General features: G+C 66.8%; 38 protein-coding genes and 1 pseudogene. 18 read left to right on the top strand and 21 right to left on the bottom strand.

Translation table 11 applies throughout. The features are described from left to right. Positions 1 to 48: 48 nt before the first annotated feature. Positions 49 to 2,649, bottom strand: a complete 2,601-nt coding sequence (locus tag RSO01_RS02515; protein ID WP_147145861.1) for a PAS domain S-box protein — start codon at positions 2,647 to 2,649, stop codon at positions 49 to 51. A gap of 189 nt (positions 2,650 to 2,838) precedes the next feature. On the opposite strand from RSO01_RS02515, the gene RSO01_RS02510 reads away from it, so the two are divergent. From RSO01_RS02510 to RSO01_RS02500, 3 genes are read left to right on the top strand one after another with little or no spacing between them, the layout of a single operon-like run. Next, a complete protein-coding gene (locus RSO01_RS02510) occupies positions 2,839 to 3,084 on the top strand; it encodes a CpXC domain-containing protein (protein WP_147145858.1) in 246 nt (81 codons plus the stop codon). Between the two features lie 19 nt (positions 3,085 to 3,103). Further along, entirely contained in the window at positions 3,104 to 4,060 is a 957-nt protein-coding gene (locus RSO01_RS02505) for a polysaccharide deacetylase family protein (protein WP_147145855.1), read from the top strand. Positions 4,061 to 4,082: 22 nt separating this feature from the next. Further along, positions 4,083 to 4,664, top strand: coding sequence for an alpha-ketoglutarate-dependent dioxygenase AlkB (locus RSO01_RS02500; protein ID WP_147145852.1), 582 nt, complete (start codon positions 4,083 to 4,085; stop codon positions 4,662 to 4,664). Here RSO01_RS02500 and cysN read toward each other — a convergent pair. Genes cysN through RSO01_RS02465 form a run of 7 tightly spaced genes read right to left on the bottom strand, consistent with a single transcriptional unit; the run spans position 4,615 to position 12,008 of the window. Further along, positions 4,615 to 6,528 (bottom strand): sulfate adenylyltransferase subunit CysN, encoded by a 1,914-nt coding sequence (cysN, locus tag RSO01_RS02495; protein WP_147145849.1) that lies wholly within the window; start codon positions 6,526 to 6,528, stop codon positions 4,615 to 4,617. The genes RSO01_RS02500 and cysN overlap by 50 nt on opposite strands. After that, positions 6,528 to 7,487, bottom strand: coding sequence for a sulfate adenylyltransferase subunit CysD (gene cysD, locus RSO01_RS02490; protein ID WP_147145846.1), 960 nt, complete (start codon positions 7,485 to 7,487; stop codon positions 6,528 to 6,530). Before cysD ends, cysN begins: the two co-directional genes overlap by 1 nt. Continuing rightward, positions 7,484 to 8,200 (bottom strand): phosphoadenylyl-sulfate reductase, encoded by a 717-nt coding sequence (locus RSO01_RS02485; protein ID WP_147145843.1) that lies wholly within the window; start codon positions 8,198 to 8,200, stop codon positions 7,484 to 7,486. Before RSO01_RS02485 ends, cysD begins: the two co-directional genes overlap by 4 nt. Positions 8,201 to 8,209: 9 nt before the next feature. Next, on the bottom strand, positions 8,210 to 9,226 hold the full coding sequence (locus RSO01_RS02480) for a sulfate/molybdate ABC transporter ATP-binding protein (RefSeq protein WP_373867863.1): 1,017 nt from the start codon (positions 9,224 to 9,226) through the stop codon (positions 8,210 to 8,212). A 34-nt stretch (positions 9,227 to 9,260) separates the two neighbouring features. After that, the gene (gene cysW, locus RSO01_RS02475; RefSeq protein ID WP_147145841.1) at positions 9,261 to 10,103 is read right to left on the bottom strand and encodes a sulfate ABC transporter permease subunit CysW; all 843 of its coding nucleotides are present in this window, start codon (positions 10,101 to 10,103) and stop codon (positions 9,261 to 9,263) included. Continuing rightward, positions 10,096 to 10,956: a sulfate ABC transporter permease subunit CysT gene (gene cysT, locus RSO01_RS02470; protein ID WP_147145838.1), complete on the bottom strand. Its 861-nt coding sequence runs from the start codon at positions 10,954 to 10,956 to the stop codon at positions 10,096 to 10,098. The genes cysW and cysT overlap by 8 nt, the downstream gene beginning before the upstream one ends. Then, positions 10,953 to 12,008: a sulfate ABC transporter substrate-binding protein gene (locus RSO01_RS02465; protein WP_147145835.1), complete on the bottom strand. Its 1,056-nt coding sequence runs from the start codon at positions 12,006 to 12,008 to the stop codon at positions 10,953 to 10,955. Before RSO01_RS02465 ends, cysT begins: the two co-directional genes overlap by 4 nt. Before the next feature lie 210 nt (positions 12,009 to 12,218). On the opposite strand from RSO01_RS02465, the gene RSO01_RS02460 reads away from it, so the two are divergent. Continuing rightward, positions 12,219 to 12,662 carry a hypothetical protein gene (locus RSO01_RS02460; RefSeq protein ID WP_170302801.1) on the top strand — a complete coding sequence of 148 codons (444 nt, stop codon included), beginning with the start codon at positions 12,219 to 12,221 and terminating at the stop codon, positions 12,660 to 12,662. A 185-nt stretch (positions 12,663 to 12,847) separates the two neighbouring features. Here RSO01_RS02460 and glpX read toward each other — a convergent pair whose 3' ends face one another. The 4 genes from glpX to RSO01_RS49405 are packed head-to-tail and all read right to left on the bottom strand — an operon-like array spanning position 12,848 to position 18,837. Beyond that, entirely contained in the window at positions 12,848 to 13,840 is a 993-nt protein-coding gene (gene glpX, locus RSO01_RS02455) for a class II fructose-bisphosphatase (protein WP_174825909.1), read from the bottom strand. Positions 13,841 to 13,873: 33 nt separating this feature from the next. Then, the gene (locus RSO01_RS02450; RefSeq protein WP_147145828.1) at positions 13,874 to 15,166 is read right to left on the bottom strand and encodes a homoserine dehydrogenase; all 1,293 of its coding nucleotides are present in this window, start codon (positions 15,164 to 15,166) and stop codon (positions 13,874 to 13,876) included. 27 nt (positions 15,167 to 15,193) lie between these two features. Further along, a complete protein-coding gene (locus RSO01_RS02445; RefSeq protein WP_147145826.1) occupies positions 15,194 to 16,450 on the bottom strand; it encodes an LL-diaminopimelate aminotransferase in 1,257 nt (418 codons plus the stop codon). A 17-nt stretch (positions 16,451 to 16,467) separates the two neighbouring features. Next, positions 16,468 to 18,837 carry an OmpA family protein gene (locus RSO01_RS49405; RefSeq protein ID WP_147145823.1) on the bottom strand — a complete coding sequence of 790 codons (2,370 nt, stop codon included), beginning with the start codon at positions 18,835 to 18,837 and terminating at the stop codon, positions 16,468 to 16,470. Between the two features lie 268 nt (positions 18,838 to 19,105). On the opposite strand from RSO01_RS49405, the gene RSO01_RS02435 reads away from it, so the two are divergent. Further along, positions 19,106 to 20,860 (top strand): PHA/PHB synthase family protein, encoded by a 1,755-nt coding sequence (locus RSO01_RS02435; RefSeq protein WP_246157981.1) that lies wholly within the window; start codon positions 19,106 to 19,108, stop codon positions 20,858 to 20,860. Positions 20,861 to 20,954: 94 nt separating this feature from the next. Here RSO01_RS02435 and hisC read toward each other — a convergent pair whose 3' ends face one another. Then, entirely contained in the window at positions 20,955 to 22,019 is a 1,065-nt protein-coding gene (hisC, locus tag RSO01_RS02430; RefSeq protein WP_147145820.1) for a histidinol-phosphate transaminase, read from the bottom strand. Positions 22,020 to 22,139: 120 nt separating this feature from the next. On the opposite strand from hisC, the gene RSO01_RS02425 reads away from it, so the two are divergent. Then, the gene (locus tag RSO01_RS02425) at positions 22,140 to 22,460 is read left to right on the top strand and encodes a hypothetical protein (RefSeq protein WP_147145818.1); all 321 of its coding nucleotides are present in this window, start codon (positions 22,140 to 22,142) and stop codon (positions 22,458 to 22,460) included. Between the two features lie 12 nt (positions 22,461 to 22,472). On the opposite strand, the gene RSO01_RS02420 is transcribed toward RSO01_RS02425, so the two are convergent. Beyond that, the gene (locus RSO01_RS02420; protein ID WP_147145816.1) at positions 22,473 to 23,981 is read right to left on the bottom strand and encodes an FAD-dependent oxidoreductase; all 1,509 of its coding nucleotides are present in this window, start codon (positions 23,979 to 23,981) and stop codon (positions 22,473 to 22,475) included. A gap of 80 nt (positions 23,982 to 24,061) precedes the next feature. On the opposite strand from RSO01_RS02420, the gene RSO01_RS02415 reads away from it, so the two are divergent. The 4 genes from RSO01_RS02415 to RSO01_RS02400 all read left to right on the top strand — a co-directional run bounded on the left by RSO01_RS02415 (position 24,062) and on the right by RSO01_RS02400 (position 27,898). Further along, complete coding sequence (locus tag RSO01_RS02415; protein WP_147145815.1) at positions 24,062 to 24,544, top strand: MarR family winged helix-turn-helix transcriptional regulator; 483 nt, start codon at positions 24,062 to 24,064, stop codon at positions 24,542 to 24,544. A gap of 142 nt (positions 24,545 to 24,686) precedes the next feature. Then, a complete protein-coding gene (locus RSO01_RS02410) occupies positions 24,687 to 25,646 on the top strand; it encodes a carbohydrate ABC transporter permease (protein ID WP_147145813.1) in 960 nt (319 codons plus the stop codon). Further along, positions 25,639 to 26,538, top strand: a complete 900-nt coding sequence (locus tag RSO01_RS02405) for a carbohydrate ABC transporter permease (protein ID WP_147145811.1) — start codon at positions 25,639 to 25,641, stop codon at positions 26,536 to 26,538. The genes RSO01_RS02410 and RSO01_RS02405 overlap by 8 nt, the downstream gene beginning before the upstream one ends. Positions 26,539 to 26,560: 22 nt before the next feature. Further along, entirely contained in the window at positions 26,561 to 27,898 is a 1,338-nt protein-coding gene (locus RSO01_RS02400) for an ABC transporter substrate-binding protein (protein ID WP_147145809.1), read from the top strand. A 205-nt stretch (positions 27,899 to 28,103) separates the two neighbouring features. Here RSO01_RS02400 and RSO01_RS02395 read toward each other — a convergent pair whose 3' ends face one another. The 3 genes from RSO01_RS02395 to RSO01_RS02385 form a co-directional block, all read right to left on the bottom strand. Then, positions 28,104 to 29,267: an acyl-CoA dehydrogenase family protein gene (locus RSO01_RS02395; protein ID WP_147145807.1), complete on the bottom strand. Its 1,164-nt coding sequence runs from the start codon at positions 29,265 to 29,267 to the stop codon at positions 28,104 to 28,106. Positions 29,268 to 29,400: 133 nt separating this feature from the next. Then, positions 29,401 to 30,390 (bottom strand): hydroxyquinol 1,2-dioxygenase, encoded by a 990-nt coding sequence (locus RSO01_RS02390; RefSeq protein ID WP_147145805.1) that lies wholly within the window; start codon positions 30,388 to 30,390, stop codon positions 29,401 to 29,403. 26 nt (positions 30,391 to 30,416) lie between these two features. After that, positions 30,417 to 30,905: a cupin domain-containing protein gene (locus tag RSO01_RS02385; RefSeq protein ID WP_147145803.1), complete on the bottom strand. Its 489-nt coding sequence runs from the start codon at positions 30,903 to 30,905 to the stop codon at positions 30,417 to 30,419. Positions 30,906 to 31,034: 129 nt separating this feature from the next. On the opposite strand from RSO01_RS02385, the gene RSO01_RS02380 reads away from it, so the two are divergent. The 7 genes and pseudogenes from RSO01_RS02380 to RSO01_RS02350 all read left to right on the top strand — a co-directional run. Beyond that, a complete protein-coding gene (locus RSO01_RS02380; RefSeq protein WP_147145801.1) occupies positions 31,035 to 32,963 on the top strand; it encodes an ABC transporter substrate-binding protein in 1,929 nt (642 codons plus the stop codon). Positions 32,964 to 33,122: 159 nt separating this feature from the next. Next, positions 33,123 to 34,109: an ABC transporter permease gene (locus RSO01_RS02375; RefSeq protein WP_147145799.1), complete on the top strand. Its 987-nt coding sequence runs from the start codon at positions 33,123 to 33,125 to the stop codon at positions 34,107 to 34,109. After that, on the top strand, positions 34,110 to 35,228 hold the full coding sequence (locus tag RSO01_RS02370) for an ABC transporter permease (protein WP_246157979.1): 1,119 nt from the start codon (positions 34,110 to 34,112) through the stop codon (positions 35,226 to 35,228). A 7-nt stretch (positions 35,229 to 35,235) separates the two neighbouring features. Next, positions 35,236 to 36,270: an ABC transporter ATP-binding protein gene (locus tag RSO01_RS02365; protein ID WP_246157976.1), complete on the top strand. Its 1,035-nt coding sequence runs from the start codon at positions 35,236 to 35,238 to the stop codon at positions 36,268 to 36,270. Then, positions 36,267 to 37,319 carry an ABC transporter ATP-binding protein gene (locus RSO01_RS02360; RefSeq protein WP_147145795.1) on the top strand — a complete coding sequence of 351 codons (1,053 nt, stop codon included), beginning with the start codon at positions 36,267 to 36,269 and terminating at the stop codon, positions 37,317 to 37,319. Before RSO01_RS02365 ends, RSO01_RS02360 begins: the two co-directional genes overlap by 4 nt. A gap of 226 nt (positions 37,320 to 37,545) precedes the next feature. Next, positions 37,546 to 38,856 (top strand): vanadium-dependent haloperoxidase, encoded by a 1,311-nt coding sequence (locus tag RSO01_RS02355; protein WP_147145793.1) that lies wholly within the window; start codon positions 37,546 to 37,548, stop codon positions 38,854 to 38,856. Between the two features lie 141 nt (positions 38,857 to 38,997). Further along, positions 38,998 to 39,432 (top strand): annotated as a pseudogene (locus tag RSO01_RS02350) (ribosomal RNA small subunit methyltransferase A); the annotation flags it as partial. A gap of 186 nt (positions 39,433 to 39,618) precedes the next feature. Here RSO01_RS02350 and RSO01_RS02345 read toward each other — a convergent pair. The 4 genes from RSO01_RS02345 to RSO01_RS02330 form a co-directional block, all read right to left on the bottom strand. Further along, positions 39,619 to 40,083 (bottom strand): pyridoxamine 5'-phosphate oxidase family protein, encoded by a 465-nt coding sequence (locus RSO01_RS02345; protein ID WP_147145791.1) that lies wholly within the window; start codon positions 40,081 to 40,083, stop codon positions 39,619 to 39,621. Between the two features lie 9 nt (positions 40,084 to 40,092). After that, positions 40,093 to 40,992, bottom strand: coding sequence for a hypothetical protein (locus RSO01_RS02340; RefSeq protein WP_147145789.1), 900 nt, complete (start codon positions 40,990 to 40,992; stop codon positions 40,093 to 40,095). A gap of 72 nt (positions 40,993 to 41,064) precedes the next feature. Continuing rightward, the gene (locus RSO01_RS02335; protein WP_147145787.1) at positions 41,065 to 42,036 is read right to left on the bottom strand and encodes an NAD(P)H-dependent flavin oxidoreductase; all 972 of its coding nucleotides are present in this window, start codon (positions 42,034 to 42,036) and stop codon (positions 41,065 to 41,067) included. Positions 42,037 to 42,046: 10 nt separating this feature from the next. Beyond that, a complete protein-coding gene (locus RSO01_RS02330) occupies positions 42,047 to 42,439 on the bottom strand; it encodes a VOC family protein (RefSeq protein WP_246157974.1) in 393 nt (130 codons plus the stop codon). A gap of 80 nt (positions 42,440 to 42,519) precedes the next feature. On the opposite strand from RSO01_RS02330, the gene RSO01_RS02325 reads away from it, so the two are divergent. Continuing rightward, the gene (locus RSO01_RS02325) at positions 42,520 to 43,035 is read left to right on the top strand and encodes a hypothetical protein (RefSeq protein WP_147145785.1); all 516 of its coding nucleotides are present in this window, start codon (positions 42,520 to 42,522) and stop codon (positions 43,033 to 43,035) included. Positions 43,036 to 43,037 lie beyond the last annotated feature (2 nt).

The following is a 43,037-nucleotide window of genomic DNA, read 5'->3' as shown; positions in this document are numbered from 1 at the left end:
AGCGAAACTAGCGGCGTGAAAGGCCCCTCGCTATGCTCGGAGTGACAGCTACGGCGTATCGAGCGCCATGCGCACCATCTTCGCCAGCTCGTGCTTTCGAAACGGCTTGTTCAGCAGCAGCACACCGGGGTCGAGGCGTCCATGCGTCGACAGGATGTTCTCGCTGTAGCCCGACATGAACACCAGCCTGGTGGCGGGCCAGCGGCGGCTCACCTCGTCGGCCAGGGCCTTGCCGTTCAGCGGTCCCGGAACGATCACATCGGTCAGCAGCAGGTCGAACGGCTGTTGCGCGGCCTCGAACGCGGCCAGCCCAGCGACGGCGTCGGCGGTCCCGGTGACCTCGTAGCCCAGGCTCTCCAGCTGCTCCAGCACGCCGGTGCGCACGCGCGAATCATCCTCGACCACCAGGATGCGCTCGGTCCCGCGCTCCATGTTGGCGGCCGGCGACACCGTCGTGGATGCCGCCTCGCTGCTGCGGGGCAGGTAGAGGCGCACGGTCGTGCCGCGACCGACCTCGCTCTCGATGCGGACATGGCCCTTGGACTGCTGCAGGAAGCCGTAGACCATGCTGAGGCCGAGACCGGTCCCCTTGCCCATCTCCTTTGTGGTGAAGAACGGCTCGAACACCTTTTCGAGCACGTTGGGAGCCATGCCCTTGCCGGTGTCGCTCACCGAGACCACGACGAAATCGCCTGCGCTGATGCCGTCTCTTTCAGCACCGGCCGGCATTGACAGGTTGCCGGTGGAAACGCGCAGCCGGCCGCCGTCAGGCATGGCGTCGCGCGCGTTGATGGCGAGGTTGACCAGCGACGCCTCGAGCTGGGCGCGATCGATATCGGCGTTCCAAAGGCCACCGCCCAGCACGGTCTCCACTTCGATCATCTCGCCCAGTGTCCGGCGCAGCAGGCCGACGGTCCCATGGACCAACTCGTTGATGTCGGTGGCGACCGGCTGCAGGGCTTGCCGCCGCGAGAAGGCGAGCAGCTGGCGGGTAAGATCGCGGGCGCGCTGGGTGGCGTTGCCGATGCGCCGGATGCGGTTGCGCGTGGCGCGGTCGAGATCGGCCTCCTCGTCGAGAGCATCCAGATTGGCCATAATGACCATCAGGATGTTGTTGAAGTCGTGCGCCACGCCGCCAGTGAGTTGGCCGATCGCATCCATCTTCACCGCCTGGCGCAGGCTGGCCGCAGTGGCGTCGTACTCCGTCATGTCGCGGCCGATGAAATAGTGGCGACGGTCCGAGCTCGACCACGTCGACACCCAGGCCAGCGGGACGATGCGGCCGTCCTTGTGATGGAAGCGGGCGCGGAAGCGCCGCACGGCCTCTCCGCGGCGGGCAAGCCGCATCTCCTCGCGGTTGGGCTCGAGATCCTCGGCGACCAGGAAGTCCTGGGCGCCGCGACCGACGATCTCGTCGGGCCGGTAGCCCAGCACGCGCTCACAGCTCGGGCTGACCTGGAGGAAGCGGCCGTAGCTGTCGGAGACCAGCATCAGGTCCTCTGACGTCTCGAAGATGCGCTGGCTCTCGCGTTCCAGGCGCTTGCGGTCGGTGACGTCGTTCAGCAGCGCCAGCCGGGCAGCCCGGCCGTCGAACTCGATGTCGTGAAGATAGACTTCGACCTCGACGACCTTGCCGTCCTTGTGGCGATGACGCCATTCGCCGGCAAAGAGCTGCGAGGCGGTCGCGCCATGAAGGTACTGGCGCAGACGGTCGACCTCGTCTTGTGGTCGCAGGTCATAAAGGTTGAGGCCGAGGAACTCCTCGCGCGAGTAGCCATAGGTGGCGACGGCGGCGTCGTTGACTTCGAGGATGTCGCGGTTGTCGATGTCATAGACCCACATCGGCAGCGGCGAATGCCTGAAGAGATAGCGGAACCGCGCCTCGCTCTCCTCGAGGCGGGCTTCGCGATCACGCACCTCGGTCACGTCCGAGTAGGTCATGACCCCGCCGCCGCCGGCCAAGGGGTTGTAGCTCACCGACACCGTGCGCCCGTCGGCCCGCTTGCGCTCGATCACAATGCGCTTGCCCGCGCGGGCGAGCTCGAGGCGAAGCGCGACCGCGGCCTCGGGATCGGCCATGCCGTATTCGCCCCGTTGCGCCAGGCCGCGCACCGCCTCCTCGTAGGACATGCCGCGCACGTCGCCGTCGATCTGCAGCCACTCGGCGAGCCGGCGGTTGTAGGAGACGATCCTGTGCTCGGCGTCGAACAGCACCACGCCCTGCTCGATGTTCTCCAGGATCGATTCGAGATTGGCCGCCGTGCGGGAGGCCTCCGGTTCGTGCCGGCGCAGCTCGGTCAGGTCGTTGCCGACGCCGATATAGCCCTCGAAGGTGCCGTCCCCGGCGAACTTCGGCGTGCCGCTGATCATCACTGGCCGCGAGGCGCCGGAGGCGTCGACGACGGTGGTCTCGAAGTTGCGGAACGGTCGGCGGTTCGCCAGATCGTCGAGATGGGCCTGCCACGCTGCTGCGTTGTCGTAATCGGTGCGCGGCACCTCGTTGCGGCGCTTGCCGATCAGCGCGGATACCGGAAGGCCAAGCAGCTCCTGCAGGCGGTCCGACACGAAGGTGAACCGCAGGTCCGGACCCATCTCCCACCACCAGTCGGACGCAATGCCGGCCAGGAGTGAAAACCTGTCTGCCGTCATGAATCACCCCACGGCCGCGCGCCCTTGCGGCCCCGGCTGCGTTGCACTTCCCTCCCGAGGGTCGATTCCGTAGGGACGCGGTCGCTTTTCGTCACGCGCAATAGGGTCCAAAGTGGACCAACTTTCCCGTCATTAACGGGACTTCGCCGTCATTGCGGGGGGCCCGCCGGCACCCCACCTAGGCTGCAAATGGCCCTGGCCACCTCCCATACGACCTTCGGCGACCTCGCGCGGGACGAGCTTGCCATCGAGGTCACCTGCCCCAACTGTGGGCACCGCCGGACGATTGACGGGAATGCCCCCGGGCTGCGCAACCGGCGCATTGCCGGCGCCCGCTTCCGCTGCGATCAGTGCGGGTCGGTGGGGCTGCCCAGCATCGGCAAGCAGCGCCGCTGGACTGGCCGCTTGGCCGAGCATGCGCGCAAGCTGCGATGACGTGCTATTGGCCTGGATCATGCGCGCCACAACCCTGCTCCTTTCCCTGCTCGCGCTGCTCGCCTGGGCTTCCCCTTCCTCCAGCCAGACCACCCAGGATTGGATCACCGGGGCTCCACGCGAGGCGATGCCGATCAAGGCCTGGCCGGGCGGCAAGAAGGTCGCGGTCTGCTTCGTGCTCTATGTCGAGGTATGGGGTCGCGGCCACGGGCCGGTGTTCCGGCCGGACAAGGTGGGCACCAATCCAGACGTGTTGAACGAATCGTTCCGCCAGTACGCCATCCACTGGGGCGTGCCGCGCGTGGGCCGGCTGTTCAAGGAACAGGACGTGCCGATTACGATCGCCCTCAACGCCCAGTTCCCCGGGCAGCATCCGGAGACGTGGAAGACGTTCCGGGCGTCGGTGCCCAAGGCGCCGATCCTGGGCCATGGCATGAACAACTCGACCGAGGAGCTGCCGCTCGACAAGGGCCTGGAGGCACAGAAGGCCTATATCAAACGCGTGCTCGACCTGATCGAGAAGGATACCGGCGCCCGCCCACGCGGCTGGTCGAGCCCCAGTGTCACGCCCAACGTCGACACCTTCGCCGCGACCGTCGGCGAAGGCATCCGCTATTCGCTCGACGGCATGGACTCCGAGGTGCTGTCGCGGCTGATGACGCCGGCCGGCCCGCTGGTGCTGATCCCCTACCCGACCCAGACCGTCGACATGGGCCAGTATCTCGGCCGCCAGAAGGAGCCGGTCGATTTCGAGCGTCAGTGGATCGACTATGTCGACGAGCTCGCCCGCGAGGCCGACGGCGACACTGACCGGCCGGCCACGGTCGTGGCGATCGGCGTACACCCTTTCGTCATGGGCACGCCGTCGGGCGCCGCCGCTTTCCGCCGCGTGCTCGAGGCGCTGAAGGAGCAGCCGCTGGTCTGGCTAACCGACACCGACGCCGTGATGGCCGCGGCCGGCGTGAAGCAACCCTGAGCGCATCGACCTGTTGACCGTCATGGCCAAGGCGCAGCGACAAGCCGACTTGTTCTCCGGCGAGCCGGCGATGCCGGAGGGCTTCGACTATCGCCAGGAGGTCATCTCGACTGACGAGGAACGGCACTTCGCCGCGTGGTTCGCGCAGCTGCCCTTGGCGCCGTTCGAATTCCACGGCTTCCTGGGGCGCCGCCGGATCGTGTCGTTCGGCTGGCGCTACGACTATGCCGGACGACAGATCCGTCCGTCGGCGGACATACCGGAGATTCTCCTGCCCCTGCGCCAGCGTGCGGCGGATGTTGTCGGGCTCGCTGCCGGAAGCCTGCAACAGGTCCTGGTCACCGAATACGGGCCGGGTGCGCCGATCGGCTGGCATCGCGACAAGCCGATGTTCGAGGAGATCGTGGCGATCTCCTTCCTGGCCCCCTGCCTCCTGCGCTTCCGCCGGCGCCTGCGCGACAGCTGGGAGCGGCGCTCGCTCGAGGTGATGCCGAGATCGGCCTATGTCCTCAGCGGCGCGGCCCGCAACGACTGGGAACACAGCATCCCGCCGCTCAGTGCACTGCGCTATTCGGTGACGTTCCGTAGCCTGCGCGACGCATGACCAGCTCGACGATGCGATCGGCCGCCTGCTCCGCCGTCAGCTCCACCGTGCGCAGCACCAGGTCCGGCGCCTCCGGCGCCTCGTAGGGTTGATCGCGCCCGGTCAGGTTCAGCACCTTGCCGCGGTCGGCCTTCTCGTACAGTCCCTTGGGATCGCGACGCCGGCAGACTTCCAATGGTGTGTCGACGAAGACTTCAACGAAGCGCCCTTCGGGCAGGAGCGCGGCGGCACGCGTGCGATCGGCGCGGAACGGCGAGACCAGAGCGACCAGCGTGATCAGGCCGGCGTCGGCCATCAGCTTGGCGACCTCGGCCACGCGACGGACATTCTCCGAGCGGCCTGCGGCGTCGAAGCCGAGATCGGCGTTCAGCCCCTGCCGCAGGTTGTCGCCGTCGAGCAGCATGGTCTGGCGGCCGAGCGCCGCCAGCTTGCTCTCGACGATGTTGGCGATGGTCGACTTGCCCGAGCCCGGCAGGCCGGTCAGCCACACGACCAGAGGCGATTGCGCCTTGGCTTCGGCACGCAAAGCCGGCGTCACCGTCTCCGCATGGCGGTGGACATTGCGCGCGCCGTCGAGGCCTTCGACCACCATGCCGGCCGCCGCCGTGCGCAGCGTCGATCGGTCGATCAGGATGAAGGCGCCGGTCTGGCGATTCTCCGCATAGGCGTCGAAGGCCACCGCCTGGGCCGCTTCGATCTCGACACGGCCGATGGCGTTGAGGACCAGGGATTCCGCCGGCGTGCGCGTCAGCGATTCGACATCGAGCGTGTCGGCGATGCGGCCAAGGGTGGCGGGCACGGTCGCCGTACCGATCTTGAGAAGAAAGCGCTTGCCCGGCGTCGCCGCCGTCTCATCCATCCATACCAGGTCGGCGGCGAAGCGGCGCGCCACCGTCGGCCGCTGCTTGGGATCGGCCAAAACGTCGCCACGGATGACGTCGACCTCGTCGGCCAAGGTCAGCGTCACCGACCGGCCGGCAGTGACCGACGGCAGGTCGCCGTCGAAGCTCACGATGCGCGCCACGCTGCTGATGCGGCCGGAGCCCGATACGACGATCGGATCGCCGACGGCGACACGCCCCGACGCGACGGTGCCTGAGAAGCCGCGGAACTCGCCGTCGGGGCGATTGACCCACTGCACCGGAAAGCGCAGCGCGGCCTCGGCAGCATCGAGATCGGTCTCGACCGTCTCGAGATGGGCCAGCAATGCCGGCCCGGCATACCAGGGCGTGCGCCCGCTGCGCACGGCGACGTTGTCGCCGAGCCGGGCCGACAAGGGGATGGCCACGACGGAATGGAAGGCAAGTGGTGCCGCGAACGCCGTGAATGCCGCCTCGATCTCGCGAAAGCGCGCCTCGGAGAACTCGACCAGGTCGATCTTGTTCACCGCCAGCACGACATGGCGGATGCCGAGCAGCGAGACGATGGCGGCGTGCCGGCGCGTCTGCTCGACCAGGCCCTTGCGCGCATCGACCAGCAGGATGGCGAGCTCGGCGTTGGAGGCGCCGGTCGCCATGTTGCGCGTGTATTGCTGGTGGCCCGGCGTGTCGGCGACGACGAAGGCGCGCTTGGCGGTCGAGAAGAAGCGATAGGCGACGTCGATGGTGATGCCCTGCTCGCGCTCGGCCTCCAGCCCGTCGAGCAGCAGGGCGAAGTCGAACTCGTCCTCGGTCGTGCCGAAGCGCCGCGAATCGTCGCGCAGCGAGGCGATCTGGTCGTCGTGCAGGCCCGCCGCATCGCTGATCAGCCGCCCGATCAGCGTCGACTTGCCGTCGTCGACCGAGCCGCAGGTGAGAAAGCGCAACTCGCTGCGGATCGCCAGCGGCAGGGCATCGTTCGCCGGGGGTACAAGCGTGTCGGGCATCAGAAGTATCCCTCCCTCTTCTTGCGTTCCATGGAGGCCTGCAGGGCGCCATCGACCAGGCGGCCTTGGCGTTCCGACGAGCGCGCATCCAAAAGCTCGGCGATCACGCCATCGACGTCCATCGCCGCCGAGGCGATGGCGCCAGTGAGCGGCCAGCAGCCCAGCGTGCGGAAGCGCACACGGCGCTTCACCGTCGTCTCGCCGTCGAGGAAGCGCATGCGCTCGTCGTCGACGGCGATCAGGTTGCCGTCGCGCTCGACCACCCAGCGTTCGGCGGCGAGATAGAGCGGCACGATCGGGATCGATTCGGCCTGGATGTAGGTCCAGACGTCGAGCTCGGTCCAGTTCGACAGCGGGAAGACGCGCATCGTGTCGCCGTCGGCGAGCCGGGTGTTGAACAGCCGCCACAGCTCGGGCCGCTGGTTGCGCGGGTCCCAGACATGGCCGGCGGCGCGGTGCGAGAAGATGCGCTCCTTGGCCCGCGCCTTCTCCTCGTCTCGGCGGCCGCCGCCGAAGGCGGCATCGAAGCGGTGGATGTCGAGCGCCTCCTTGAGCGCCTCGGTCAGCATCAGCCGCGAGTACTCGCCGGTCTCGGTCTCGAAGGGATTGATCCCGTCGCGAGCGGCCTGCTCGTTGGCATGCACCAGAAGTTCGAGCCCGTACTGTGCGGCCATGCGATCGCGATGCTCGACCAAGGCGCGGAAATCCCAGCCCGAGGCGATGTGCAGGAACGGGAACGGCGGCGGCGCTGGGAAGAAGGCCTTGCGCGCCAGGTGCAGCATGACGCTCGAATCCTTGCCCACCGAATAGAGCATCACCGGTCGACGGAACTCGGCCACGACCTCGCGCAGAATGTGGATCGCCTCGTCCTCCAACCGCTGCAGATGCGGCGACAGGATGGGCGTGGAGATCGGCTGTTTCTTTTTGGCCGCGCGGGCGGCGGCGACTGGCGGGCTCATGGGTTGCTCTGCTTTTCTGTCGGGGTGGGTAGATGAATGCCGCATTCGGTCTTCTCGAATCCGCGCCAGCGGCCGGCGCGCGGATCCTCTCCCGATGCCACGATCGACGTGCAGGGCGCGCAGCCGATCGAGAGATAGCCCTGCGCCAGCAGTGGATGCGGCGGCAGCCGGTGCCTGGCGACATAGGTCGCGATGTCGTTGACGCTCCAGCTGGCCAGCGGATTGACCTTGACGTGCGTATCGTCGGTCTCGAACACCGGCAGGTCGAAGCGCGTCGATGCCTGGAAGCGCTTGCGGCCGCTGACCCAGGCGTCGTAGCCCGCCAGCGCGCGCTGCAACGGCGCTGTCTTGCGGAAGGCGCAGCAGCCATCGGGATCCCAGGTCGCGCGGCTGAGATCGGCATCGAGCCGCGCCACCTCCTGCGCTGTCGGACCAACGCTGCGCACGCCGCTGAGGCCGAGATGGGCCGCCAATCGATTGCGATACGCCAGCGTCTCGGGAAAATGCCGGCCGGTATCGACGAACAGGACGGGCGTGGTCGGATCGATGGCGGCGACGAGATGCAGCAGCACCGCCGATTCCGCGCCGAACGAGGAGACGACGGCGATACGGCCGGGAAACGCCTCGCGCAAGGCCGTCGACAGGATCCGCTCGGGCGGTGCGTAGCCGAGACGCCGCTGCAGGTCGAGGACGAGGTCTGTCGGGATGGGCATCGCCTGCTCCTAACGCGAGGTGAACAGGCGCACGGTCGCCAGCACGACCGGCAGCACGTCACCGCGCCTGACGGTCCGGCCGTCCGCCAGCTCGATCTCGACCGTCGGCAGATCGTCGCTGAGCGACAGCTCGGCGCGGCGCGACGTGCCCGAGCGGCGGACGCAGATCACCCGCGCCGGAATGGCGTCGGCCCCTGGCCGGGCGATGACGAGATCGCGCGGCCGCACGAAGAGCTCGGCCGGTCCCGCGACGTTCTCCTCGGGCGTGCGCACCTGGTGTGGGCCGATGCGGATCCACGAGCCCGCGGCATCGACCGGCAGGCGCACGGCCTCGCCGACGAAGCCTGCGACGAAGGCCGTGGCCGGCCGGTCCAGGACGTCGTCCGGCGTGCCGACCTGTTCGACGGCGCCGCGGTTGAAGATGGCGACGCGGTCGGCGAGCTCGAGCGCCTCCTCCTGGTCGTGGGTCACGAACAGGGTGGTGTGGCCGGTACGGTCGTGGACCTCGCGCAGCCAGCGCCTGAGGTCGCGGCGCACCTTGGCGTCGAGCGCCCCGAACGGCTCGTCGAGCAGCAGCACGCGCGGCTCGACGGCGAGCGCACGGGCCAGCGCTACGCGCTGGCGCTGGCCGCCCGAGAGCTGGGCCGGATGGCGCTTGTCGAGGCCACGCAATTGCACCAGGTCCAGGAGATCGGCGACGCGCTGGCGGATCTCCTTGTCGCGTGGCCGCGTGCGGCGCGGCCTCACCCTGAGGCCGTAGGCGATGTTCTCGGCGACAGTGAGATGGCGGAATAGCGCGTAGTGCTGGAACACGAAGCCGACACGGCGGTCACGGACGGCGAGCCTGGTCGCATCCTCTTCGCCGAACAGGATGCGGCCGGCAGTCGGCGCTTCGAGCCCCGCGATCAGGCGCAGGAACGTCGTCTTGCCCGAGCCCGAGGGGCCGAGCAGCGCCAGAAGCTCGCCGGGCTGCACCGCGAGGTCGACGTGCTCGATCGCCACCGTGCCGTCGAAGGACTTCGCCAGCCCCTCGGCGCGGATGGCGATGGCTGTCGACTTGTCAGTGCCGGTGGACGCGGGCGAGGCTGTCTCCGTATCGCCATTCGAGGATGGACTTTGCGCCCAGGGTGACGAGGGCGAGTCCCGCCAGAAGCGAGGCGACGGCGAAAGCAGCGACGAAGTTGTACTCATTGTAAAGGATCTCCACGTGGAGCGGCATGGTGTTGGTCAATCCGCGGATGTGCCCGGACACGACCGAGACCGCGCCGAATTCGCCCATGGCGCGTGCGTTGCAGAGCAGCACGCCGTAGAGCAGCGCCCAACGCACGTTGGGCAGGGTGACGGTGAGGAAGGTGCGCCAGCCCGAGGCGCCGAGCGTCAGCGCCGCCTCCTCCTCCGCCGTGCCCTGCTCCTGCATCAGCGGGATCAGCTCGCGGGCGATGAAGGGGAAGGTGACGAAGATCGTCGCCAGCACGATGCCCGGCACGGCGAAGATGATCTTGAACTGCCAGTCGTCCATCAGCGGGCCTAAAAGGCCCTTGGCGCCGAACAGCAGGACGTAGACCAGGCCGGAGACGACCGGCGACACCGAGAACGGCAGGTCGATCAGCGTCACCAGCAGGCTCTTGCCGGCGAACTCGAACTTGGCGACCGCCCAGGCGGCAGCGACGCCGAAGACCAGGTTGAGCGGCACGGCGATGGCCGCGACCAGCAGGGTGAGGCCGATGGCGGCCTGGGTGTCGGGCTCCGTGAAGGCGGCCAGGAAGGCATCGACGCCGCGGCGCAGCGCTTCCGAGAACACCGCGAGCAGCGGCAGCACCAGGAACAGCGCCAGGAAGCCGACGGCGAGCGCGACCAGCATCCAGCGCACGGCCCTGCCCTCGCTGAGCGCGCTGCTACGCATGGCCGAACCGGCGGCGGCTGAAGGCCTGCAGGCCGTTGATGGCGAGCAGCGTCAGGAACGAGATCGCCAGCATCACCGTGGCGATGGCGGCGGCGCCCGCGTAGTCGAACTCCTCGAGCTTGGTGACGATCAGGAGCGGCGCGATCTCGGAGATGAACGGCATGTTGCCGGCGATGAAGATCACCGAGCCGTACTCGCCGACGGCGCGGGCGAAGGCGAGCGCCACGCCGGTCAGCAGCGCCGGCGTGAGGCCCGGCAGCACGACGCGGAACACGGTCTGCCGCCGCGTGGCGCCCAGCGTCGCCGATGCCTCCTCGACCTCGCGGTCGAAGTCCTGCAGCACGGGCTGCACCGTGCGCACGACGAACGGCAGGCCGATGAAGATCAGGGCGACCAGGATGCCGAGCGGCGTGAAGGCGATCTTGATGCCCCACGGCGCGAACAGGCTGCCGATCCAGCCGTTCTCGGCATAGAGGGCCGCAAGCGCGATGCCGGCCACTGCCGTCGGCAGGGCGAACGGCAGGTCGACCGCCGCATCGAGGAGTCGCTTGCCGGAGAAGTCGTAGCGCACCAGCACCCAGGCCACGATCACGCCGAACACCGCGTTGACGGCAGCGGCGGCGGCCGAGATGAAGAAGCTCACCTCGAGCGCCGCCAGCACGCGCGGCGTGGTGGCGACGCGCCAGATGCCGTCGAGGCCGAGCTCGCCCGCGCGCGCCACCAGCACGGCGAGCGGGATCAGCACGATCAGCGACAGGTAGCTGACGGCGAAGCCCAAGGTCAGCCCGAAGCCGGGCAAGGCGCTGGGCTTGCGGACCCTCGGCAGCCAGCCGCTGAGGGCGGCGTCGCTCATCGCGTCGCCTTGGCGCCGGGCTTGTAGATCTGGTCGAACTGTCCGCCATCGGCGAAGTGTTCAGTCTGCGCCTTGGTCCAGCCGCCGAAGACCTGGTCGATGGTCACCAGCTTGATCTTGGGGAAGCGCGCCAGGTCGGCAGGATCGGCCGCATCGGGCTTGAACGGGCGGTAGAAGTTGCTGGCGATGATCTTCTGCGCCGCCGGCGAATAGAGGAAATCGAGATAGGCCTGCGCCACCTTGCGCGTGCCGCGCTTGTCGACGACGGCGTCGACCAGGGCGACCGGCGGCTCGGCCAGGATGGAGAACGGCGGCACCACGATCTCGAACTTGTCGGCGCCGAACTCCTGCAGGATCAGGAAGGCCTCGTTCTCCCAGGAGATGGCGACGTCGCCGACCGCGCGCTGGGCGAAGGTCGTGGTCGAGCCGCGCGCGCCCGAATCGAGCACTGGCACGTTGCGATAGATCGCCTCGACGAACTTGCGCGCCGCGACTTGATCTCCCTTGGTCCGATCGAGCTCGTAAGCCCAGGCTGCGAGATAGTTCCAGCGCGCGCCGCCCGAGGTCTTCGGGTTCGGCGTCACCACCGACACGCCCTGGCGCGCGAGATCGGGCCAATCCTTGATCGCCTTGGGATTGTCCTTGCGCACCACGAACACGATGGTCGAGGTGTAGGGCGAGGAATTGTTGGGCAGACGCGACTGCCAGTCCGCCGGCAGGCGCTTGGACTCGCGGGCGATGGCGTCGATGTCGCCGGCCAGCGCCAAGGTCACGACATCGGCCTCGAGGCCGTCGATCACCGAGCGCGCCTGCTTGCCCGAGCCGCCGTGGCTTGCGCGCACCGTCACCTTCTGGCCGGTGCTGGCCTGCCATTGCTTGGCGAAGGCCTCGTTGATCGCCTTGTAGAGTTCGCGCGTCGGATCGTACGAGACGTTGGTGAGCACGACGTCCTGCGGGCTCTGCGCGCGCGCCGAGGCGAAGGCCGACAGGATGGGGACCGCCGAGGCGGCGGCGGGAAGACGGCGACGTTTGGTCAGGATGCGTTCGGACATGGCTCCGCTCCTCCGCGCCTGCGCTCCTCGCGGAGGGGCCGGTGCTTACTCTGGAATTCGACGACGACTAGAAGGGTCGGCTCAGGGGCGCCGACAGGTCATGCGGCAGACGCCGCGTCGACAGAGCATGCTCGGAACAGAGGGTTGGGACATCGCTGTCTCCATGGACTTTCGATGCTTCTCAAATGCCCGCGTTCACGCACTTGAACAATGGTTGCGATTGCCAAAGTTGCGACGCCCCGAAGAAGGATGCGCCGCAACTTTCAAGGCGCACGAAAGGCTTTTCTCCCGGCGCGGCAACCCACATCACCGCGAACGGGATTGCGTTCGCTGCGCGTCTCGGAAAATCGCCGCAAGCCATTGATGCTTCTGGTCCTTCCAGCGCTGCCGGCGGCCAGGCACTGTCCGCTAAACAGGGACAGCAACGACAATGCGTATCGCTCGGCGCAGCGCATCGAGAGCCCGAGTGCATGCAATGCCATCATCGCGGGTGATTTTGCGGCATTCCCGGTAATTCCGCCGGAGGTCGTAAAGCCGACCTACTACCCATGGGGCTCGCTGGCGAATTCGGACATTTACGCAAATTACGCAACGAGTTTTCGAGCTCAGGAAAGGCCGGCTCGGCGCCTGCCGGGCACGATGGACTTCGGATGAACGATGCAAAGAGCGACGCCGCCTGGAGGCGGATGGTCATGAATATAACTTCAGTTCTCGATTGCGTCAACTCCGTCACGGATGTCACCCCGAGCGCAGCGAGGGGCCTTTAAGACCACAGGAAAGGTCCCTCGCTGCGCTCGGGATGACAGTGCGCCTGTAGCGCCCGCCTGCCTACAGGATGATCAAGCCCAGCTCGGCAGCCCCGTCTTGATCGTGAAGTTGTGATGCGCCGACACCCAGCGCACCGTGCCGGTCTTGGAGCGCATGACGATCGAGTGCGTCTCCGCGCCGTTGCCGAAGCGGCGCACGCCCTTCAGCATCGAGCCCGAGGTGACGCCGGTGGCGGCGAACATCACGTCGCCCTTGGCCATGTCGAGCATCGAGTATTTGCGGTTGAGGTCGGTGATGCCCCACTTGCGGGCCCGCGCCTTCTCGTCGTCGTTGCGGAACAGCAGACGGCCCTGGATCTGGCCGCCGATGGCGCGCAACGCCGCCGCCGCAAGAACGCCTTCCGGCGCGCCGCCCGAGCCCATGTAGATGTCGATGCCCGAATCGCCGGTCGAGGTGGCGATCACGCCCGACACGTCGCCGTCGCCGATCAGCATGATGCGTGCGCCCGCCTCGCGCACCTTGGCGATCAGCTCGGCATGGCGCGGACGGTCGAGGATGCAGACCACGAGGTCGGCGACGTCGACCTTCTTGGCCTTGGCGAGGTCGCCGAGATTCTGAGCCGGCGTCTTGTCGAGGTCGACGATGCCGTCGGGCAGGCCGCCGCCGACGGCGATCTTGTCCATGTAGACGTCGGGCGCATTGAGGAAGCCGCCATGCTCGGCCATGGCGATGACGGCCAGCGCATTGGGCAGGCCCTTGGCGGTGATGGTCGTGCCCTCGAGCGGATCGAGCGCGATGTCGATCTGGGGGGCGCCGGCCTGGGCCAGCCCGACCTTCTCGCCGATATAGAGCATCGGCGCCTCGTCGCGCTCGCCCTCGCCGATCACGACGGTGCCGTCGATGGCAAGCGAGTTCAGCGACGTGCGCATGGCGTCGACGGCGGCCTGGTCGGCCTTCTTCTCGTCGCCGCGGCCCATCAGCTTGGAAGCGGCCAGGGCGGCGGCTTCGGTGACGCGCACCACCTCGAGCGCAAGATTGCGGTCCAGTTTCACGTCGTTGCCCATCGTCTCCTCCGTCGGCGTCTCTTTAGCGCCGTCCTACTGAAATGCTTCGATCCTGATGACGCAGGGCTCTTCGGCCACTGCGCCCAGCCTGGTGATGCGGGCGAGCGCCCGCTGCATCGCCGCCTCCTCTGTCTCGTGCGTGGTCAGCACGACCGGCACCGCGCCGTCCGAGCGGCCGCGCTGCAGCATGGCCTCGAGCGAGATGCGCTCCTTGGCCAGCGCGCCCGAGACCGCCGCGATCACGCCCGGCTTATCCTGCACCATCAGGCGCATGTAATACGCCCCCTGATGGCGGTCCATCGGCGAGACCTTCTTGTCGGCGAGCCGCTCGGCCGGCACGACGAAGGCCGGCATCTGGCGGCCGCGCGCCACATCGACAAGGTCGGCGACGACGGCCGAGGCGGTCGGCCCCTGCCCCGCACCGCGGCCCTGGAACATGGTGGTGCCGACGAAGTCGCCCTCGACCACGACGGCGTTGAACACGCCCTCGATGTGCGCAATCGGCGCCGACAGCGGCACCATGCAGGGATGAACGCGCTGTTCGATGCCGTACCGCGTCTCGCGTGCCAGCCCCAGGAGTTTGATGCGAAAGCCCAGCTCCTCGGCGAACTGGATGTCCATCGCGCTCACACGGCGGATGCCCTCGACATGGACGCCGGCGAAGTTGACCTTGGCGCCGAACGCGGCACCGGTCAGCACAGCGAGCTTGTGCGCGGCATCGATGCCATCGACGTCGAAGCTGGGATCGGCCTCGGCATAGCCCGCCGCCTGCGCCTCGGCCAGCACGGCGCCGAAGTCGCGGCCGGTCTCGCGCATCGTGGTCAGGATGTAATTGCAGGTGCCGTTGAGGATGCCGTAGAGGCGCCGCACGCGATTGCCAACCAGGCCTTCGCGCAGGGCCTTGATGATGGGGATGCCGCCCGCGACCGCTGCCTCGAACGCCAGGATGCTGCCCCTCTTCTCGGCCAAGGTCGCAAGCTCGGTGCCATGCATGGCCAGCAGCGCCTTGTTGGCGGTGACGACGTGCTTGCCCGAGCGCAGCGCCGTCTGCACGAGACGACGCGCGACGCCGCTGGAGCCGCCGATGAGTTCGACGACGACGTCAATGTCGGGCGCGGTGGCCAGCGCCAGTGGATCGCGCTCCCAGCGTACGCCGGAGACGTCGATGTCACGCTTCTTGGCCTTGCTGCGCGCGCTGACGGCGACAACCTTGAGCGACCGCCCGCCGCGCAGAGACAGGAGTCGGCCGTGCTCGGCCAGGAGTTTGACAACGCCTGCGCCAACGGTGCCGAGGCCGGCGATGCCGATTCTGAGAGGAGCTTTCATGGGGTCGCCTGATACGACAGGTTGCGCTCAGGCGCGAGCCTTCAATGGCGTGATGTTGTCACCCACGCCGCGCAGGTAGAGATCGATGGCGCGGCCGGGGTCGGCCATCACCTGGCGGATGTTGCGGATGGCCTGGCGGATGCGGTGCTTGTTTTCGACCAGGGCAATGCGGACATGGGCATCGCCATGCTCGCCGAAGCCGATGCCGGGCGAAACCGCGACATTGGCCTGGGTCAGCAGCAGCTTGGAGAAGGCAAGCGAGCCCAGCTCGGCGAACTCCTTGGGGAGCGGCGCCCAGGCGAACATGCTGGCCGACGGCGCCGGCAGGTTCCAGCCCGCCGCGCTCAGCCCTTCGATCAGCACGTCGCGGCGTTCCTTGTAGGTGTTGCGCGCCTCGGCGATGCAGTCCTGCGGCCCGTTCAGCGCCGCCGTCGCCGCCACCTGGATCGGCGTGAAGGCGCCGTAGTCGAGGTACGACTTGATGCGGGTCAGCGCCTGGATCAGCGTCTTGTTGCCGGCGGCGAAGCCCATGCGCCAGCCCGCCATCGAGTAGGTCTTGCTCATCGAGGTGAACTCGACGGCGATGTCACGCGCGCCCGGTACCTGCAGCACCGACGGCGGCGGCACGCCGTCGAAGTAGATCTCGGCATAGGCGAGATCGCTCAGGATCCAGATGCCTTGCCGTTTGCAGAAATCGACGATCGCGGCATAGAAGTCGAGGTCGACGACCTGCGCCGTCGGATTCGACGGGTAGTTAAGCACCAGCGCGATCGGCTTGGGCACCGTGTGGCGCACCGCACGCTCGAGCGCCGGCAGGAACTCCTCCAGCGACGTGCTGCCCGGCACTGGAATGTGACGCACCGAGCCGCCGGCGATGATGAAGCCGTAGGGATGGATGGGATAGCTGGGGTTGGGCACCAGCACGATGTCGCCCGGCGAGGTGATGGCCTGCGCAAGATTGGCCAGCCCCTCCTTCGAGCCCAGGGTGACGATGATCTCGCTCTCGGGATCGAGCTCGACGCCGAAGCGGCGCGCGTAATAGGCCGCCTGCGCCTTGCGCAGGCCGGGGATGCCGCGCGAGGCGGAGTAGCCGTGGGCACGCGGATTGGCAGCGGCCTCGGCGAGCTTGGCGACGATGTGCGGAGCGGTCGGCAGGTCGGGATTGCCCATGCCGAGATCGATGACGTCCTGGCCGGCAGCGCGGGCGCGCGCCTTCATGGCGTTCACTTCCGCGAACACATAGGGCGGCAGGCGCTTCAGCCGGTGGAATTCCGAATCGTCCATCGTTTTGTCCTTGGTCGCTAGAAATCGATGAAGATCTCGGCGCGACGGTTGGCGGCGATGCCGCGGGCGGAGGTGGTTTCGAAGGCGGGCACGGCGTCCGAGGCGGCCTCGGCGACAATGCGGCTGGCTGGCACGCCGAGCCGCACGAGCTGGGTGGCAACGGAGAGCGCGCGCTGGCGCGAGACTTCGTAGTTGGCGCTCGCCGCCCGGTCGGACGGTGAGCCGGACGCGTCCTGCTGTGAGTGGCCGACGATGCGCACCGTGGCGCGGTTGGTCCTCTGCATCTCCGCCACCTTCTGCAAGATGGCGAGGTCATTGCTGGTGAGACTTGCAGAGCCACTGCCGAACTGGATGACGGCGACCTGTGCGTTACCGCCGGACGGTTGCCTGGCTGACGGCGTGTCGGGCTGCTGCGGGACAGGCGCCGCTGGCGCGGCCATCGCCGCCATCTGGGCAGCAGCAAGATCGGCTGAAGAGCCCGCTGGCTGAGCCGTCCGCTGAGCGGAAGGCGCAGGCATCGAGGCCGGGACGGCCGATCCAGGCGGTGTCCAGCCGGGTGGCGGCACGAAGGCTTTGTTGGGATCGGCAGACCGTGTCGGCGCCGCTGCCCGCGGCGGCGGTTCAGCCATCGTCGTCGCGGCCGGTGCCGACGGCGCAGGTGGCGGAGGAGTCGGCACAGGGGCCGCTGCAGCCGCTGCCGTGCCCGGTGGAGTCCAACCCGGCGGCGGCACGAAGGCCTTGTTCGGATCGGCAGGCCTCGACGGCGCAGTTGGTGCCGCGGTTGGCGGCGGCGGCATCGCGGTCACTGGCGGAGCTGCCGGCGCAGCAGGCGCTGCCTCGGCAGCAGCCACGGCAGGCGCACTTTGTCCCGGAGGCGTCCAGCCTGGTGGCGGCACGAATGCCTTGTTGGGATCGGCCTTACGCGTTGACACGACCGGAGCGGGAGCTGGAGCCGGCGGCGGTGTCGGAGCAGCGATTTGTGCAGGCACCGGCGCTGGAGCGGGCGGCGGTGCCGGAGTGGCGACCGGCGCCGGCGGCGGAGGTGCGGCAGCGCCAGCGGCAGCAGCCACAGTGACCGTAGGCTCAGCGTGCCCTGGCGGCGTCCAGCCCGCCGGCGGCACGAACACCTTGTTGGGATCGACGGTGCGTACCGGCGCAGTTGAAACGGGCACTTGAGCTGGCGGCGGCAGTGGCGCCGCAGCGGCCGTGCTGACCACGGGTTCGGGCGGCACTGGAGGCGTCCAGCCTGCGGGCGGCACGAACGCCTTGCCGGAATCCGCAGGCCGCGGTGCAGGCGCCGCGACGGGCGCTGGCGGAGGTGGCGCGGCGGCCGTCGTGGCGACAGGTTCGGAGTGCCCTGGCGGCGTCCAGCCTGGCGGCGGCACGAATGCCTTGCTCGGATCGGCGGATCGTGCCGGCGCAGCCGCAACCGCCGGAGCGGGCGGCGGCGCGACAGAGTCAGGCGCCGCGATCGGCGCAGGTGTGGGCGCAGGCTGCGGCGGCGCGACAGCAGCCGTCACGACGAAGGGTGCAGACTGACCTGGCGGCGTCCATCCCGGCGGTGGAACGAATGCCTTGCTCGGATCGGCAGGACGCGCGGTCGTCGTAGCCGGCGGTGGTGGTGGCAGTGGCGCCGGCGGTGCTGCTGCAGGCGCGGGCGGCGGCTCCGGTGCAGCAGCGACCGGCGGCGGCTCGGGTGCCGGCGGCGGCGCTGCCGCAGGCGCGCTCGTCATCGCGGCGCGCGTCACGAAAGGCATGTTGTCGGCCGTGGCGACGGCAGGCGTCGCCCTGATGGGCGCCATCGATTGCGACGGCTGCCCCGCATCCGACCGCGGCGGCTCGGGTGCCGGCGCTGGCGCTGGCGGCGGAGCGGGCGGCGTCGCCGCCGGTGCCGGCGTCACCTTCGTCACGCCATCAGGATTGCCGGGTTCGGCGGCCGCCGGCTTACCGGGCATTCCAGAGGGGACCCCGGTGGTCTTGGGCTCTTTGTCTTTGTTGTCCTTCGCCTTCTCCTCGTCCCTGGCCTTCTTCTCGGCGGCTTCACGCTCGAGACGCGCCTCGCGCGCCTTGGCGTCGCGCTCGGCGGCATCCTTGTCCGCCTTCTCCTTTTGCGCCTTCTGCCCGCCGGTTCCTTTGACGATGGCGCCGATCTGCGGCTGCTGTCCGCGCGTTTCGTCGGCGGCGGAGATGCCCTGCTCGTACTGCTGGCCTGGATTGGCCGACGGCAGGACGCCGCTCGCCTGGACCTGGCGGTCGGCGCCTGGACGCAGCTTGGCGCTGCCGGCCGGTGCACTGTCGAACCAGCCACAGCCCGCAAGCAGCGCGCAGCTGGACACGCCAAGCAAGCCCAGCCAGCTCCTGCCCGTCCTGTCCTGCCCTCTACGCATTACTGCCTGTCCTTGCTCGAAACCCGGCCGTCGCAGATGTCTAGCCGACGCCGAGAGTAAAATTGACCCGTGTGTTGTCGCAGCCTACCTAAGAAAGGTGCTGGCAGCCTGTGACGAACGACACTAGGTATGGTACCGGGACGCTGAAAGTATCGCAAGAAACGCTGCAAAGCCAATGATCTAGAAGGGGAAGCGCATGTCGGAGCAGTCGACCCCCAGTGCCGCAACGACCGCCGTTCCAGGATTATCCGCCGAAGAGAGCGAGCGGATGAAGGACGCCTTCAAGGACATTGCCGAACGCAGCCAGAAGCTGCTGGAGGACTTTGCCGAGAAGTACAAGGCCGATGGCCCCCAGCCCGCCGATCCGCTGCGCCTCACCCAGACCTTCATGGACTTCACCGCCAAGATGCTGGCCGATCCCAACCGGCTGCTGCAGGCGCAGATGGAGCTGTGGCAGCAGTACATGAACCTGTGGCAGGTCACCGCCCAGCGCATGATGGGCCAGAAGGTCGAGCCCGTGGTCGAGCCCACCAAGGGCGACAAGCGCTTCAACGACCCGGCGTGGAAGGACGAGGTCGTCTTCGACTATCTCAAGCAGTCCTACCTGCTGACGGCGCGCTGGCTGCAGCACACCGTGAAGGAGGTCGAGGGCGTCGACGACAAGACCGCGAAGAAGGTCGACTTCTACACGCGCCAGTTCATCGACGCGATGTCGCCCTCCAACTTCGCCATGACCAACCCGCAGGTCGTCAAGGCGACGGTCGAGAGCAAGGGCGAGAACCTGCTGAAGGGCCTGCAGAACCTGCTGACCGATCTCGAGCGCGGCAAGGGCACGCTCGCCATCCGGCAGACCGACATGAAGGCCTTCAAGGTCGGCGGCAATGTCGCGACCTCGCCGGGCAAGGTGGTCTACCAGAACAAGGTGATGCAGCTCCTGCAGTACACGCCGACGACCGAGCAGGTCTACCAGATGCCGCTCTTGATCGTGCCGCCGTGGATCAACAAGTTCTACATCCTCGATCTCAAGCCCGAGAACTCGTTCATCAAGTGGGCGACCGAGCAGGGCTACACGGTGTTCGTGATCTCCTGGGTCAATCCCGACGAGCAGCTGACCAGCCTGGTGTTCGAGGACTACATGAAGCTCGGGCCGCTGGCTGCGCTCGACGCCATCAAGCAGGCGACCGGCGCCGAAAAAGTCTCGGCGATCGGCTACTGCATCGGCGGCACGCTGATGGCGACGACGCTGGCCTACATGGCGGCGCGCGGCGATGACCGGATCGCGGCCTGCACCTTCTTCACCGCCCAGGTCGACTTCACCGAGCCGGGCGAGCTCGGCGTGTTCATCGACGAGGATCAGCTGGCCAGCGTCGAGGAGATGATGAGCAAGAAGGGCTATCTCGAGGGTGCCGAGATGGCGACCACCTTCAACATGCTACGCGCCAATGACCTGATCTGGTCGTTCGTGGTGAACAACTACCTGATGGGCAAGGACCCCTTCCCCTTCGACCTGCTGTTCTGGAATGCCGATGCGACGCGCATGCCGGCGGCCATGCACAGCTACTACCTGCGCAACATGTACCAGAAGAACCTGCTGGTTAAGCCGGGCGGGCTCACCATCGACAACGTGCCGATCGATCTCAGGAAGATTTCGATCCCGGTCTATCTGCAGGCCGGCAAGGAAGACCACATCGCGCCCGCCAAGTCGGTCTACAAGGCGACGCAGATCTTCGGCGGACCGGTGCGCTTCATGCTGGCGGGCTCGGGCCATATCGCCGGCGTGGTCAATCCGCCGCGCAACAAGAAGTACCAGCACTGGCTGAACGAGACGGCCAAGAATCCGCCGACGCTCGACGAGTGGCGCGCGGGTGCGCAGGAATTCCCGGGCTCGTGGTGGCACGACTGGGACAAGTGGCTGTCGGCCAAGTCCGGTCCCAAGGTCCCTGCCCGCGTGCCGGGCCAAGGTGGCCTGCCGGCGATCGAAGATGCGCCGGGCAGTTACGTGAAGGTGCGGACGATCGACTGACGCATTGTCTTCCGGACCGCCGGCTTCCAGCCGGCTCATGAATCATGAAGCCGGCAAGATGCCGGCGGTCCGGAAGAGCATGACCACCCGTCCCCTATCGATCCGTCAGAACATCGACCAGCGACTCGATCAGCCGTCGGGTGTCGTCTTCCGTGCCGACGGTGATGCGAAGCCAGGGTGCCGTGCGCGGCTTGTTGAAATGCCGGACCAGCACCGCGCGCTCGCGCAGCGCCGCCGCGAGCTTCGCCCCGTCCTGCGCCGGATGACGGGCGAAGACGAAGTTCGTGCTCGACGGCAGGACCACGAAACCGAGCTTCGTCAGCTCGCGAGTCATCGCTTCGCGTCCTGCAATGATCCTGGCGCAAGTCTCCCGGAAGTAGGTGTCGTCACGCAGCGATGCGGTCGCGCCCGCCTGGGCGATACGGCCGAGCGGGTAGGAATTGAAGCTGTCCTTCACGCGGGTCAGCGCCTCGATCAAGCCGACGTCGCCCAGCGCGTAGCCGACGCGCAGGCCGGCCAGGGCGCGCGACTTGGACATCGTCTGCACGACCAGCAGGTTCGGATGATCGGCGATCAGGGGAGCCGCGCTCTCGCCGCCGAAATCGACATAGGCCTCGTCGATCACCACCGGGATGTCGGGACGATCTTTCAGCAGTCGACCAATCTCCGCCCGCGGCAGTGCGATGCCGGTCGGCGCGTTGGGATTGGCGATCACGATCGACCCCGCCTCGCGCCAATAGTCCTCGATCCGCACGCGCATGCCGTCGTCCAGCGGTACGGTCTCGAAGGCGACGCCGAACAACTGCGCCCATACCGGATAGAAGCTGTAGGTGACGTCCGGAAACAGCAGCGGCTTCGGCTGCTTCAGGAGCGCCACGAAGGCATGTGCCAGCACTTCGTCCGAGCCGTTGCCGACGAACACCTGTTCGGCCTTCACGCCGTGGTGCGCGGCGAGCGCCTCACGCAGCTCCGTCGCTTCAGGATCGGGATAGAGCCGCAGGCTATCGGCCAGGGCGGCGCGCATCGCGTCCAACGCGAGCGGCGACGGGCCGAAGGGGCTTTCATTGGTGTTGAGCTTCACCAGGTTGGTGATGCGCGGCTGCTCGCCCGGCACATAGGGCGAAAGCTCGTGCGCGATCTGGCTCCAGAACGGGTTCATCGTGGCATCCGGGTCGGGGTCGAGCGGCGGCTTATGCCATTGCAGGGCCGGCTTAGCCAGCCGGCTCGACACACTCCCTCGATAGCGCCAGAGTGTCCGATCAACCGAATCGCCCTACGAATGACTGCACCTCTCCTGATCGACGTCGTGCCGGAGCTCGTCCTGGAACTCGAACGGTTGCTTATTCAGGAAGACGAAAGTGCCTTGGCTGCGCGCGTACGTGGCCTGCGCATCCTCGCCCGCTGTCGTTGCGGAGATGATTTCTGTGCGTCCTTTTATACCGCGACCGCGCCTCGACCGGACGGCGCCTTTGGTCCGGACCTCCGCACAATCGGCCTGTCGCCCCATCTGATCGTGGATGCTATCGGGCCCGATATCGTGCAGGTCGAGGTGTTATACCGAGACGATTTGAGGGCCAGAATCCACGCCGCCGTTCCGTGAGACAGTGGATCGTCACGAGGTCGAGCGCCCGCTCAATCCCACGTCGGCGAAATAGCGCTCCATTTCGGCGGCCTGCCCAGCGGTGAAGATCGCGCCGACATAGCCGTCGGGCCGGACCAGCACGCAATCGCCCGGCGACAGATCGTAGCCGTCGCGGACATGCCCGTATGCATCGACGATGTCGCCTCGCTCACCAACCGAATGGATGACCAGCCCGCCGCGCGGATGGCCGAGAGCTCGCCGGTCGACTTCGTAGCCCAGCAACGACCAATGAAATCCGCGGAACAGATCGAAAAGGCGTACGGGCTGACCGCCGGCGCCGCGACAGACCGCATCAGGTGCACGCTGCCCGGCCCGGATGCGCCCCGACCGTCCTCGCAGGTCGAGGGTGAGCGGCGATTCGAAATAGCCGAGATCGAGCTCCTGCGTGTCGCGGCCGCGACGCATCTCGCCGCGTTCGCGGGCGGCGCGCAGCAGGTTCGTCGAAAGGCCCAGCACGTGCGCGGCGATGGGCCGCCGCTCCGCTTCGTAGGTTGCGAGCAGTGCCGGCGGTGCGCCGCCCAGCACCGCCGCGAGCTTCCAGGCGAGATTGTAGGCGTCCTGCACGCTTGTATTGAGGCCCTGCCCTCCGGTCGGCGGATGAACGTGCGCGGCATCGCCGGCAAGGAACACCCGCCCGACCTGGTAGCGATCGGCCAGGCGCACGTTCATGACATAGGCCGACGACCACAGGACCTTGTGCACGACGATGTCGCTGCGCCCGGTGCGCTCGGCGATCAGGCGATTGATGCCCGCCACCGACAGGTCGGGCTCGCCCGGCCGCACGATCCCCGCTTGAAGCTGAAACAGGTCGGTACCGCCCAACGGACAGATCGAGACATGTCCGCCACCCGCGGCGTTCCAGCGATGCCAGCGGTCGCGTGACAGGCCTTCCAAAACCATGTCGGCGACCAGCGCCCGGCCCGGCAGGGTCTCGCCGGGAAAGTCGATGCCCAACGTGTGCCGCACGAGGCTGCGGCCACCGTCGGCGCCTGCCAGATAACGGACCCTCAGCATCTCCTCGCCCGCATCGGATTTGAGCCGCGCCGTCACGCCCTCCTCGTCCTGCGCGAAGCCCAGAAGCTCGCACTGTGACGTCACGTAGTGCCCAAGCTCGGCCAGCCGTTCGCGCAGCAAGGTCTCGTTGATGTTCTGCGGCAGCATCAACGGCTCGCCGTAGGGCTCCGCCGGCGTCGCCTCGCGCCGCTCCATCATGGCGGTGTCGTGGAACGCCTGGCCATCGTAGGTCCGCAGCAGCGGATACGGCCCGCCGGCCGCGACCATGCGGTCGAGCAACCCCAGGTCCTCGAACAGTTCCAGGCTGCGCGGCTGGACGCCCTTGCCGCGCGATCCGGGGAACGGCCGGTCGGACCGGTCGATCAGCCGAAAGGAGACGCCCCGTCGCGCAAGATCGATCGCCAATGTCAGCCCGGCGGCACCGGCGCCGCTGATCAACACGTCGATTGCAGGCAGGTCCGTCATCGTCCTTCCCATTGCGTGCATAATACACATATTGGGGCGGCCCTCGACGGGGTCAAGCAGGAATGTGCATAATGCACATAATGAGAACCGACCTCCGCCAGCTGCACGAGGCCCTGCTCGACCTGACGGCCTTTCTGAACCGGCCGCAACCCGACCGATCGCTGATCGCGGAGGCCGGGATACGGCTCGACCGCGCGCTCTTCCCCCTTCTGGTACGCATCGAGCGGCGTGGGCCGATCGGGATCGTGGAACTCGCCGAAACCATGGGCCGCGATCATTCGACCGTCAGTCGCCAGGTCGCTGCCCTCGAGAAATCGGGACTGGCGATCCGCCGCCCCGGCCGCACGGATCAGCGCGTTCGCGAGGTGGCGATAACGGCCAAGGGCCGGTCGATGACGGCCGCGCTCGATGCCGCCCGCGAAAGACTGGTCGGCCCCTTCTTCGCCGAATGGAGCAAGAGGGACAGGAGCGAACTCGTCCGCCTGCTGCGGCGCCTTGTGGCTGACCTCACGAGAGGCGAGATCGCGAGTGGTTCAGGCTCCCAGCGTCGTAGGTCGCCTTGAAGCCCACAGGCAGGTGGACTGGAGCCACAAGATCGACTTTCCATCCTGACATCGGCAAGGCTATGCTCACCACCGTTAGGAAGTGGTAGCAGCGGTCGCGTTTGTAGCTTGCGTCCAACCTAGTTGGGTCGGAGGCGCACCGATGACGCTCAAAACCGCCGATCTCGATCTGGCCGCGTCCGTAGCGGATGAGGCGCCGTTGGCCGTGCGCCGCCGCCGGCCACGCTTCGTGGCGCGCGATACGCGCGCGGCCTGGTGGTTCATTGCGCCGGCGTTCCTCCTGCTGGCGTTCCTGGTCGCCTATCCCTTCGTGCTCTCGGTGTGGTTCAGCCTCAGCGACGCCCGCGTCGGCACATCGGGCAGCTTCGTCGGGCTCGACAACTTCGAGCGCCTCTTCTCCAGCTCGATCTTCCTGCAGACGCTGCAGAACTCCTTCGTGTTCACCGCCGCGGCGCTCACCGCCAAGATCGTGTTCGGCATGGCGCTCGCCCTGCTGCTGTTCCGCATCACGCGCTTCAAGCGCCTGATCCGCGGCGCCATCCTGTTGCCGTTCATCGTGCCCACCGCGCTCTCGACGCTGGTCTGGTGGTGGATGTTCGAGCCCATGTACAGCGTGGTGAACTGGACGCTGAAGACCCTGCATGTGGTCGAGCGCGACATCCCGTGGCTGCCCGACCCGTACCTTGCGATGGTCGTCGTGGTCCTGGTCAATGTCTGGCGCGGGCTGCCGTTCTTCGCCATCACGCTGCTGGCCGGCCTCGTGGCGATTCCGCGCGAGCTCTACGAGGCCGCGGAAGCCGACGGCGCCGGCCCGGTCCGGCGTTTCTGGCACATCACCCTGCCACTGGTGACGCCGGTGCTGGGCGTGGTGATCCTGTTCTCGGCGATCTTCACCCTGTCGGACTTCAACATCGTCTACGTCCTGACCAAGGGCGGGCCGCTGAACATGACTCACCTCTTCGCCACCTACTCCTTCACGCTTGGCCTGCAGGGCGGCGAGATCGGCCTGGGCGCCGCCGTGTCGCTGTTCCTGTTCCCGATCCTGCTGGCGGTTGTGTTCCTGCAATTGCGCCTGATGCGCCGGGCGGCGATCTATGAGTGACGCGCCCCTCAATAGCGCAATCGCGCTCAGCCGGACCCGCACGGATCGCGCTCGCCGCTGGCGCACCATCCGCCCGCTCCTCACCGTCTACCTGCCGGTGCTGCCGTTCGTGGCGTTCGCTCTCTTCCCGCTCTATTTCATGCTGGTGACGTCGCTGAAGAGCAACGCCGAGCTCTACGACGTCGGCAGCGTGCCCTTCTGGATCTCGCGGGGCATGACCCTCAGCCACTACGGGCTGCTGTCCGCCGACACGCCGTTCTGGGACTGGTTCGCCAACAGCCTCATTGTCAGCCTGTCCGCGACGGTGATCTCCGTCGTGCTCGGTGTGCTCGCCGCCTATCCGCTGGCGCGCATGCGCTTCCCCGGTTCCGATTCGTTCGGCGTCGCGGTCTTCATCACCTACCTGGTGCCGCCGACGCTGCTCTTCCTGCCGCTGACGTCGGTCGTGAACTGGCTCGGCCTGTCCGACAGCCTGTGGGCGCTGGTCGTGACCTATCCGACCTTCCTCGTGCCGTTCTGCACCTGGCTGCTGATGGGTTATTTCCGCACGGTGCCCAAGGAGATCGAGGAATGCGCCATGCTCGACGGCTGCAACCGGTTCCAGAGCATGTTCCGCATCCTGCTGCCGGCCGCCGTGCCGGGCCTGATCTGCGCCGCGCTGTTCGCCTTCACGCTGTCGTGGAACGAGTTCCTCTATGCGCTGGTGTTCGTATCGCCGGCCGAGCTCAAGACCATGACCGTCGGCGTCTTCTCGGAGCTGATCCGCGGCGACATCTACTACTGGGGGGCGCTGATGGCCGGAGCCGTCATCGGCTCGATCCCGATCGTGATCGCTTACGTGTTCTTCCTCGACTACTACGTCTCCGGCCTGACCTCCGGAGCGATCAAGTAAAGAACCGCAAAGGGAGGCAAACATGGTGACATCGACGAACAGCCATCCGCGGCGGCAGCGCCGCCGGCAGTTCCTGCAGAGCGCGGCCGGCGCCGCCGGCGGCCTGGGCACGGTGCTCGCGCTGCGCCAGGCACCCGCCCTGGCGCAGACCCGCGAGCTCACCTTCCTCACCGTCGCCAGCTTCGTGCCCGACACCGACAAGGAGCTGAAGCGGCAATTCGAGGAATGGGGCAAGCAGAATAAGGTCAAGGTCAGGCTCGACATCATCGCCCACCTGCAGCTGCAGACCAAGAAGGCAGCCGAAGTGCAGGCCAAGTCCGGCCATGACCTCACCGCGCTCGGCCCGGGCCTGGGCGATGCCGCGCTCTACTACGACTACCTCGTCGACCTGGCCGACCTCGCCGGCGATGTCGGCCCCAAGAACGGCGGCTGGCTGCGGCCCGACGATTATCTGATCCGCGGCAAGTGGACTCTGCTGCCGTGGTGGCAGCCACCCTTCCCGATGGCGATCAGGACCGACATCCTGAAGAAGCTGGACGAGACGCCGCCCGACACCTGGGAGGACTGGCTGCGCGTCGGCAAGAAGGCAAAGGCGATCGGGCATCCGTTCGGCACAGCGATGGGCCACAGTGGCGATGCCAACACGACGCTGCTGTCGATCCTCTGGTCCTACGGCGGGTCCTACGTCGCCAAGGACGGCCAGACCGTCACCATCAACTCGCCCGAAACCCGCGAAGCGATGGAGTTCGTGAAGCGGCTCTACACCGAGGCCATGGATCCCGAGGTGCTGGCCTGGGACGATGCCAGCAACAATCGCTGCCTCAATGCCGGCAAGTGCTTCGCGATCCACAACCCGATCAGCGCGTATGAATCGGCGAAGAAGGACCAGGTGGTGGTCCCCGGCACCAAGCAGCCGATCGCCGAGGTGATCGACCACGTGAACACGCCGCGCGGTCCCAAGGGCCGCTACGCGACGACTGGCTTCTGGTGCGTGGGCATCTGGAACTTCTCGAAGAACGTCGACGCGGCCAAGGATTTCCTGCGCTTCCACTTCCAGCCCGACAACCAGGCGCGCTGGGTGGAGGCCGGCCACGGCTTCAACATGCCGTTCCTCAACAACCTCACCAATCACCCGGTCTACAAGAGCGATCCGCAGTACCGGAACATTCCCGACGTCGCCAAGGTCACGGTGCCGCCGTCATGGCCCGGCCCCACCACCGCGGCTTCGCAACAGGTCTGCGACCTCTACATCATCCCCGACATGTTCGCGCAGTACGCCACCGGCCGCATGACGCTCGACCAGGCCATCGCCTGGGGCGAGAAGGAGATCTCGGCGATCTACAGCAAACGCCGCGGCTGATCTCGCCTAGGGCACAGTCCACGCTGGTTGATTCATTCCTCCCCAGCGAAGCTGGGGAGGTGGCCCGTAGGGCCGGAGGGGTCATGAGCGTCAGTACTGTTGCCCATGACCCCTCCGCCCGCTGCGCGGGCACCTCCCCACGCTTGTGCGTGGGGAGGAAATGATTCAAGCAGCGCGGAATATGCGCGTCGAAGCGGACGACCGACTAAAGTGTTGGGTCGCCGAGTTCGTAGCCCATGAGTACACGGCCGTGGGTCGAGCCGTTGACGTCCCAATTCTGGGTGAAATGGCGCGCCGCCACGCTCATGTCGCGATAGATTCGCGACATCGGATTGGCTTCGTAGACGCTGCTGCTCGCGCCGGCGTCCCATAGCTGCTCGACGGCACGGGCCGCCAGGCGGCCGGCGAACGCCGCATGCGAGCGGAACTTCGCGCGCTGCTCGTCGTCGGGCAGGCCGTCTCGGGCGGCGATGGCGCCGGCCTCGTCGCAGACGCTGAGCAGGAGCTGACGAGCCGCCGCCACGGCGGCCGACGCTTCGGCGATCTTGACCTGCTGGGTGGGATAGCCGCCTACCTTCTGGCCTGAGCTCAACGCAAGACGCCGGCGTGCGCCCTCCAGATAGAGCTCGAGTCCCGCCTCGGCGATGCCGAGCACGGCGGCGCTGATATAGACGCCGAAGATGGCGTAGCTCGGCGTGCGATAGAGCACGCCCTTGTTGACGGCCTTGCCAGGCGTTGGGCCGCCCTTGAGCTGGCCGATGACGAGCGTACGGTGCGCGGGCACGAAGACGTCCGTGACGACGACGTCGTTGCTGGCCGAACCCTTCAGCCCCAGCGAATGCCAGGTGTCGAGGATCTCGATGTCGGCACGCGGCAGCGCGAAGTAGCGGTGCGTGTCGACGCCGCCGCCGTCGACGAAGGCCGCAAACAGGCACCAGTCGGCGGTACTGACGCCACTCACCAGCGGCCAGCGACCCGACAACACGTAACCGCCATCGATGCTGCGGGCGCGACCGCAGGATGGAATGAAGATGCCGCTCACCAGGCAGGCCGGGTCGTCATCCCAGATGTCGTGCTGGCCTTGGTCCGGCCATTGCGACAGCATGAAGTTGTGCGTGAGGTGCTGAACGAAGGACCACGCCGTGGAGCCGCAGCCGCGGCCCACCGCCGACAGCGCCAACACGCCGCTTCGCATGTCCGCCTCGCAGCCGCCGAACCGCATCGGCTGATAGAGCCTCGCGACGCCCGCTGCCTTGAGATCGGCGACAGTTTCCGGCGGCATGCGCCGCAGCTCGTCGACCATGGCGGCGCGCTCCCTGAGGACCGGAATCAGGGCCTCCGTCCGTGCCACTACCTCCGATGCGCGCATGCACTCCTCGCTCGATGCCGGGGATCGAGCAACGTCCATGCCAGAGGCAAAATGCGCATTTCGGCGTCCGTCGCGCGCCGCTGAAAGCGGCTACTCAGCCGCCTCCGCTGCCAGAGGGAGCTGCCGTGGCTGACTAGAAGTCGACCGGATAGGGCGACAGCTCGCCGCTTTCGTAGCGCTGCGGCAGGCCGGGCGTGACGTTCTCCCAGACATAGAGCATCGAGCGCTTGGTCGAGTAGCCTTGGTGGCGGATGTCGGCCGGCATGGCGGCGACGTCTCCCGCCTTCATGGTGACGCGAGCCCGCGGCGCACCGGTGTTCTTGTCGCCGACATCCCAGACGATCTCGTCAGACAGCTGGATGAACCACTCCACCCTGTCATTGCCGTGGAAGACCGGCAGGATGAATTCCTCGGTGGTCGGACAAGCGAGTGAGGCCTTGCATACCGCCGTGACCGACGGATTCCAGGTGACGTCGGAGCGGCTGAGGTACTTGAACAGGCTGAAGGCGTGGAGCTGCCCTTCGAAGCCCGGCTCGGCGTGAATTTCCGGTTCGTCCTGGGGCACATCGGCAAAGGCGCGATTGACCGGCATGTCGTCGCGCAACGGCGAATCGCCCGGCAATCCCGGCATCCGCCGGGTGGCGATGCGGATGCGCTCGATGGCGGCGATGTTGTCGCCCTGCTTAGGTCCGTAGGCGGTGCCGGTCTCGACCGGGGCGGCGAAGGGACCGAAGCCTTCGTTCACCCAATCGCGCAGCATGGCCTTGAAGGTGGCCATGATGTGATCGGCGTCGAACTGCTCGAGGTAGTCGACCCCGGCCTCCTTCAGGGTGCCATTGAAGGTGCCGGCGTAGAAGTCGACCTTGCCGTAGTGATTGCGCGTGCCGATGACGTGGTCGAAGTTGACCCAGCCATAGAAGAAATTCCAGGCGACGTCGCGCATGCAGGCGCGCAGGAAGGCGTCGGCCGGCATCTGATGCGAGCGCTTGGCGCCCTTGGCCGGCCAATGCACGGTGACGAAATACTCATCGCGCGAGAGTTCGAACCTGCCCAGCCGAAAGCTGCGATAACCGTTGCGGTTGCTGGGCTCGCTGGCGACGACTTGGGCGACGTTGGCAGCCATGTGCAATCCTCTCGGGGGCAATCCTCTCAGGTGAAACAGATCTCGCGCCACTTCTGAACGCTGAGATCGCCCAGCACCGTCTGCTGCATAAGCACGCCGAGCCTGGTCGCGGTGAAGCGATAGGCGTTGCCGGCGCCCAGCAGGACCTGGTGTCCGCGCTTCAACTTCACGTGGCCCATGCGCGCGCCTTCGGGGGCATCGCCCAGCAGCACAGCGCCATTCTTGTCGGCGCTGGGCGGAACCTTCATCCTGATGAAGTCGACGGTGATCTCGCCGTCCATGCAGAGCGCGAACTCGTCGTGGCCACAGGCGAACCACGGCGAGACGCCGTCGGCGCGCATGACCTCCTGGACATATTCCATGTTTCTGGCCACCACGACACGCTCGTAGGGCCTCGACTTGGCGGCCACCTCGAAGACGTTCGAGAACACGTAATGGCGGGCTTCGCCGGACACCAATTCGATGGTGCCCTTGGTGTAGTCGGTGATGGACCCGAAGACGGTGTGAACCTGCACCGTGCCCTCCCCTGTTCCTGCCTCAGGGTAGAGCGAGCAGAGGGCGCGTCAATGCCTTGACTCGTCCGGGCCGCCGAATGAGGCTCCCGACACGGGGAAATCAAGAAAACCACAAATCGAGGAACGCCCATGATCCGCACTTTCCATCGGCGAACGCTCGCCGCCTTGGCGGCCGGCGCCAGCCTGTTGGCGCTCGGAAGCGCCGCCCTCGCCCAGGGCAAGTACAAGGAAGCGCCGGCGCTCGCCGAGCAGGTGAAGGCGGGCAAGCTGCCGGCGGTCGATGCCCGCCTGCCCGAGAAGCCGCTGGTCGTGCCGACTGTCGACAAGGTCGGCGAGTATGGCGGCACCTGGCGCCGCGCCTTCCTCGGTCCAGCCGATTCCAACAACTACGTGCGCGTGGTCTACGACGCGCTGTTCCGCTTCTCCCCCGACGGCGCCAAGATCGAGCCCAAGATCGCCGAGAGCGCCGAGCCATCGGCCGACTTCAAGACATGGACCATCAAGCTGCGCAAAGGGTCCAAGTGGTCCGACGGCCAGCCGTTCGGGGCCGACGACATCCTGTTCTGGTACAACGACGTGCTCCTGAACAAGGAGCTGACGCCTACCCTGCCCGGCTGGATCAGGAATGCCGACGGCACGCCGGCCAAGGTCGAGAAGGTCGACGACAACACGGTGCGCTTCACCTATGCCGCGCCCGCGACGCTGTTCCTGACGGCGGTCGCCAACCAGGACGGCGCCGACCGCACCTTTGCGATGTTCCTGCCGGCGCACTACCTCAAGAAGTTCCATCCCAGCCACACGCCCAGGGCGGACGTCGACAAGGCGGCACAGGCGGCGGGCTTTAAGACCTGGACCGAGCTGTTCGCCAACCGCAACGCGCCGCCGGAGAATCCCGAGCGGCCGACCATGGCGGCGTGGTCGCCGACCAGCCGCGCCAGCGATCCGGTGTTCACGCTGCGGCGCAATCCCTACTACATCGGCGTCGATTCGGCGGGCAACCAGCTGCCCTACATCGACGAGGTGCGCTTCACCTACTTCGCCGACGCCCAGGCGCTCAACCTTGCCGCCATCGCCGGCAACTTCGACATGCAGGAGCGCCACATCAACATGACCAACTACCCGGTGCTCAAGGAGCAGGAGAAGACCGGGAAGTACAAGATCACCGCCTGGCCGACCTTCGGCGGCGCCGACGCCGTCATCGCGCTTAACCAGACCTACGCGGCCGATCCCGAGATGGGCAAGCTGATGGCCAATGCGGACTTCCGCCGGGCCCTGTCGCTCGCCATCAACCGCGACCAGATCAAGGAGAGCGTGTTCCTTGGGCTCGGCGAAGCGCGGCAAGGCGTGCCGGCGCCGTGGCATCCCTACTTCCCGGGGCCGGAATGGGCGCAGAAGTACACCGAGTTCAAGCGCGACGAGGCCAACAAGATGCTGGACGGCATCGGCCTCAACAAGAAGGACGCCAACGGCATCCGCCTGCTGCCCTCGGGCAAGCCCGCGACCATCGAGATCAGCGTCGTGCCGGCGTTCGGCGCCTGGCCCGACGTGGCGTTGCTGGTCTCCAAGGACTGGGAGGCGGTCGGCATCAAGACCATCGTGCAGATCCGCGAGCGCGCACTGCACTTCAAGATGAACGAGAACAACGAGCTGATGGCCGAGATCTGGAACGAGGACACCAGCGCGTTTCCCTACACCGGCAACGCCAAGGCCGATCCGCGCAACGCGCCCATCCTGACCATGGGACCGCTGTGGCGCCGCTGGTATGCCACCGGCGGCAAGGAGGGCGCCGAGCCGCCGCCGGAGATGAAGCGCATCGTCGAGATCGTCGACAAGGCGCGCACGGTCGGGCCCGAGGAGCAGGTCAAGCTCAGCCAGGAGCTCTATCGCATCTGGGCCGAGCAGCTGTTCGAGATCGGCACGATCGGGCTCACGCCCATGGTGCAGGGCGTGGTGGTGACCAACGTCAAGTTCCGCAATGTCCCGGCCACGCTCGGCAACGACTGGCCGCTGCGTAGCCCGGGCAATGCGCGGACGGAGCAGTTTTACTTCACGAAGTGAGAACCATCGACCGTCGACCAAGCATAACCTCATGCTGAGGAGCGAGCGCAGCGAGCGTCTCGAAGCATGGGCCGCAGGCAAGGTGCCTGTTGCCACCCTTCGAGACGGCCCTTCGGGCCTCCTCAGGGTGAGGCCGTGTCGTAACCGCATGGCGTACCCATGACCCGTTACATCCTGCAGCGGCTGGCGCTCCTGCCGCTGCTGATGGTGATCTACTCCTTCGTCATCTTCGTCATCATCCAGGCGCCGCCGGGCGACTTCCTGACGGCGTATGTCGCCACGCTCGCTTCCTCGGGCTCGTCGATCTCGCAGGAGCAGATCGAGGCGTGGCGCGCGCAGTACGGGCTCGATCAGCCGATGATCGTGCAGTACTGGCTGTGGGTGAAGCACCTGGTGCACGGCAACTTCGGCCTGTCGCTGGAATACCAGCGCCCCAACGCCGACCTCATAGGCGAACAAATAGGGCTGACGCTGGCCCTCGCCCTCTTCTCCTTCTTCCTGACCTGGGCGATCGCCATCCCGGCCGGCATCTATTCGGCGACGCATCCGCGCTCGATCGGCGACCACATCCTCACCGTCGTCAACTATGTCGGCGTCGCCACGCCCAACTTCATGCTGGCGCTGATCCTGATGTGGGTGGCCTTCGCCTACTTCGACCTCAGCGTCACCGGCCTCTATTCGCCCGAATACGCCGACGCGCCGTGGAGCTGGGGCAAGTTTTTGGACCTGATGGCGCACCTCTGGCTGCCAGCCCTGGTGCTGGGCATCGCCGGCACCGCGCGGCTCAGCCGCATCATGCGGGCCAACCTTCTTGACGAGCTCAACAAACCCTACGTCGTGACGGCGCGCGCCAAGGGCATGAAGGAGTGGCGCCTGGTGCTGCGCTACCCCGTGCGGCTCGCCTTCAATCCGCTGATCAGCACCATCGGCTGGTACCTGCCGATGCTGTTCTCCGGCAGCCTGATCGTGGCCACGGTGATGAACCTGCCCAACATCGGCCCGCTGCTGCTGCGCGCCCTCGTGAACCAGGACATGTACCTCGCCGGCGGCATCCTGCTGATCTACTCGTTCCTCACCATCGTCGGCACGCTCCTGTCCGACATCCTCCTCGCGCTGGTCGACCCGCGCATCCGGGTGGGGAGTTAGGTGACCGCCGCAGACATCACCGCCGGCAAGGAGGCCGAGGACCGGATTGCCGTCGCGTCCAACTGGAAGCTCGTGTGGTGGCGCTTCCGGCGCCATCACCTCGCCATGGCGAGCGCGGTGCTACTGATCTTCATGTACACCATCGTGCTGGTGCCGAATTTCTTCTCGACCCAGGATCCCGAGCGCACCGATGCGCGACAGGCCTTCATCCCGGTGCAGACGGTGCACCTGTTCGACGACGGGTCCTTCTCACCCTGGGTCCCCGCCATCGCCGGCAAGCGCAATCCCACGACCTTGCGCATGGAATGGACGACCGACAGCAACAAGAAGGTGCCGGTCACCTTCTTCGGTACCGGCTACAAGTGGAAGGTCTTCGGCCTGTTCGAGACCACCCGCCACCTGATCGTGCCGGTCGATCCCAACCAGCGCATCTTCCTGTTGGGCTCCGATCGCCTGGGCCGCGATCAGTGGTCACGCATCATGCACGGCACGCAGACATCCATGACCGTCGGCCTGGTCGCCGTGGCGCTCAGCGTCATCCTGGGCGTGGTGCTGGGCGGCATCTCGGGCTATGTCGGCGGCAAGACCGATTCGGTGATCCAGCGCCTGATCGAACTGTTGCAGTCCGTCCCAACCATCCCGATCTGGCTGGCGCTATCGGCCGCCCTGCCGCGCGACTGGACGCCGACCCAGATCTTCTTCGCCATCACCGTGATCCTGTCGCTGGTGGGCTGGACGACGCTGGGTCGCGAGGTGCGCGGCCGCTTCCTCGCTTTGCGCGAGGAGGACTTCGTGCTGGCCGCGCGGCTCGCCGGCTGCTCGCGCATGCGCATCATCCTGCGCCACATGGTGCCGACGTTCCTCAGCCACATCATCGCCACCAGCTCGCTCGCTATCCCGGTGATGATCATCAACGAGACCTCGCTCTCCTTCCTCGGCCTCGGCATCCGGCCACCGGCGATCAGCTGGGGCGTGCTGCTGCAGGAGGCGCAGAACATCCAGACCCTGGCGCTGGCGCCCTGGCTGCTGATCCCCGGCCTGGTCGTCATCGTGGCGGTGCTGGCCTTCAACCTCGTCGGCGACGGGCTGCGCGATGCCGCCGATCCGTACAGCCATTGAGGACGATGTGAGCACCGAAGCCCAACCGTTGCTCTCCGTGCGCGACCTCAGGGTCTCCTTCGTCCTCGACGAGGGCCTAGTACGCGCGGTCGACGGCACGAGCTTCGACGTCATGCCCGGCCAGGTGCTGGGCGTGGTCGGGGAATCGGGCTGCGGCAAGAGCGTCACCATGCGGGCGATCCTGCAGCTCATCGACCGCCCGGGCCGCATCACCAAGGGCGAGATCCATTTCCGTCGCGACAGTGGCGTCGTCGATCTCGTCCAGCTGTCGCCTCGCGGCGGGGAGATGCGCGACATCCGCGGCGGCGAGATCGCGCTGATCCCGCAGGAGCCGATGGCCGCCTTCAGCCCCGTGCACACGGTGGGCGACCAGATCGTCGAGGCGATCCTGCTGCACAGCCATCGCTGGCAACCCGACCGCAAGCTGAGCCGCAGCGAGGCGCGCGACATCACGGTCGGCCTGTTCCGCGATGTCGGCATCTCCATGCCCGAGCAGCGCATCTACACCTACTCCTGGCAGCTCTCGGGCGGCCTGCGCCAGCGCGCCATGATCGCCATGGCGCTGTCGTGCAAACCCAGGCTGCTGATCGCCGACGAGCCGACGACGGCGATCGACGTCACCACCCAGGCGCAGGTGCTGGCGCTGCTGCGCGACCTGCAGGCGCGCTACAACACCGCCATCATCTTCATCACCCACGATCTCGGCGTGATCGCCCAGATGGCGAGCTATGTCGTGGTGATGTATCTCGGCCGCGTCATGGAGGAAGGGCCGGTCGACGACATCTTCCATGCGCCCAAGCACCCTTACACCAGGGCCCTGCTGCGCTCGATCCCGAGCCTCTACGGCCAGACGCGCGTGGCGCTGCCGGTGATCAGCGGCGCCCTGCCCCATCCCTTCAATCGGCCGCCCGGCTGCCCGTTCCATCCGCGCTGCCCCGACGTCATGGAGCGCTGCTCGGTCGCCGTGCCGCGCCTGATGCCGGTCGGCACCAGCCAGCTCGCGAGCTGCTTCCTGCATCATGAGGAGGCGGAGCAGGCATGAGTGACGTCTTGCCGGACCGCGGGCCTCCAGGCCCGCTCACGAGCGGGCCAGAGGCCCACACTCCCTTGCTCGACGTCCGCGGCCTGCAGAAATTCTTCCCGATCACGCGCGGCTTCCTGCAGCGCACGGTGGGCCATGTGCGCGCGGTCGATGGCGTCGACTTCACCGTCAACGAGGGCGAGACGCTGGGCCTGGTGGGCGAGAGCGGCTGCGGCAAGACCACGGCGTCGCGCTGCATCCTGCGCGCCATCGATCCGACCGGCGGCCAGATCCTCTATCGCACGCGCACCGGCAAGGTCGTCGACCTCGCGAGCCTGCCGCCGGCCGAGCTGCTGCCGCTGCGGGCCGAGATCCAGATGATCTTCCAGGACCCGTTCGGCTCGCTCAATCCGCGCATGACGCTTCTGGACAATGTCGGCGAACCCCTGCTGGTCAACGGCATGAAGAGCCGCCGCGAGCGCACCGACCGCGTCGCCGAGCTGCTGCGCCTGGTCGGCCTGCGCCCTGAGTTCATGCACCGCTTCCCGCACGCCTTCTCGGGCGGCCAGCGCCAGCGCATCGGCATCGCCCGCGCGCTCGCCACCAACCCGCGCCTGGTGGTGGCCGACGAGCCGGTCTCGGCCCTCGACGTCTCGATCCAGGCCCAGGTGCTGAACCTGCTGCTCGAGCTGCAGGCGCGACTGAAGCTCACCTTCCTGTTCGTCGCCCACGATCTATCGGTGGTGCGCCACATCTCCGACCGCATCGCCGTGATGTATGTCGGCCAGCTCGTCGAGCTCGCTCCGACCGACGCCATCTTCCGCCAGCCGCTGCATCCCTACACTGCCGCGTTGATGCGCGCCGTACCGGCCGCCGACCCGCGCGTGCGCTCGGGCGACGGCGTTCTAAGCGGCGAGGTGCCGAGCCCGGCCAACCCGCCATCGGGCTGCTACTTCCATCCGCGTTGCCGTCACGCCCAGGCACGCTGCAAGGTCGAAGCGCCGGCGCTGCGCGAGATCGCGCCGGGCCATGTCAGTCGCTGCCATTTCGCCGGAGAGATGGTGTTTTGAGCAGAGCAGTCGATTGAAAATCATGGTTTCAGTCGTTCGACCGTGAGCGTCTGCCCGCGCCAGCATTAAGTCTTCGTCGCAGCGTTGTTTCAAACCGACACAGTTGCTGCGAATGAACTAACAAAGTTCACCGGCTTCCCGATCATCACACCGAAGTCACATCTGGCTTCCGGTTGAAGTTCATACTCCTTGTTATCGCAGAATTGCGATTACAAAGGGGGCTACCATGAATTCGATCCGTGCCATCATCCTGGCTGGCGTATCTCAATTCGTGATCACCACCGCCTTCGCCGCTCCCGACAATGCGGTCATTCGCGCAAATGCCGCTGCCGGCGTCGCAGCTAGCAAAGCGTGCATCGCGCCACTCAATAATCCGTTCCATGAGTCACGTGCCTACGCGATGATGCACCTCGCCATCCACGACGCCCTGAACGCGATAGATCGCAAGTATCAGCCATACGCATACGACAAGAAGGCAGAGCCCGGAACGTCGGCCGATGCCGCAGTGGCAGCAGCAGCGTACTACGTAATGTCTCCGACCCTCCAGAAGCTGCCTGCCGAAGCCCTGCCAAACGAGGCATGTCTGGCGAACGGCAATGCGGTCGTCGAAGCTGCCTATGTGTTGGCTTTGGCGGTCATCCCAGATGGCCCAGCGAAGACCCAGGGGATTGCTCTGGGAAAGGCTACGGCGGCGGCAGTCCTTGCGAAGCGAGCGGGTGATCACGCCGATGATGGCGGGCCGTATATCAACAAGACATGCCCTCCGCCTGGCCAACCCGGCGCCTATCAATGCACACCGGATCGCCCCTTCGTCGCCTTCGAGAAATGGGCGAACGTCACCCCCTTCGTGATGCAGGACAATGCACAATTCCGACCCGTGCCGCCTTACAAGGTGGACGATGCGAAGTTCAAGGCTGACCTCGAAGAGGTGAAAAAAATCGGCGGTGACGGCAAGACGACACCGAGCACTCGCACGCCTGAGCAGAGTGAAATGGCGTTGTTCTGGCTCGAAAGCTCGCCGCTCAAGTGGAGCCGCATCGGGCGGACCGTCGCGGCCGACAAAGGGCTCGACATGTGGGAAAGCGCACGTTTATTCGCCATCCTCGAAATGGCGCTGGCCGATGGCTACATCGCCATGAGCGCTTCGAAGAACCACTACCAATTCTGGCGGCCAGTCACCGCCATCCGTGCCGGTGGTGATGCGTCCTGGACCCCGTTCCAAGTCACTCCGCCGAATCAAGACTATCCATCCGGCCATTCCATCGAAGGTGGGGTGGGAGCCGAGGTGCTCAAGCGATTGATCGGCACCGATCAGGTCAACTTCAAGGATTGTGGCGCAACGTTGCCAGCCGGCAGCACATGCTACGACGAGAAGCCAGTGCTCCGATCCTACACGAGCTTCACCCAAGCGGCTGACGAGAACGCCATATCGCGCATCTATGTCGGCTTCCACTTCCGCAACGCCACCGACGAAGGAACAGCTTACGGTCGGAAGATCGGCGAGCGTGCTGCCACTCTCCTACCAGCGGCGAAATAGGAATCATGATCCCGGCCGCCGATCAGAGGCCCCGCTCCGGGGCCTCTGACGGACCCAAGGGAGTGCCCCATCACTGCGGCACCTCGCATGAGGCGTACGATAGTGCCAGGCTCTCGCTCATGATGACGATGGTGTTCCTCCGTGTCCGCCCGGCGGCGGACAGACCGAGACTGGCGACGGCGCCAGCTCGGGCAAAACTTTCTTGATCCTACCACTGCCGACCAGATCGTCGACCAGGCAGCGTTCGCTCCTGGCGAGCTTGTCGTCGAGATAGGCGCCGGTTCGGGTGCGCTGACGCGCGCCCTCGTCCGTCGTTCGCTACGGGTGATCGCGGTCGAGCCGGACCCTGTCTGGGCCACGCGGCTTCGCGAACAGACGGTAAGAAGCACGCCCGGCGTTCGTGTCATCGCTCGGGACTTTCTGGCCGTCACCCTTCCCCGCGAGCCGTTCCGCGTCTTCGGATCGCTGCCGTTCGCCAGGACGACGGACATCCTTCACCGCCTGCTCGACGATCCGGCGATCCTCATGCGGCGGGCGGATGTCATCGTGCAGTGGGAAGTCGCGGTCAAACGCGCCGCCGCGCCGCCCGCCACGTTGGTTTCAACGGCCTGGGCGCCGTGGTGGGAGATGCACCTTGGACGACGCATTCCGGCGGCAACGTTCCGGCCGGTTTCCCCGAGTCGATGCCGGGTAGCTCGCCATCACGCGTCGCGATCCACCGCTACTGCCTGTCGCGATGGCGCGCCCCTATGCCGACTTCGTTCAGCGCGAATGGCCGTTCGAACCGGCGCGCCAGCGCTCGCGCTTTGGACCGTTGTCGTAGGTCGTCGCAAGGACGTGGCCCAGCTTGAATTCGAAGAAGATGTGCCGTTCGAGGGCCTTGTAGCCCGCCGCCGCCGCCCAACTGACCGCCGCGCTGCGCCGCGCGGGGTTGATGACCTCCTCTGCGCGCCCCGTGACGTAGAACTCGCCGCCACCGCCTTCGTTGTCCTCGACGGCGCAATGCAGGGCATAGCGCGCATCACGCCGAAGGTCGGCGACCTTGAGCGACGTCGGTTCCATGTAGAGGGCGAGACAGCCGCCGCCGATAAAGGGCGAGACGGGATGGACGCGCGGCGAGCCGTCGGCTCGGATCGTGGCGAGATAGGCGATGCGTCGCTCGAGCCGGCGGCAACCGAACGCTGAGAGTTCCGGCGCCTCCGCGGCGAATTCTGCCCAGCTCCCCATCTCGCGCCCTCATATTCCGTCGTTGGTCTCCACCTTCCCGGCGCGGGTGTCATATCCCCCACCCCTCGTGGTCTTGAAGGCTCCCCACAGCGTGGCCGCCTCCGCCTCGCTTATCCAGAGCCTTGTTTTCAGAAGGGCCGCGAGCCGGGCGGATTCATCGAAGATGGTCTGCCACGAGATCCAGCTGTACGGAGGCCAGTGGAACGGCACGGCATACCGGGGCGTGGGGCCATACTTCAACAGCCCGTAGAGCGCCTGCGACAGGTACCCGAACCCTTCCGACTGCTCGACGGTGGTCGTGAGCTTGAGCATGTCGAAGATCGCATGAGTGCATTCGTGAATGATCAGGCCCATGTCGGTGATGGTCGGGGATATCTCGATACGGGCCGGGCTGACGTTGCCGTAGTACATCGCAAGATGCCCCAGGGCTGGATTGGACTTCACGACGATCTTGCCGGCTTCGATGGCCTTGGCGATGTCCTCGTAGTTCGTGGCAGAAATTATGACGAAGCCGACGCCGAAGTTCATGCGCCTGACGACCGGGTCGCGCAGGATGCTCAGCACCAGATTCTGGGCGATCTGGTCGGGCGTGAGCGGCGCCGCGGGAGCGTTGGGGAGCCAGATTTCGCCCGGAGGGCTGAAACGGTAGTTCCGGCCGTCGGGAGTGACCAGGGTGCAGCCGACGTAGTGCTCCAGGTACCAGTTGACCTCCTTCGCGGCGAGCTGCAGATCGGCTGGAAGGGTGGGATAGTTGTAGCGAATCAGATCCCACGGGCTCTTTCCGACCGTGGCAGCAAGGGAGGTCCAGCTGTCGCCGATTTGAACCGGGTACTTGTGCCCGTTGGTTGGGGTGTAGGTTCTGGAGACGGGACTAGCGGGAGCCTTGATCGAATGTGGATTGATCGGCATCGCGCTTTCTCCTGCAAGACAGAGGGTCGCGGGTTCAGATCCCAGCGCCCTCTATAATGCCGAAAAGTGGCATCACGCAGGCCGAACCATCCTGGCGCCGCGTGCCAGCACCGATGCAGCCTCGTCGACAATGCGTTCGATCAGTTCCACTGCAGACGGCACGTCCTTCACCAGGTCGACGCCCTCGCCCGCCCAGATGACGCGGGCTGAGAAATCGTCAGGCTTGGTGGCGAGATAGGCCTTCTCGGCGTCCGTCCGCTCTGCCTGAAGCAGCTCCTCGTTGCCGTGCCAACGCAGATAGAAGTCGTTCTTCAATGCGCGGCCCGGATACTGCGCCGGCCACGGCGCGCCGCGGACGATGTCGAACACGCGCGTCTGCGCCGTCTGATCGCCGCCCGAGGCGGTCACGCGCGACTTCATCGCCTCGTCCCACAGCGATTCCTTGGTCGCCGTGAAGCGCGTGCCCATCGACACGCCCGATCCTCCGAGGTTGAGCACGGCCGCCAGGCCGCGGCCATCGGCGATGCCGCCTGCCGCCACTACCGGTATCGATCCGGCGATATCGACCACGGCCGGCACGAAACCCATCGTGCCGCGCGTCGTTCCCGAATGGCCGCCGGCGTCACGGCCCTGGGCGATGATCACGTCGACGCCGAGGCGCACGGCCTGCTCGGCTTCGGCCAGCGTCTGCACCTGGCAGATGGTCTTGGCGCCGGCGTCGCGGATCTGCGCCACGTACGGCGCGGGATCGCCGAACGACAGCATGACCGCCATCGGCTTGGCCTCGAGCGTGGCGCGCAAGGCCTCGGGCTTGGCATCGAGCGCCCAGGTGATGAAGCCAACGCCGACGCGCGCGTTGCCGGCGGCCACAAGCTCGCGCGAGACGGTGGCGGCGTCAGCATAGCCCGAGCCGATCAGGCCGAGGCCGCCCGCGTTGGTGACGGCGGCGGCGAGCTTGCCGCCGGCCGCCGAGCCCATCGGCGCCAGAAGGATCGGATGGGTGATGCCGAGCGCGCGCGTCAGTGCGGTCTCGATCCTGGCCATGACTGTCTCCCTATATCTCGGCGTAGATTTCCAGGACGTTGCCGTCGGGATCGCGGAAGAACACCGTGCGATGGCCGAAGCCCTGGTCGGTCACCGGCAGCACCATCTTCACGCCCCTGCTCTCCAGCAGCTCCGCGCATTTCGCGACCTCGGCCGGCGGCACGCGAAAGGCGAGCTGCAGGCAGAGGTTGCCGGCAGGCGGAGGCACGTCCTTGAAGCGACCGCCATAGGCCGTGAGCGCCAGCCGGTTCGCGCCCAAACCGAACTCGATCCAGGTCTCGCTCAGCACGTTGATGACGGGGAACTCCATCACCTTCTCGTAGAAGTGCCGCATCGCCGCCAGGTCGCGCGCGTAGATCACCGTGTAGTCGAGCTGCCGGATATGGCCGAGGGCGTTCATCATGACCCGATGCATAGCACGCACGCGGTGCCTTCCCGCAGAAGAGATGGCATCTGACGGGCGAGATCTTTTCGGGGGCGGTCATGGCTGGCGAAGCGGACAAAGCCAAAATAAGCGTCGATCAGCGGGTGACCAACCTCATCAACCGCTACTCGGTCATCGGCGGTGTCGTCGTTGCCCTCATCGGCGCCGGCTGGACGCTCTATACCTGGGACGAGGTCGCCGTCCGGGAATCGCAGAAGCCGTTCCTGGAGAAACAGCTCCAATACTATATCGAGGCGTCGAAGGTGGCGGCGAAGCTCACGATCCTGCCGCTGCAGTCTCCCGCCGGCGCCGCGCCGGAAGAGACCTGGGACTGGGCCAAGCAGCGTTTCTGGGAGCTGCATTGGGGCGAGCTCGTCGTGTTCGAAGACAAGGACGTCAGAGTGGCCATGGCGCAATTCGGCAGACAGGTGACCGAGGTCGAGAAATGCCGGCCCCGCCCCGAGGAATGCCTGGACGCGCAGGCCCGGTTGAAGTCCCTGTCGCTCGAGCTGTCGCGAGCGATCAGGGCCTCGATCCAGAGCGGCTGGGGCTACAACCTGCCGAGCGCCAACTAGTA

Origin of the sequence: Reyranella soli (assembly GCF_007992495.1) — a bacterium.
GTDB classification, from domain to species: Bacteria; Pseudomonadota; Alphaproteobacteria; order Reyranellales; family Reyranellaceae; genus Reyranella; species Reyranella soli.
The sequence above is the reverse complement of the archived record's forward strand: the minus strand, read 5'-3'. Positions and strand labels throughout refer to the sequence as shown.

Coding starts and splice junctions, on each gene's coding strand:
- RSO01_RS02515 (WP_147145861.1), bottom strand. CDS start 2,649: ATGACGGCAGACAGGTTTTCACTCCTGGCCGGCATTGCGTCCGACTGG.
- RSO01_RS02510 (WP_147145858.1), top strand. CDS start 2,839: ATGGCCCTGGCCACCTCCCATACGACCTTCGGCGACCTCGCGCGGGAC.
- RSO01_RS02505 (WP_147145855.1), top strand. CDS start 3,104: ATGCGCGCCACAACCCTGCTCCTTTCCCTGCTCGCGCTGCTCGCCTGG.
- RSO01_RS02500 (WP_147145852.1), top strand. CDS start 4,083: ATGGCCAAGGCGCAGCGACAAGCCGACTTGTTCTCCGGCGAGCCGGCG.
- cysN (WP_147145849.1), bottom strand. CDS start 6,528: ATGCCCGACACGCTTGTACCCCCGGCGAACGATGCCCTGCCGCTGGCG.
- cysD (WP_147145846.1), bottom strand. CDS start 7,487: ATGAGCCCGCCAGTCGCCGCCGCCCGCGCGGCCAAAAAGAAACAGCCG.
- RSO01_RS02485 (WP_147145843.1), bottom strand. CDS start 8,200: ATGCCCATCCCGACAGACCTCGTCCTCGACCTGCAGCGGCGTCTCGGC.
- cysW (WP_147145841.1), bottom strand. CDS start 10,103: ATGCGTAGCAGCGCGCTCAGCGAGGGCAGGGCCGTGCGCTGGATGCTG.
- cysT (WP_147145838.1), bottom strand. CDS start 10,956: ATGAGCGACGCCGCCCTCAGCGGCTGGCTGCCGAGGGTCCGCAAGCCC.
- RSO01_RS02465 (WP_147145835.1), bottom strand. CDS start 12,008: ATGTCCGAACGCATCCTGACCAAACGTCGCCGTCTTCCCGCCGCCGCC.
- RSO01_RS02460 (WP_170302801.1), top strand. CDS start 12,219: ATGGTTGCGATTGCCAAAGTTGCGACGCCCCGAAGAAGGATGCGCCGC.
- glpX (WP_174825909.1), bottom strand. CDS start 13,840: ATGGGCAACGACGTGAAACTGGACCGCAATCTTGCGCTCGAGGTGGTG.
- RSO01_RS02450 (WP_147145828.1), bottom strand. CDS start 15,166: ATGAAAGCTCCTCTCAGAATCGGCATCGCCGGCCTCGGCACCGTTGGC.
- RSO01_RS02445 (WP_147145826.1), bottom strand. CDS start 16,450: ATGGACGATTCGGAATTCCACCGGCTGAAGCGCCTGCCGCCCTATGTG.
- RSO01_RS49405 (WP_147145823.1), bottom strand. CDS start 18,837: ATGCGTAGAGGGCAGGACAGGACGGGCAGGAGCTGGCTGGGCTTGCTT.
- RSO01_RS02435 (WP_246157981.1), top strand. CDS start 19,106: ATGAAGGACGCCTTCAAGGACATTGCCGAACGCAGCCAGAAGCTGCTG.
- hisC (WP_147145820.1), bottom strand. CDS start 22,019: ATGAACCCGTTCTGGAGCCAGATCGCGCACGAGCTTTCGCCCTATGTG.
- RSO01_RS02425 (WP_147145818.1), top strand. CDS start 22,140: ATGACTGCACCTCTCCTGATCGACGTCGTGCCGGAGCTCGTCCTGGAA.
- RSO01_RS02420 (WP_147145816.1), bottom strand. CDS start 23,981: ATGACGGACCTGCCTGCAATCGACGTGTTGATCAGCGGCGCCGGTGCC.
- RSO01_RS02415 (WP_147145815.1), top strand. CDS start 24,062: ATGAGAACCGACCTCCGCCAGCTGCACGAGGCCCTGCTCGACCTGACG.
- RSO01_RS02410 (WP_147145813.1), top strand. CDS start 24,687: ATGACGCTCAAAACCGCCGATCTCGATCTGGCCGCGTCCGTAGCGGAT.
- RSO01_RS02405 (WP_147145811.1), top strand. CDS start 25,639: ATGAGTGACGCGCCCCTCAATAGCGCAATCGCGCTCAGCCGGACCCGC.
- RSO01_RS02400 (WP_147145809.1), top strand. CDS start 26,561: ATGGTGACATCGACGAACAGCCATCCGCGGCGGCAGCGCCGCCGGCAG.
- RSO01_RS02395 (WP_147145807.1), bottom strand. CDS start 29,267: ATGCGCGCATCGGAGGTAGTGGCACGGACGGAGGCCCTGATTCCGGTC.
- RSO01_RS02390 (WP_147145805.1), bottom strand. CDS start 30,390: ATGGCTGCCAACGTCGCCCAAGTCGTCGCCAGCGAGCCCAGCAACCGC.
- RSO01_RS02380 (WP_147145801.1), top strand. CDS start 31,035: ATGATCCGCACTTTCCATCGGCGAACGCTCGCCGCCTTGGCGGCCGGC.
- RSO01_RS02375 (WP_147145799.1), top strand. CDS start 33,123: ATGACCCGTTACATCCTGCAGCGGCTGGCGCTCCTGCCGCTGCTGATG.
- RSO01_RS02360 (WP_147145795.1), top strand. CDS start 36,267: ATGAGTGACGTCTTGCCGGACCGCGGGCCTCCAGGCCCGCTCACGAGC.
- RSO01_RS02355 (WP_147145793.1), top strand. CDS start 37,546: ATGAATTCGATCCGTGCCATCATCCTGGCTGGCGTATCTCAATTCGTG.
- RSO01_RS02345 (WP_147145791.1), bottom strand. CDS start 40,083: ATGGGGAGCTGGGCAGAATTCGCCGCGGAGGCGCCGGAACTCTCAGCG.
- RSO01_RS02340 (WP_147145789.1), bottom strand. CDS start 40,992: ATGCCGATCAATCCACATTCGATCAAGGCTCCCGCTAGTCCCGTCTCC.
- RSO01_RS02335 (WP_147145787.1), bottom strand. CDS start 42,036: ATGGCCAGGATCGAGACCGCACTGACGCGCGCGCTCGGCATCACCCAT.
- RSO01_RS02330 (WP_246157974.1), bottom strand. CDS start 42,439: ATGATGAACGCCCTCGGCCATATCCGGCAGCTCGACTACACGGTGATC.
- RSO01_RS02325 (WP_147145785.1), top strand. CDS start 42,520: ATGGCTGGCGAAGCGGACAAAGCCAAAATAAGCGTCGATCAGCGGGTG.